The organism is Arthrobacter glycogeni (assembly GCF_054511155.1).
Genome location: NZ_JBTNDE010000014.1, coordinates 55,418 through 112,930 on the forward strand (window position 1 = coordinate 55,418; position 57,513 = coordinate 112,930).

A 57,513-nucleotide genomic window follows, 5' to 3' on the forward strand; every position below is an offset into this window, starting at 1 on the left:
GACCAGAACGCCTTCGGCAAGCGCGTCGCCCAGGCCAAGGGCCAGGAGAAGCAGGCACTGCTCGCGGAGGTCAAGGAACTTGCCGCCTCGGTGAAAGCCGCGGCAGCCGACGCCGAGGCCGCCCGACAGGCGCAGGACGCACTCCTTCGCAGCCTCCCCAACGCCATCCAGGAGGGCGTGCCAGCCGGCGGCGAGGACGACTTCGAGGTCGTCAAAACGGTCGGCATCCCACGGGACTTCAGCGGCGAAGGCTTTGCACCCCGGGACCACCTGGAAATCGGTGAGCTCATCGGCGCCATCGACATGGAACGCGGGGCGAAGGTCTCGGGCTCACGCTTCTACTTCCTCAAGGGCGTCGGGGCGCGCCTGGAGCTTGCGCTCTTGAACATGGCCATGGACCAGGCGGTTCAGGCCGGGTTCACCCCGATGATCACCCCCACCCTGGTCCGCCCGGAAATCATGCAGGGCACCGGGTTCGATGTGGCTCATGACGCCGAAATTTACCGGCTTGCCGAAGATGACCTGTACCTGGTGGGCACCTCGGAGGTGGCCATGGCCGGCTATCACTCCGACGAGATCCTCGACCTGTCAGCCGGGCCCGTCCGGTACGCCGGCTGGTCCTCCTGCTACCGCCGTGAAGCTGGCTCCCATGGCAAGGACACCCGCGGAATCATCAGGGTGCACCAGTTCAATAAGGTAGAAATGTTCGCCTACACCACCGAAGCGGAGTCCTACGCCGAGCACGCCAGAATGCTGGCGTGGGAAGAGGAGATGCTCGCCAAAGTGGAGCTGCCCTACCGGGTGATCGATACTGCCGCGGGGGACCTGGGCATGTCAGCCGCCCGCAAGTTTGACTGCGAGGCGTGGGTTCCCACCCAGGAGGCGTACCGGGAGCTGACCTCGACCTCCAACTGCACCACCTTCCAGGCCCGCCGTCTGAACATTCGTGAGCGGCAGCCGGAAGGTCAGAAGGGAACCCGCGCGGTTGCAACACTCAACGGGACGCTGGCAACCACCCGCTGGATTGTCGCGATCCTTGAGCACCACCAGAATGCCGACGGTTCGGTGACCGTACCGCGGGCGCTTAGGCCGTACCTGGGCGGGCTCGACGTGCTGCCGGTACTCGGCGCCTCCTGACGCTCCCTACCCCGCCGCTCGGCGAATCTGGTTCACTGGGGTAGTGAAAGAATTTACTACTGCCGGCACCGAGGACCAGCGGCCCCACCGTAAGCTCATCGCCCTCGACGTCGACGGCACGCTGGTCGATCATGACGGAAAGATGACCGACGAGGTCCGGGATGCCGCCCGGGCCGTCGTCGACGCCGGGCACGAGGTCATCATCGCTACGGGCCGCTCACTGGGTGCCGCGCTGCCCATCATTGAACACATCGGGCTCACGCACGGCTACAGTGTGTGCTCCAACGGCGGGGTGACCCTCCGCGTCGATCCCACCCTGGCGCAGGGTTTTGAGATTATTGACCGGGTCACTTTTGATCCCCGGCCGGCTCTCGTTGCGCTGCGGGAACGCCTGCCGACCGCCAAATACGCCCTCGAAGACGACGAGGGAAACTTTCTCGCCACTGAACCGTTCCAGGACGCGAGCTTCGGGGCGAAGACCCGCACCGTGGATTTCGATGAGATGCTCGACGCCGCGGCGGTCCGGGTCGTGGTGTTCAGTACCGACAGCACTGCCGAGCAGTTCGGAGAGGCAGTCGAGGCAATCGGCCTTCACGGTGTCACCTATTCGGTGGGGTGGACGGCGTGGCTGGACATTGCGGCGGCCGGTGTCACTAAGGCGAGTGCCCTTGAACTGCTGCGCCGTCGCCTGGACATTGACCCGTCGCAGACCGTCGCTATGGGCGACGGGCGAAACGACATTGAGATGCTGACGTGGGCTGCCCGCGGCGTCGCGATGGGCCAGTCGCCGGCTGAGGTGCTGGCAGCAGCAACCGAGGTGACCGCCAGCGTGTACGACGACGGCGCCGCCAAGGTCCTCCGCACCCTCGTCTAGGAGCCCGGCTCATAGGGTACGGACGACGGCGGCAGGGCCACGGGTCCGGCGGCGAGGTCGAGGAGCCTCGCAGCCGCGGGCCGGGTGGCCCATTCCTCAATCCAGTGCGACCTGACCACTGCCTTACTGACAGCCTGGGTAGTAATCCCCAGTTCAGCGGAAATCAGCCGCTGCTGTCCCCTGGCGCCGGGGGTCAGCAGGTCAAGAACATTCCATTCGGCCTCTGTCCGGGTGAAGACAATCTGACCGAGCAGGCGCAGAACCGCCTCGGCCTCGCCCGCCACCACGGAATCCGGGCCCTCCACGGCGAGGGGAATACGTTCGCCGGTTTTCTGTGCCCGGGTGACGGCGCGGCGCGCGTAGACCAGCCCATATCCCTCGGCCTCGAGGATATTCCCGGGGATCGGTGCGTTGACTCCGCCAACACCGATTCCGACATGCCAGCGCCGGTGCCGGAGGGCGGTCAGGGCGACATCGACGGCAATCGAGGCGCTGTCAACAACCCCCTGCAGTTCGTCCCCGGTGGACCGCTGGAACGGCACCACAGCGTCGACGTGACGTAGCCCACGCAGCAGATCGCTGACCAGGTCTCCCACCTCGCGGGAGTCACGCTGGTTGATCGTTAGGACGTAGAGCATGGCTTCAGTATGCCTGAAATCATGCCCCACAACGCTCTAATCAACCGATAACCGTTGATTTTCGGTGTGGAGACTAGCGACCCTGTGGGATGGCTGCGGCGTTCGGGACATCGGCGTCGACGTCCCGCCCCTGCGGCTCATCTTTTTCCCGCTGCTCGCCGAGCTCCTGAAAACGCTTCAGCGAGGCCTCGACTTCGGCTTCGGCCGCAGCGCGGTCGGCCCAGTCTGCGGCCTCAACCCACTTGCCGGGCTCAAGGTCCTTGTAGCGCTCAAAGAAGTGCTTGATCTCGTCCAGCAGGAACGGCGACACATCCGATAGGTCCTTGATGTGGTTGAAGCGGGGGTCGGTCGGAACGCACAAGACCTTCGCGTCGCCGCCGCCGTCGTCGGTCATGTTGAACACGCCGATGGGACGGGACTCCACCAGTACGCCGGGAATCAGGTCAAAATCCTGGAGCATCACCATCGCGTCCAGCGGATCGCCGTCCTCGCCGAGGGTGTTCTCAAAGTAACCGTAGTGGGTGGGGTACTGCATCGAGGTGAAAAGGACACGGTCAAGGCGCAGCCGGTGCGTTTCGTGGTCGATTTCGTACTTGACGCGTGATCCTTTGGGGATCTCGATGGTGACGTCGAGGTTCATGGCACTCTCCTGTGGAATCCTGTGGTCAGCGCGCGGCGGTATGCCGCAGGGGCTGCCACGTCGGTCTAGTCTTAAACATATAGGTTTGGGACGCATCCCGTGGGTTTGAACCAGTTCGACTGATAACCGAGGGGGATTTATTTGCTCCGCAGCATACGGGTGGTCACTGCAGCCCTGCTGGTTGCGGTTTTTGCTGTCCTCGCCGTTCCCCTGGGTTTTGCGGCTGTGCCATCGGTGGTTCGGGCCTCTGAGGAGCCGGAGCCGACGCCTGAACCCACCACCGACGCACGGCAGCTACCGCCGTTGACCCTCACGCCCCCCGCCCACGTGACGGCTCTGGATCCGGCGGCTCCAGAGCCGAACCCCGACATCCTGACGGCCGCCCTTGACGCAGAACTCGCACTGGACGGACCGGGTGGGTTCTCCGGGATGGTGATGGACGCCGAGACCGGCGGTGTCCTCTTCGACAGGGGCTCGGGCACGCCCCAATTGCCGGCATCCAACCAGAAACTGCTTACTGCTGCTGCGGTAATAGGTAAAATCGCCCCGGACCGTCGGCTTGAAACAGCAGTTGTCGCTGGGGAGCGGGCAGGCGATTTGGTGCTGGTGGCGGGCGGGGACGTGCTGTTGTCTGCAGGGAGATCCGATCCTGATGCGGTCCGCGGACGGGCTGGCCTGCAGACCCTCGCCGAGGAAACCCTCGCTGCTGTTGACCCGGCCGATGCCCCGTTCACCATCCTGCTGGATGACACCTTGTTCGTCGGCCCCACCCTCAACGCCGGCTGGTTGCCGGGTGACGTGGCTGCCGGCGAGATCGCCCCCATCTATCCGCTGGCCATCAACTCGTCCTGGGTGGACGAGGGTGCCACCCAGGGGCCGCGGTCACCCGATGCTGCCCTTGCCGCCGCAACAGTCTTCAGCGACGCGTTCGCGGTTGTCGGCAGCGAACTCGGTATTGAGGTGACAGCTGGGGTCACCCGGACGCAGGCCCCCGACGACGGTGTTCGGCTGGCCGCTGTTGGGTCGGCAACGGTCGCCGAACAGGTGGACCACATGCTGCTGACGAGCGACAACTACCTCGCCGAAGTGCTGGCCCGGCTGGCAGCGCGGGCGGGCGGCCAGCCAGCCTCCTTCGGCGGCGCCACGGAAACCGTCGTGAGCGTTATTAGTCAGTTGGGCGTAGCCACGGAAGGGTTGGTGGTCAGCGACGCGGCCGGGCTGTCCCCACGCAACGAGGTGTCCCCGGCCCAACTCGCTGCCGTGGTGCGCGCGTTGATCGTCTCAGAGGAGCGCGGGCTGGCCTCCGTCCTCAATGGGCTGCCGATCGGCGGACTATCGGGCACTCTGCAGGACAGGTACCAACCGCAAGGGCCAGCGGCCGACGGTGCCGGCCTGGTCAGAGCGAAAACGGGAACCCTAAACGCGGTGACGGCGCTCAGCGGGTACGTGGTGACGGCGGATGGACGGCTGCTGGTTTTCTCCTTGATCGCCGGCGGGCTGGATGGAAATACCTTCGCTGCGCGGACGGCGATCGACCGAGCCGCCGCCACCCTGGCCGGCTGCGGCTGCAGATAGCCCCCTTCCTCTCAGGCTAATGTGATCGAATGGACCTCATGGAGAGCAACCCTTCGTCCACCGTCCGACCCAAAGCACCAGCACAACTTATTAACTGGGACCTCGCGGCGTCCAGCGCCGCGAAGCTCACCCCCGCCGGCCCCCAGACGAGTGCGAACGAAATCGCTACAGCAGTCGCCGACCTGCGGGCGGCGGCCGAGGCTTCGATCGGGTATGTCCATCAGATCACCGGGCTCGACGCAGCGAAAGATCTGCGGGACTCTGACGTGCTCATCGTTGACAGGGCATCGTGGGCCAAAGCCAACACCCAGAGTTTCCAGGCGCTGATGGCGCCGGCGCTGGAGCACCTGTCGCGTGCCAGGAAAGACGAACTCAGCACCGCCAGCGCTGCCCTCGGCGGAACTCTCACCGGTGCCCAGTTCGGAGCCATTCTGGCCTTCCTCTCGTCTAAAGTGCTCGGGCAGTACGATCCCTTTGGCCCCGCAAGGAACGGCACCAACGGACGGCTGATGCTGGTTGCCCCCAACATTCTGGCGGTCGAGCGTGAACTGAACGTGGAGCCCGCCGACTTCAGGCTGTGGGTGTGCCTGCATGAGCAGACCCACCGGGTGCAATTCGCTGCGGCGCCCTGGCTGAAGGACCACCTGTTGGCGCACATCTCCGAACTCACGGAGGGTCTGCTCGGTAAGGCAGACGGCCTCTCCGAGCGGCTCGCTAAAGCCGCGAAGGGCATCACCAGTCGGGCGCAGCCATCCGATGCGGACCAGGGTGGTGCCGACAGCCAGCACCGGGGCAGCGACAACGGGATACTTTCCCTCCTGCAGGACCCGCAGGACAAGGCACGGATGTCCCATCTCACCGCCGTCATGAGTCTGCTCGAGGGACACGCAAACGTGGTGATGGACGCCGTCGATTCAACTATCGTCCCCAGCGTCAAAACCATCCGCCGCCGGTTCAATGCCAGAGGAAAGTCTCACGGTCCGGTGGAGAAATTCCTGCGCCGCGTGCTGGGGCTGGACGCGAAAATGCGACAATACAGCGACGGGGCGCGGTTTGTCCGGAGGGTCGTGGACCGGGTGGGCATGGAAGGGTTCAACAGCGTCTGGATCAGCGCCGAACACCTCCCCACCGAAGAGGAGATCCACGCCCCGGACAAGTGGATCACCCGGATGGGACTGCTTAGCGGTGGTTAGGCGCCCCCGGCTCAGCCCGGTGGTTGCCAACGCGCGCAATCTGCTCCGACATGCCCTTGAGATAAGCGGAACCCCGGCAGGGTCGCTCCTCCTGGTGGCCTGCAGCGGTGGGCCCGATTCCCTGGCTTTGGCATCAGTCGCCGCCCACTCCAGCCGCTCCGGGGAGTATCGGGTTGGCGCAGTAGTGGTGGACCATGGACTCCAGCCCGGCAGTGCAGCGATCGCGGCACAGGCGGCGCTGACCCTGACGGCCATGGGTCTGGACCCGGTCGGCGTGCGCACAGTCACAGTTGACCACCGGGGGATGGGGCCGGAGGCGGCGGCACGGAGCGCGCGCTTCAAGGCGCTGGACGCTGCGGCTGCCGAGTCCGGTGCGTCGGCAGTGCTGCTCGGCCATACGCTTGATGATCAGGCGGAGCAGGTGTTGCTGGGACTTGCCCGGGGCTCCGGCACCCGGTCCCTCGCCGGTATGCCGGCGCAGCGGGGGCTCTATCTACGGCCCTTCCTGGGGCTGCGACGGGACGAGACGGTTGAGATCTGCCGGTTTGAAGGACTCGCACCGTGGTACGACCCAACCAACTCCGATCCCAGCTTCGCCAGGTCCAGGGTCAGGGCTCAGGTCTTGCCTTACCTGGAGGAACAGTTGGGCCCCGGAGTCGCGCGGGCGCTGTACCGCAGCTCCCGGATTCTGGCGCAGGACGCCGACTATCTTGACCGACTCAGCCTCGAAACCTACGACCAGCTGCACGTTTTCGACGGAACCGACATCCTGCTCCTGGAGGACGCGCTCCGGTCCCTGCCGCCATCTTTGCGGCAACGGGTCCTTGCGCTCGCCGCCGTCCGGCTCGGCGGAGAGCAGCCAAGTTTCGAGCGGATCCGTGCGGCGGAGACGCTGCTCGACCGGCGGGGCTCGGCCGGGCCGGTGCAGCTCGGCGGGGGCGTGAGCGTGCACCGTCAGGTGCGAGGGAAGGCCGTTCCCCAAGGGGACCCAAGCTATGGCAGTCTTGTCTTTAGAAACAACCGTGCGCTTCCCTAAGCCGTCGGTGCAGCCCCATCATCCAAACCTTCAGGAGTAACTGGTGGATTCACAGGACGTCCAGGACGACCTCAAGCATGTCCTCTACACGAAAGAGGAAATCCAGCAGCGCGTCGCTGAGTTGGCGGCTCAGATCGACGCCGACTACGCAGGCCGGGACCTTCTGATTGTCGGTGTCCTGAAGGGCGCGGTAATGGTCATGGCGGACCTGGCGCGCGCACTGCACTCCCACGTCACGATGGACTGGATGGCTGTGTCTTCCTATGGCTCCGGCACCCAGTCCTCGGGCGTCGTCCGCATCCTCAAGGACCTCGAAACCGATCTGATGGGCAAGCATGTGCTCATCGTTGAGGACATCATCGATTCCGGCCTGACACTCTCCTGGCTGAAGTCCAACCTGCAGTCCCGCGGACCGGCCTCCGTGGAAATCTGCACCCTACTGCGGAAGCCCGAAGCCGCGAAGGTCAGTATCGACGTGAAGTACGTCGGCTACAACATCCCCAACGAATTCGTCGTCGGATATGGCCTGGACTTCGCCGAAAAGTACCGCAACCTCGACTTCATCGGCACACTCGCCCCGCACGTCTACGAGTAGCCCCAACCAGCCCCGGGACGCCGGACCCGGGCGAAGTCTGTCCGCCCATAGGGAACTTATGGGTGATTTGGTGCGTGGTTGTGTGCAGACGGTGTAAAGCTTGTACAGCTTTCCTTGCGCGCCCGCCGCGTGACGTCAGCGGTATCTGACTCGTTAAGCAGGAGGGACAGGGTCTCGAAACCCTGAGACGAATGAAATTTAAGAACCTTTTCAAGGGGCCCATCTTCTGGATTGTGCTCGCCGTCGTGGCGCTGCTGATCATCCTGCCCAACCTGTTCAGCACCAATAGCTCACGGGTGGACACCAACGTGGGCCTGGACCTCCTGAATGACAATCAGGTGGAGCAGGCGAAGATTTACGACGGCGACCAGCGCGTTGACCTGACCCTGCGCGAGGACTATGAGGACCTGGGCCGCAGTGTCCAGTTCTTCTTCAGCACCGCCCGTGCCGACGATGTGGTGGCAGCGATCAACGCCTCCGACGTCGAAGGGTTCACCGACCAGCCCGCTGAAAGCAACTGGTTCACCAGCCTGCTGGGCCTACTCCTGCCACTCTTGATCATCGGCGCCATTTTCTGGTTCCTGCTTTCCCGGATGCAGGGCGGCGGGTCGAAGGTGATGCAATTCGGGAAGTCCAAGGCGAAACTCGTCACCAAGGACATGCCCCAGGTCACGTTCAACGATGTGGCGGGTGCCGACGAGGCCGTCGAAGAGCTCCACGAAATCAAGGAGTTTCTTCAGGAACCAGCAAAGTTCCAGGCCCTCGGCGCCAAGATTCCCAAGGGCGTGCTGCTGTACGGCCCGCCGGGCACCGGCAAGACCCTCCTGGCCCGGGCCGTGGCAGGAGAAGCTGGCGTGCCGTTCTACTCGATCTCTGGATCCGACTTCGTTGAAATGTTCGTCGGCGTCGGCGCGTCCCGTGTGCGGGACCTGTTCGAACAGGCCAAAGCGAACGCCCCGGCAATCATCTTCGTCGACGAGATTGACGCCGTCGGACGCCACCGTGGGGCCGGCATCGGCGGTGGCAACGACGAGCGGGAGCAGACACTGAATCAGCTTTTGGTCGAGATGGATGGTTTTGACGCCACCTCCAACGTGATCCTCATCGCCGCCACCAACCGGCCCGACGTCCTCGACCCCGCTCTGCTGCGGCCAGGACGGTTCGACCGGCAGATCGGCGTTGAAGCGCCGGATATGCTGGGCCGCGAACACATTCTTACGGTTCACTCACAGGGCAAGCCCATGGCACCGGATGTGGACCTGCGCTCGGTAGCCAAGAAGACCCCTGGATTTACCGGCGCGGATCTTGCGAACGTGCTTAACGAGGCGGCGCTGCTGACGGCGCGGTCAAACGCCCAACTGATTGACGATCGTGCCCTCGACGAGTCAATCGACCGCGTCATCGCCGGGCCGCAGAAACGCAGCCGGGTGATGAAGGAACGTGAACGCAAGATCACCGCCTACCACGAGGGTGGGCACGCACTCGTCGCGGCGGCGCTGCGCAACACCGACCCGGTCACCAAAGTCACTATCCTTCCGCGTGGCCGAGCGCTGGGCTACACGATGGTGCTTCCCAGCGACGACAAGTACTCTATTAGCCGCAACGAACTGCTGGACCAGTTGGCGTACGCCATGGGCGGGAGGGTCGCCGAGGAGATCGTGTTCCACGATCCGTCGACCGGTGCGTCAAACGACATTGAGAAGGCGACCGCCACCGCCCGCAAGATGGTCACCCAGTACGGCATGAGCGAACGAATCGGTTCGGTCAAGCTGGGCCAGGGTGGCGGGGAGCCTTTCCTGGGCAGGGACATGGGCCACGAACGGAATTATTCAGACCACATTGCGTACATCGTGGATGAGGAAATCCGTCGGCTGATCGACAACGCGCACGACGAGGCCTACGAGATTCTGACCGAGAATCGTGACGTTCTTGACCGGGTTGCGTTGGAGTTGCTGGAACGGGAAACCCTGAACCAGGCGGAGATCGCCGAGGTCTTCACCGAGATCCGCAAACGCGATTTACGCGACGTGTGGCTGTCCAAGGATTCCCGCCCGGTTCACGCCCTGCCACCGGTCACCTCCAAGAAGGAGCGCGCTGAAGCCAACGAGGCTGGCGAACCCGCACCCGAGACCGTCGCGCCACAGGACCAGATCGCCGACGCGCACCTCATGGGAGATTTTGATGTGCACGGCACCGAACTGCCCGCAGCGGAGTCAGGGAACGGATCCGTCGGCAAGGGCGGCGCCGGAGGGGCCCAGCCCTAAACGGCCGGGCCGCAGGCACCGCGTAGGATTGCTCCAGTGACCGATTTCGATGATGAGGTGTTCTCAGCGGCCCTCGAGGCAGCAGGTTCACCTGTGGACCAGCCCAGGATCCAACGGGCGGTAAGGGAGATCCTCGCCGCGATCGGGGAGGATCCTGATCGCGATGGACTGGTTGAGACACCGAAACGGGTGGCGAAGGCTTATGCCGAGTTTTTCGCCGGGCTTCACCAGGACCCGGCGGAAATCCTTTCCACCACCTTCGAGATCGACCACGAGGAATTAGTCCTGGTCAAGGACATCCCGTTCTACTCCACCTGTGAGCACCATCTCGTGCCCTTCCACGGGTCTGCCCACATCGGGTACATTCCGTCAGCGGAGGGGCGGGTGACCGGGCTGAGCAAACTGGCCCGCCTGGTGGAGGTCTTTGCCCGGCGCCCCCAGGTCCAGGAGCGGCTCACCACCCAAATTGTTGAAGCGCTCATGACGCATCTTCAGCCGAAGGGTGCCATTGTGGTTATCGAATGTGAACATATGTGCATGTCAATGCGCGGGGTGCGCAAACCCGGCGCCAAGACTGTTACATCGGCTGTACGCGGCCAGGTGCGGGACCCCGCTACCCGGGCCGAAGCCATGAGCCTGATACTTGGAAGATAGGACATCACAGACCGATGGATTCACTCGCTGCGGCGCCGGGAACCGGGCCGGCCACCTCACCACTTCCGGTCCTAAGGGTCGCCAGGAAGGCGAAGACCCTCGCCGACCTGCCCACCAACCGCTCACTCGTGATGGGGGTCCTCAACGTCACCCCGGATTCGTTCAGCGACGGCGGGCGTTTCGCCAGCGCCGATGAGGCAATCGCCGAAGGCCTCAGGATGCACTACGCCGGCGCTGACATCATCGACGTGGGAGGGGAATCGACCCGCCCCAACGCGGATCTGACCAGTCCCGACGAGGAACAACAGCGGATCCTGCCCGTGGTGGCGGCCCTGGTGAAGGCGGGAGCCTTGGTCAGCGTGGACACCATGCACGCGTCGACCGCAGCACAAGCGCTCGACGCCGGCGCCGCCCTGGTCAACGACGTTTCGGGACTCGCCTACGACCCCGCGATGCCCGCCCTGATTGCCGAGCGGAACGTGCCCTATATCCTCCTGCACCGCCGCGGCACCGCAGCGACTATGGGTTCCCTCGCCCAGTACGGGGAAGTGGTCGATGAGGTCATCGCTGAGATGATCCACATTCGGGATGCCTTCGTTGCAGCGGGTGTTGATCCCAGCCAGATCATCCTCGATCCCGGCATCGGATTCGCCAAAGACGAAGCCCACAACTGGATGATCCTGGGTGCCATCAACCGGTTCACCATGCTCGGGCACCGGGTCCTGATCGGCGCGTCACGCAAACGGTTCCTCGGCACGCTCCTCACCTCAGCCGGCAAGGCAGCCGCCCCGCAGGAACGGGACTCGGCGACAGTCGCCATTTCGGCGCTCGCCGCCGCCGCGGGTGCCTGGTGTGTGCGCGTGCACGACGTCGGCCCCAACCTGGACGCCGTCAAGGTTTCAGCCGCGTGGACCGACTAGGTCCCGCCATGACACTCCTCCAGCAGGACACCATCACAATCACCGGCATCACAGCTCTCGGGTTCCACGGGGTATTCGACTCCGAACGCCGCGACGGCCAGCCCTTCGTCGTCGACGTCGTCCTCCACCTCGACCTTCACTCTGCTGGGGCAACCGACGATCTGACCACAACCGCTCACTACGGTGACGTGGCCGAACAGGTTGTCGACGTAGTGACCGGCGATCCACTCAACCTGATCGAGGCCCTCGCCGAGCGGATCGCTGCCCGACTGCTCGCATCCTTCCCCGTGGCGGCGGTCCAGATAACTGTCCACAAACCCCAGGCGCCAATCCCGGTGCCGTTCGGTGACGTTGCAGTATCCATCCTCAGGGCCCGGATCGGCGAGGAAACGCCGTGACCGGGCGGGTGCGCTCGGTGCTGGCCCTGGGAAGCAACCTCGGCGACAGTCACGGCACTCTCTCCCTCGCCGTCGCCGATCTGGTGGACAGCTCCCTGGTGCGCTTGAGAGAAGTCTCCCCAGTGGTCAGGTCGCGCCCGGTTGGCGGTCCGGCGGATCAGCCGGACTACCTGAATATGGTGATCGAAGTCGAAACCGACCTCGACCCCCACGCGTTCCTGGCCCACTGCCAGGCGGTCGAAATCAAGCACCAACGCATCAGGGGAGTCCGGTGGGGACCGCGGACCCTCGACGTCGACATCATCACCTTCGGCGACTACTCCTCCGACGACGAGCGGCTCACCGTCCCGCACCCCAGGGCAACCGAGCGGGCCTTCGTCCTGCAACCGTGGGCGTGGATGGATTCCACGGCGCGCCTCGGCGGACGGCTGGTGACGGAACTGGTCGGCGAAACTACCGACCTCGCCGGAATCCGACCCTATGAGGGGGCCGACACACAGTGGGTTCCCTGAAGTTCAGCTGGCTGGCAGCTCTCGGGGTAATAGCGGGGATCGGTGGCTGGCTGGTGAACTGGTGGGCGAGCAGGAACGGGTTCCCCGTTCCAACCCTGCCGCTGAGTTCGCTGCTGACCGTGGCTGCCATCCTGGTCATCACCCTGGTATTCGGGCTGAGGGTGCTGCGCTGGCGGAACGGCCGACGCGACCGGGCGCTGAACGCCATCCTCGCTGCCCGCACCGTGGTGTTGGCCCAGGCGACCGCTTACGCGGGGGCGCTGAACGCGGGGTGGCATCTAGGGATTCTGATGGATCAACTTTCCCTCGTCGCCGTGCGCGGCGTGACCGGATCGGTCTGGGGAACCCTTGTCCTGATTACCAGCGGCATGGTGATGATCGTCGTGGGGATAATGGTGCAGGGATTCTGTCGGTTGCCGCCTGATGACGGTGCCGACAAGAACAGTAGCCGCCATGACGAGGGGGAGTATGCGTAAGGAACCTATCGATCCGGACGGCGTCGAATGGACTCGGGTGTCGCCGAAGTACCTGACCGTGCGCCTGCTCGGCTGGGCCGTGGGGACGATCATCAACCTCGCGATCTTCAGCATCCCCCTCATCCTCGTCCTGACCGACATTTGGTGGGGCTTCCCACCACTGTGGATTGCCTGGGCGCTGCCAATTGCTGCCCTGATCCTGTCCCTCTGGCGGGGAATCCTTCTTCCCCGCCAGGTCAGGGCGATCGGCTACGCGGAACGGAATGAGGACCTCCTGATTCGTAGCGGCGTCTTCTACCAGCGCACCATGGTGGTGCCCTACGGGAGAATGCAATACGTCGACGTCGCTGTCGGGCCGATTGAACGGGCCTTCGGACTGTGCACCCTGAAAATGCACACAGCGTCACCGGGCACCAATGCCTCCATACCGGGCCTGCCAGCCGACGAGGGCGCGCGCCTGCGCGAGCAACTGTCCGCCCGCGGTGAGGCGAAGCTGGCCGGACTGTGACAACCCGGGACCAGACGCCGCCGGAGAACCCCATCGCGCCCGACGCGTCGCTGCTGGCAACCTCCGACGACCAGTGGAGCCGCGTTCACGTCATCTCCCCGCTGGTGCGGGGTTGGATTGCGTTGGTTGCCATCGCCTTCTTCGCCGGCCAGGACCTGTTCCAGGACGTGCTCAGCGGCGACGGCCTGCCAAGCTTTGCCGACGGCGGATCACGGTTGCCCTGGACCATCGCCATCATTGGCGGGATTATTGTGCTCGTTGCAGCCGGTTTCCTGCTGTCCTGGTACTTCACCCGCTACCAGGTGACCGAGCAGCATGTGAGGGTCAACTCGGGGGTGCTTTTTCGCCAGAACCGGCAGGCACGGCTGGACCGGGTTCAGGCTATCGATGTGGTGCAGCCCTTCCTCGCCCGCGTCTTCGGGCTGGCTGAACTGAAATTCGAAGTAGCCGACGCCGGCGAGTCAGCGGTCAAACTCGCTTTCCTCAAACTCAGCGACGCGCAGCGTCTAAGGGCAACGATCCTGGCCCGCGCGGCGGGCGTGAGCATCGACCCGGACCACCCCGAGGATATCCAGGAGGCGCCAGAGCGTGAGGTGCTGTCGTTAACGCCCGGGCGGGTAATCGCGGCGGCGTTGCTGTCGGGAACCACTATCCTTCTGATCCTCGGTGTGGCAGTTGTAGTGGTCCTGGCGGTTGTCCTCGACGCGGCCGCCCCCCTTGCCGTCATCATCCCGCTAGGGCTTGCCGTGGCGGGTGGGTACTGGAACAGCATCAAAAATGGGTTCAATTTCCAGGCGGCAATCTCGCCCGACGGCATCAGGATCCGCTACGGCCTCCTCGACACCCGAACCCAAACCGTCCCGCCGGGGCGTATCCAGGCCGTCGGGATCAGCCAGTCTCCGCTTTGGCGGATGAAGGGCTGGTACCGGATGAGTGTAAACGTCGCCGGCTACGGTATTTCAGCTTCCGGGGATGCCCAGGCCAGGGCCACCCTGCTCCCGGTGGGAACCCGTCAGGAAGTCCTGCAGGTTCTCGCACTGGTGCTTCCCGATCCGGGCACCGAGGAACCCCTCGAGGTGTTCAACGCCGGGATGGAGGGCAGGGACAGCCGCGCGGGGTTCCTTTCCACCCCACGGCGGGCACGCTGGGTCGGACCGCTCGAATGGCGCCGCAACGGTTTTGCAGTAACCAGCACTGCCCTGCTGATCCGGTCGGGCTATTTCTGGCGGACCCTCGCAGTGGTGCCGCACGAGCGTACCCAGTCCCTGGCCCTGCAGCAGGGACCGGTGTATCGACGGTTCAGGGTTGCCGATCTGGTGCTGCACACCACGCCGGGACCGGTTAGCCCACGAATCCAGCGTGTCGACGAGGAAACCGCCTGGCGGCTCTTCCGCGAACAGTCGATCCGCGCAGCAGAGGCACGCCGCCGTAGCCTTCCGGAGCAATGGATGAGACCGGCTGAGGTGGCCGATGCGATTCCCATGCTGCCCCCGCCTTCCTATGACGGTCAGGGTCCGCCAACGAACGGTAAGGGTCCGCCAACCGAAGACCCGAAGGACGCAGATGAACAACGCTAGCGGGGCGAGGCGGCCGGGCCGGCTAGGTGTAGGAATTATCGGTGCAGGCAAGGTGGGGGCAGTCCTGGGTGCGGCCTTGCGCGCCGCCGAACACGCAGTCGTTGGGGTGTCGGCAGTGTCCGAGGCGAGCCTGGAACGTGCCGAAATGTTACTGCCGGGCGTGCCAGTGCTGGAGATCCGCGACGTCATCGAACGATCGGAGCTGGTGCTCATTGCCGTTCCCGATGACGCGTTGTCCGGACTGGTGGAAGGCCTTGCCGCCCTCGGGGCGTGGCAGCCGGGGCAACTCGTCGCCCACACCTCCGGACGGTTCGGCATTTCTGTGCTCGAACCGGTCCGCCGGATAGGCGCCATCCCCTTGGCGTTGCACCCAGCGATGACCTTCACCGGAATGAGCCTGGACCTCGCCCGGCTGCCCGACTGCAGCTTTGGCATTACCGCTCCCTCCGCCGTGCTGCCCGTGGCGCAGGCTTTGGTGGTGGAGATGGGCGCCGAGCCTGTGGTGATTGATGAGGTCCACCGGCCCCTCTATCATGCTGCCCTCGCTCACGCCTCGAATCACTTGGTCACGATCACCGCACAGTCGACCCAATTGCTCACCTACATCGGCGTTGAGGAACCTCACCGAATGCTTGGACCATTGATGAGGGCATCCCTGGAAAATGCCCTCTCAGCCGGAGAGGGAGCGCTCACCGGTCCAGTGGCCCGCGGAGATACCGGAACTGTCGAGGCGCACATCGAAGCGCTGAACTCCCAGCCATCGGAGGACATCCGCGCGGCCTACCGTGGTCTGGCGATTGCCACTGCCCACCGGGCCTTGGACCGGGGGCTTCTCAGCGAGGCGCAGGCCAGCGCGATCACCCAGGCACTGGCTTCCGATGAGCTGGGTCCCTGATGAGCGGATATCCTGCCGCGCCTCGGGTCGTCAGGACTGCTGCTGACCTAGCGACCGCCACTGCCGAACTCTTCGGCGGGCACCCGGCACCGGGCCGTGATGGTCAACGCCCCAGTCTCGGGTTCGTCCCCACCATGGGTGCCCTGCATGAGGGTCACACGGCTTTGGTGCGGGCAGCCCGACAGGCCAATGAGGTAGTTGTGGTCTCGATCTTTGTGAATCCGCTGCAGTTCGGCGAACCCACCGACCTTACGCGCTACCCCCGGCAGCTCGATCAGGACCTTGTCCTGCTGGCTGGCTGCGGGACGGACCTGGTGTTCGCCCCCTCGGAAAGCGAGATGTACCCGGAAGGCCCACCGCTCATCACCATGAATGCAGGCGCCCTCGGCAGCAAATTTGAGGGCGCCGCCCGGCCTGGGCATTTCAACGGGATGCTCACGGTGGTAGCCAAGCTGTTGCACGTTGGAGCCCCTGCAGCTGACGCCGGGTTTCGCTGCTATTTCGGTCAGAAGGACGCCCAACAACTTGCCCTCATCCGCCGGATGGTCAAAGACCTCAACTTTCCGGCTGAAATCGTTGCGGTTCCGACGGTCAGGACCCCTGCCGGGTTGGCTCTGTCCAGCAGGAACCGTTTCCTCACCGCGGCGCAACAGGACGCTGCGCTGGTGCTCTCCCGTGCGCTGCGTCTCCTAGAAGCCAGAGCTCAACGCCACGAACCACTGGACCTCGACTCGGCGGTGGCGTTGGTCACTAGCCATCCTCTGGTGGATCTCGACTACTTCGAGGTGGTAGACGCGGCGACCCTCGAACCCCTGGCCGTCAACTGCCGGGAAACCCCCTTCGTCGGTGAGGCATTGGCTCTCATCGCCGGGCAGGTGGGGTCAGTCCGGTTGATCGACAATGCCCCCCTGGGGTACTGAGTCAGCCAGTACCGCGTCGCTCCAAACGTGGGCGGCGGAACGTAGCCGGTAACCTTGTATATCGTGACCAAAGATAATTTCAACACCGCCACAGAAACCGTCCCGAGTGATGGCATGGGTAACGACGAAACCACCGAGCAGATGCGCATCCGCATGGAGAAGCGTGAGCGGTTACTCGGGCGGGGGGACGAGGCGTACCCGGTGAAGCCGGAGCGTACCCACTCACTGGCAAAGCTACGGGTAGAGTTCGATCACCTGGCAGCCGACGAAACCTCCGGCGAGATTGTCTCAGTGGTGGGTCGTGTGGTGTTTGTCCGCAACACCGGGAAGCTCTGTTTTGCTACCCTCCAGGAAGGCGGCGGGGCGCGACTGCAGGCCATGCTCAGCCTCTCCGAGATCGGCGAGCAGTCCCTCGCGGACTGGAAGGCTCTGGTGGACCTGGGTGACCATGTAGTGGTGCACGGCGAGGTCGTCAGTTCCAGGCGTGGAGAACTATCCGTCATGGCTGACGGTTGGGCGATGGCATCGAAGGCACTGCGCCCGCTGCCCACCCTGCATGCCGGGGTAAGCGAGGAAACTCGGGTAAGGCAGCGCTATGTCGACCTAATGGTGCGCGAAGAAGCGCGGGACATGGTGCGAAAGCGCGCAGCGATTGTGCGGTCTATCAGGGAAACTCTTCACTCGCTGGAGTATGTAGAGGTGGAAACGCCAATGCTTCAGTTGGTGCACGGCGGCGCTGCTGCACGACCGTTTGAAACGCATCTGAATGCTTTCGACCAGAAGATGACCCTGCGAATCGCCCTTGAGCTTTACCTGAAGCGCGCTGTTGTGGGTGGAATAGATCGTGTCTACGAGATCGGGCGGATTTTCCGCAACGAAGGGGTTGACTCAACCCACAGTCCGGAATTCACCATGCTTGAGTGTTACGAGGCGTACACCGACCAGTTTGGAATGGCTGAGCGGATGAAGGAAATTATTCTCAATTGTGCCGACCTTCTCGGTTCGCGGCGCATAGAAACAGAGGCCGGCGTCATTGACCTGAATGGCGAATGGCGATGGCTCGGTGTGTATCCGGGTCTTTCCGAGATGGTGGGGCGCCAGATAACCCCCGAGACCACCCAGGATGAGCTGGTGGATATCGCAAAAATGCACGGGGTAAAGATCGCCCCGGAATGGGGCAGCGAAAAGCTTGTGCTGGAACTGTTCGGCGAGCTGGTTGAGCCAACCCTGATCCAGCCGACCTTTGTGTACGATTACCCGCCGTCTGCACAGCCGCTCGCCCGGCCGCACCGCGAAGATCCTCACCTTATTGAAGCGTGGGATCTGATCATCGGCGGGATGGAGCGGGGAACCGCCTTCTCGGAACTTATTGACCCGGTGGTGCAGCGGCAGCGACTCGTCGATCAATCCAGGCGGGCGGCCGCAGGTGACGATGAGGCAATGCAGCTCGACGAGGACTTCCTGCAGGCGCTGGAGTACGGAGCACCCCCGATGGGCGGCATTGGTCTGGGCATTGACCGGCTGGTCATGCTGTTCACCAATACAGGGATTAGGGAGACCATCCTCTTTCCCATTCTCAAACCAGTTGGAGATAGTCGTGCTTGAGTATGTTGCAGTTTTGGGGCCGTCGTTAGCAGTCGGCGCGATCTTCTATTTTGTGATGCGTTCAATATTCAACGCCGACCGCACTGAACGTGAGGCAATGAGCCAGGCTGAAGAACGGATCGCCGAGTCGCAGCAGGAACAGCCCGTTGCAGCGCCCGACCAGGAGGGCCCCGCGGCGCCCAAGTGAAGTAGTTCCCGACACATTTCGAGAAGAATTTCTATAGGCTTTTTTGTACTGTGCTTTGACGGTTAGTGTGTGACTGGCCCATAATTGGCTACACATAGTAATTCACCACAAAACGCAGGAGCAGACCGTGGCACAAAAAGTAAAGATCCTCCTGATTGATGACATCGACGGTGGCGAAGCTGATGAAACTGTACGCTTTGGTCTTGACGGCGTGCAGTACGAAATAGATCTTTCGAAGAATCACGCCAAAGAACTTCGGGCAGTAATGAGTAATTACGTTTCCGGTGCGCGCCGGAGCGCCCAGGTGAAAGCACGCGTAGCCACACCGGGCCGCAACCAGGAGGCCGCACAGGTTCGTGAATGGGCGCGAGCCAACGGATACACCGTCTCGGCCCGTGGCCGGGTCAACAGCGAAATCGTCGAGGCCTACCGCGCCGCCCAACGCTAGAAGGATGGCAGGCTGCGCACCGTTGGGCGCAGTCTCGGGTCGGTGTGATATCTCGCCTGTGGCGAACACGCTCCAAAAGGCCGGGCAGGACACGTAGCATCGAATTACGCGTTAGCTAGGAGTGTGCCCCATGTTTGAGAGATTTACCGACCGCGCCCGTCGTGTTGTTGTGCTGGCCCAAGAAGAGGCCCGCATGCTCAACCACAATTACATCGGCACCGAGCACATTCTGCTCGGTCTGATCCATGAGGGAGAAGGCGTCGCCGCAAAGGCGCTTGAGTCCCTCAGCATCTCTCTCGGCGCCGTCCGAGAGCAGGTTCAGGAGATTATCGGCCAGGGCCAGCAGGCACCGTCCGGCCATATCCCGTTCACGCCCCGTGCCAAGAAGGTACTCGAACTTTCGCTGCGGGAAGCCCTGCAGCTGGGTCACAACTACATCGGCACCGAGCACATCCTGCTTGGTCTCATCCGCGAGGGTGAGGGTGTCGCGGCGCAGGTACTGGTCAAGCTCGGCGCTGACCTCAACCGTGTCCGCCAGCAGGTCATCCAGCTGCTCTCCGGCTACCAGGGCAAGGAACCGGCGTCCGTGGGTGGCCAGCAGCAGGAGGGGACGCCGGCAGGGTCGGTGGTCCTCGATCAGTTTGGACGCAACCTCACCCAGGCCGCCCGCGAGGGCAAACTCGACCCAGTGATCGGGCGGGCACTGGAGATGGAACGCGTCATGCAGGTCCTCTCCCGTCGCACCAAAAACAACCCCGTCCTGATTGGCGAGCCCGGTGTCGGTAAGACGGCAGTAGTCGAAGGACTTGCCCAGGCGATAGTCCGCGGCGACGTACCCGAGACCATCAAGGACAAGCAGCTCTACACCCTTGACCTTGGTTCCCTCGTCGCGGGTTCACGGTACCGCGGAGATTTTGAGGAACGCCTCAAGAAGGTGCTCAAGGAAATCCGCACCCGCGGCGACATTATTCTGTTCATCGATGAGATCCACACCCTGGTGGGTGCGGGAGCCGCCGAAGGCGCAATCGATGCAGCGTCGATCCTGAAGCCAATGCTTGCCCGTGGTGAGCTCCAGACCATCGGTGCAACCACTCTTGACGAATACCGCAAGCACATTGAGAAGGACGCCGCCCTGGAGCGCCGGTTCCAGCCGATCCAGGTCCAGGAACCCTCAGTGGCGCACACCATTGAGATCCTCAAAGGCCTGCGGGACCGGTATGAGGCGCACCACCGTGTCTCGATTACCGATGAGGCGCTGATCGCGGCAGCAACCCTTGCCGAACGCTATATTTCGGACCGGTTCCTGCCGGACAAGGCGATTGACCTGATTGACGAGGCCGGCGCGCGCCTGCGCATCCGCAGAATGACCGCGCCGCCGGAGCTGAAGGAAATTGACGACCGCATCGCCGACGTCAAGCGGGAAAAGGAGTCGGCGATTGACGCGCAGGACTTCGAAGGCGCAGCATCATTGCGCGATAAGGAGCAGAAGCTTCATGACGAGCGAATGGAGAAGGAGCGCCGGTGGAAGTCCGGCGGCCTTGATGACATTGCCGAGGTCGATGAGGAACTCATCGCTGAGGTACTCGCCAACTCCACTGGCATCCCGGTCTTCAAGCTGACCGAAGAGGAATCGACGCGGCTCCTCAAGATGGAAGACGAACTGCACAAGCGGGTAGTCGGCCAGAACGATGCCATCAAGGCCATTTCGCAGGCGATCCGTCGCACGCGGGCAGGCCTGAAGGATCCCAAGCGTCCGGGCGGATCGTTCATCTTCGCCGGCCCCACCGGGGTTGGCAAGACCGAACTGGCCAAGGCGTTAGCCGAATTCCTGTTCGGTGACGAAGACGCCCTGATTACGTTGGACATGTCCGAATACTCGGAGAAGCACACCGTATCCAGGTTGTTCGGTGCGCCCCCAGGGTACGTTGGCTACGAAGAAGGTGGTCAGCTCACTGAAAAGGTGCGGCGCCGCCCGTTCTCGGTGGTGCTGTTCGATGAGGTCGAAAAGGCACACGCCGACCTGTTCAACTCGCTCCTCCAGATCCTTGAGGACGGCCGGTTGACCGATAGCCAGGGCCGGGTGGTCGACTTCAAAAACACCGTCATCATCATGACCACCAACCTGGGTACCCGCGACATCTCGAAGGGTGTCATGACCGGATTCCAGTCCGGCACTGACACCACCACCACCTACAACCGGATGAAGGCGAAGGTCACCGAGGAGCTCAAGCAGCACTTCCGACCCGAGTTCCTCAACCGTGTTGATGACACAGTGGTGTTCCCGCAGCTCACCCAGGACGAGATTGTCGAGATCGTCGACCTGTTCCTGGAGCGGTTGGGGAAGCGGATGGCTGACAAGAATATGAGCATTGAGCTCACCCCCGCGGCCAAGGTACTGCTGGCAACTCGCGGCTACGATCCGTCAATGGGTGCCCGGCCACTGCGCCGGACCATCCAGCGGGAGATCGAGGACCAGCTGTCCGAGAAGATTCTCTTTGGCGAACTTAAGTCCGGCGAATTGGTTTCGGTGGACATTGAGGGTGAGGGAGATGAAGCACGCTTCACCTTCGTCGGCCATGGCGCCCCGAAGGAAATCGAGGATGCGCCGGCCGCCATTGAGGCGACAGTTCCCGAATAGATTGTTGGGTGATGCCCTGAAGGTGTCAGTAGGAGGCCTCCGGTCGGCGTGAGAGCGCAGACCCGGGGCCTCCTGGCGTTTAAGGAGGTGACCACTCGACCCATCTCCAGCTTGTGTGCCTGAAGCAACCTATTACTCTCTCAGAGAAGTCATGCTGATCCCTACCACTCCCGATGGTAAAGATGGAGCCATGACACCCGAACCGGAATTGAACGCCACGGCGAAGCCCGAAACCCCGTTTCACGACCTGGACCGCTTCATCGCGATTCCCCGCCTTGGTTCGTTGGTGCTGAGCCCGGACGGGTCCCGTCTGGTGACCGCCGTCGCAACCCTGAATGCCAAGTCCACTGAGTACGCCACCGCCCTCTGGGAGGTTGACCCGGCTGGCGTGAAGCCCGCCCGCCGGCTGACCCGCAGCGCCAAGGGCGAGTCCGGGGCCGGGTTCCTCGCCGGTGGGACCTACTGTTCACCTCGGTCCGCCCCGATCCGGAGCGTGCTGACGGCGACTCGGCCAAGGACACCGCCAGTGCCCTCTGGCGGCTGCCCGCCGCGGGCGGCGAGGCACGAGTGGTGCACTCCCGTGTGGGGGGAGTCAACGGCATCCTCACTGCCGCGACCGTGGACTCAGCAATCCTCATTGCTGACGTCCTCGCCGGTTCGACCGACGAGACGGACGATGGTGAACGCCGTACCCAGCGCAAGGATGCGAAGGTGGGGGCCATCCTTCACTCCGGGTACCCGGTTCGCTACTGGGACGCCGACCTGGGACCGGCCGAACCGCGCTACTTCGCGCTGGAGAGCGACGCGTCGCTCCAGCCCGAACCGGTGGCGATCGGTACTCCGTCCGCGGCGCTGCTGCGTGACATCACCCCACATGCAGGGGTGGCGCTCCGCAACGCGCAGCAGGTCGTCAGCCCTGACGGCTCACTCGTGGTGACGTCTCTGAGCATTCCGGTGGGACGAGGGGACCGCCGCAGCGTCCTCGCCCGGATCGAGGTGGCGACAGGGCAGCGCACGGTGCTCCTGGACGACCCGGCCTACGACTTTTCACCCGGGCCGATCAGCCCCGACGGGACCACCCTGGTGGTCCATCGTGCGCGCCGAACCACAGCCGGGATTTCGCCCCAGCAGACGCTGGGGCTACTGCCCGTCACCGGAGGGGAGCTCACCCCGCTCGCCGGGGACTGGGACCGCTGGCCGTCGCCTGCCGCCTGGTTACCGGACGGCAGCGCGGTGCTCGCGACGGCCGACGAGGAGGGGGCCTGCCCGGTCTTCTGTATCGCCGTCGACACCGGGCAGGTGACCAGGGTGACCCGCGATGAGGCCGCCTACACCGACGTCGTGGTGGCCCCCGATGGGGGTACCGCCTATGCGCTGCGCAGCTCCTACGCGTTTCCCGCCGAGGTGGTCAGCATTAATCTCGCTGACTCGTCGGTGGAGAAGCTGGCCGGGCCCGTGGAGCGGCCCGTTCTCCCGGGGCGGCTCGAACGAGTTCACACCACAGCCGATGACGGACAAAAAGTTGGGTCCTGGTTGGTCCTTCCCGCGGACGCGGATGCCTCCCACCCGGCCCCACTGCTGCTCTGGATCCACGGTGGTCCGCTCGGGTCCTGGAACGCGTGGACCTGGCGTTGGTCGCCCTGGCTACTTGCCGCCCAGGGCTACGCAGTGCTCCTCCCCGATCCGGCGCTGTCGACCGGTTACGGCCAGCACATGATTGACCGCGGTTGGGGCCGGTGGGGCAAGACGCCCTACACCGACCTCATGGCGGCCACCGACGCCGTCGTCGTCCGCGGTGACATCGACGAGACGCGCACCGCGGCAATGGGTGGCTCGTTTGGCGGTTACATGGCCAATTGGATCGCTGGGCACACCGACCGGTTCAACGCCATCGTCACCCACGCCAGCCTGTGGGCCCTCGATCAGTTCGGGCCCACCACTGACGCCTCCTACTACTGGGAGAAGGAGATGACCGCGGAAATGGCTGCCGAAAATTCACCGCATCACCACGTGGAAAACATCTCAACTCCCCTGCTGGTGATCCATGGCGACAAGGATTACCGTGTACCCATCGGGGAGGGTCTCAGGCTCTGGTATGAGCTGCTTTCCCGGTCCCGGTTGGCCGTCGATGACCAGGGTCGCACCGAGCATCGCTTCCTGTACTTCCCCGACGAGAACCACTGGATCCTCAAACCGCAACACGCGAAGGTCTGGTACGGCGTCGTCGGTCACTTCCTGGCTCATCATGTGCTGGATCAGCCCACCACCCTCCCACCCGAGCTGGGGCTGTAACGGTACGGGCGTCGAGGACTTTGTAGACTGCCCTAGTGAGTTCCTCTTTCAGAATCCGGCCCGCCCGCACCTCCGATGTCCCGGTGATCAAGACGCTCGTGGCTCCGCTCGCCGACAGCAGGGTGCTGATGGCCAAGGAAACCGTCGCTTACTACGAGGGCCTGCAGGAGTTCCGTATCGCGGAGGACGACGACGGCGTGCTCGGCTGCGGCGCGCTGCACGTCATGTGGGAGGACCTGGCGGAGATCCGCACCCTCGCCACCTCCCGCACCGCGCAGGGCCGGGGAATTGGTACCGCGCTGGTGGAACGACTGCTCGACGACGCCCGGGCACTCGGCGTCGATCGCGTCTTTTGCCTGACCTTCGAGGTGGAGTTCTTCCAGCGCAGGGGATTCCAGGTGATGGCAGACCAGTCTGCGGTTGACCCGGCCGTGTACTCGGAGCTCCTGCGCTCCCACGATGAGGGGGTGGCGGAGTTCCTTGACCTTGCCAGGGTAAAACCCAATACCCTCGGCAACACCCGAATGATCCGAAAGCTCGACGATCGCAGTGCTACGGGTGGCATACCGGCGGCAGAATAGATACGCTAAGGGAGCTTGGCATCTATGACGATGCGTAAGCGGGTTCCGGAACCGGCGCCCGACACACCGAGCGGAAGTAGGTCAGACTATGGGTGCAGACGATAAGGCAGCAAACACCGGCGAGAAGCTGGGCGGCAAGATCAAGGAAGGCCTCGGCAAGCTCACCGGCAACGAGAAGATGGAAGCCGACGGTCACAAGGACCAGGCTTCCGGCGACATCAAGAACGCTGGCGAGAACGTCAAGGATGCCTTCAAGGGCGACAACCGCTAGATCTGATCCATCAGGTATCCGCTCCGCATTCAGTTGCTAGTGAGACTTACCGAAGGATTAGTGCTGTGGGAGGGACCGGGCTCAGGCCCGGGTCTCTCCCACAGTCAGTTAAGGCAGTTGCTCAGCCTATAGGCAAGCGGCTGACCGAAGGGTATGGTTCAGAAACGGCCAGCAGGTCAGGCGGGCCGGTAGTACCCCTAAGTCCTGTGTCCTTCCACCGAGGAGCCGCCATGAAAAAGCTAATCAATGACCCCAAGCAGGTAGTCACCGAATCCGTCGAGGGGTTTGGGGCTGCTCATGCCGATCTGGTCAGCGTTCATCCGGAGCCCCTGTTCATTACCCGGCGGGATGCGCCGCGGCAGGGGAAGGTGGGGCTGGTCTCGGGAGGGGGTAGCGGCCACGAGCCGCTACACGCAGGTTACGTGGGGCTGGGCATGCTCGATGCCGCCGTGCCGGGAGCCATGTTCACCTCACCCACCCCGGACCAGATCCTCCCCGCCACCACGGCTGTCGACGGGGGAGCGGGAGTGCTTCATATCGTCAAGAACTACACCGGCGATGTCCTGAATTTCGAGACGGCCGCCGAGCTGGCCGAAGCCGAAGGTGTGACAGTGCGGAGCGTCCTGGTGAACGACGATGTCGCTGTCGAGGACTCGCTCTACACCGCCGGCCGGCGCGGCGTCGGCGGGACGGTGCTCGTCGAGCGGATCGCTGGCGCTGCCGCCGAGCGTGGCGACAATCTCGACTCGGTGACCGCCGTTGCGCAACGCGTCATCGACAATGTCAGATCGATGGGGGTGGCGCTGGCCGCCTGCACAGTCCCGCACGCCGGGCAGCCCAGCTTTGACCTGACCGACGACGAAATCGAGATCGGCATCGGCATTCACGGGGAACCCGGCAGGCACCGCATCGCGATGGAGAACGCCGACGGGATCACCGGGCGGCTACTGGAACCGATTCTTGCCGATTTGCAGGTCGACAGTGGCGAACGGGTGTTGTTGTTCGTCAACGGAATGGGAGGAACCCCTGCCAGTGAGCTGTACATTGTCTACCGGCGGGCCCGCCAACTCCTTGAGGAGCAGGGGATTGTTGTCGAACGTTCCCTGGTCGGCAACTACATCACGGCACTCGAAATGCAGGGCGCCTCAATCACCGTCCTGCGCCTCGACGACGAGATGGTCCAGTTGTGGGACTCGCCAGTCCTGACCGCGGCATTGCGCTGGGGAGTCTAGGCGTGGTTGAAGGAACCCCGACAACCCTCACCGCGGCATGGGTGGTCGCCTGGCTGCGCGAGAGCGCCCGCGTGGTCGGCGAGCACCGGCAACACCTGATCGACCTGGACCGGGCGATCGGCGACGCCGACCACGGTGAGAACCTTGACCGCGGATTCTCTGCGGTAGTGAAAAAGCTCGACGACGGCGAAGACCCAGCCACCCCGGCCGCCGGCCTGAAGTTCGCCGCGATGACCTTGATGTCCTCGGTGGGGGGTGCGGCTGGGCCGCTGTACGGGACAGCGTTCCTGCGGGCGGCAGCCTCGTTGGGTGATGTCCGGGAGGTGGGTCCCGACGACGTCGTCGGGCTGCTGACCGCGGCACGAGATGGCGTGGTGGCCCGCGGCAAGGCGGAGTCAGGCGATAAAACGATGGTGGATGCGTGGACCCCGGCCGTGGAAGCGGCGGGGACGGCGGCGCTGGCGGGGGCATCGGTGACCGAGGTCCTCGTCGCCGCCGCCAACGCGGCCAACGCGGGGGCCGCGGCCACTGAACCTCTGATTGCCCGAAAGGGACGGGCCAGCTATCTCGGTGAACGCAGCGCCGGCCATCTCGATCCGGGTGCCGTTTCGACGGGGCTGATCCTGCAGGCGGCAGTCGACGCGGCCGGTGGCCAGTGGTGAACGTTGGTCTGGTGATCGTGTCGCATAGTTCGAAGATTGCCGAGGGCGTCTGCGATCTCGCCCGGCAGATGGCGGCTGACGTCGAGCTGGTCCCTGCGGGCGGGGTGGAGGACGAATCGGGGGTGTCAAGGATCGGCACCAGTTTTGAGAAGGTACTTGAGGCGATCTCGGTGGCCGATCAGGGACACGGCGTCGTGATCCTGACAGACCTGGGGTCGGCGGTCATGACCGCCGAGATGGCGCTGGAGTTCCTCGACGGTGATCATCGGGGGCGGGTCAGGCTTGCCAGGGCGGCCCTGGTGGAAGGTGCGGTCGCTGCGGCAGTCGAAGCCCAGACCGGTGCTGACGTGGACGAGGTATCCAGGGCCGCCGAGTCGGCGATCGTTGCGTTGGATCCCACAGTCCTTGAACCTTTTGTCAGCCACGCGGCCGCAGCGCCGGGGGATGCCCTGACCGCGCCGTCAACCAGCGGCCCGTCGGCGGAAGGGTCGTGGGAGCTGCCCAACCCGATGGGGCTCCATGCACGCCCGGCGGCAACCCTGGCTCGCGCGATGAGCGAACTCGACGCGGAGGTAACGGTGAACGGCGTCGACGCGAAATCGGTGATGCTGCTGATGAGTCTGGGGCTCGGGCAGGGCAAGGTGCTGACGGCGTTGGCTGCCGGCCCAGACGCGCAGAAAGCGATCGACCAGATCGGCAACGAGGTCACTGCCGGATTCGGTGAGCTCTGACCCGCAGATCCGGAGACCCGACGGCGGGCGGCGTCAGCCGGGAAGCGTGATCCCGGCTGGGGTATCGCGGGCGAGGCCGTCCTTGACGAGACTCTCCAACGACCGTTCCAGCTGATCCTTCGGTGCGTTCAGGTTGTGCAGCTTCATCAGTGGGGTCAGCGTTGCGGCGGACTCCAAAGCGAGATCTACGGGCACGTTGACCAGCAACTCCCTGACCACCGGCACGGCTGCGTCCCGGAGCACCCCCATCATCGCGCCGCGCACCTGACGGTCGGTCCCGGCCCACGCCTGGCCCTTGGGAACGTAGTGCGGTTCCGGCCTGCCGGCGGCCACCCATGCGCAGGCATCGAGCACCGGGCACCGGGAGCACGTGGGGGCCCGGGCGGTGCAGACCAACGCACCTAGTTCCATTACCGCCGCGTTCCACAGCACTGACTGGGCGACGTCGTCGGGCAGCAGATCGGCTGCCCGGCGCAGCTCTGCCGCGGTGAGCGCCGGCGCAGGCAAAGCATCCCCGCCGACCAGCCGCGCGTGGACACGGCGGATGTTCGTGTCCACTACCGTCTCGCGCCTCCCGAAGGCGAACACTGCCACCGCCGCCGCCGTGTAGGTGCCCACGCCCGGTAGCGTGAGGAGCTTGTCAACTGTGCCGGGCACCTCGCCGTCGTGGTGGTCGACGACGGCGACGGCGGTCGCGTGCAGGCGAAGCGCTCGCCGCGGATAGCCCAGCCGCCCCCAGTGTCTCAGCGCATCGCCGGAGGGTGCCGCGGCAAGATCCGCCGGGGTGGGCCAGCGGGAGAGCCATTCGGTGAAAACGGGCAGGACACGAACTACTGGTGTCTGTTGGAGCATGAACTCGCTCACCAGCACCGACCAGGGGGTGCGGTCGGGTCCCCGCCACGGTAGGTCCCGGGCCCTGACGTCGAACCAGCCAATGATGCCCCGATGGAGCTGCGCTGGTGGAACCTGGTGCATCGACCCTCCTGATAGGTGACCCTCAACTGATAGGTGACCATCAATACTGTACTGACCGGCGTGGGGTCACAGGTATCCGGCGGTTCAGTCTCTAGCCTTAAGTCATGGATTCTCACGGTGGCCCTTCGCGAGGCGGGCCGCAGGACAGGCCGTCACGCCCGTCTGGCGCGCCCCGGGCCAGCCCGCGGGTGTACCGCCGCCGCCGGTTGGTGGTGCTGGTCCTGACGTTAATTGTCCTCGGTGCGCTGGTGTGGTTGGGGACTTTCATCGCTGGGCTGATCGCCACCGCACAGGATACCGCCGATGCCGGATCGGCTCCCCGCGGACCGGCCCGGTCCGCGCCGGCGTCGGCCGACCCAGCGGCAGAGGCGGGCCAGTCGGGCGCGCCGGCTGAGGCGGCCGGGCCCACCGACGAGCCAGCGCCGTCGGACCCTGCCTGTGACCCCGACCAGGTGGAGGTCAGCGCATCGACGGACGCACAGGACTACGCACCCGAACAGAACCCGGTCCTGACGTTGACTGTAACGAATACCGGCGACGTGGCCTGCCCGGTGAACGTGGGGACCTCGCAGATGGAGTTCCTGGTTACCAGTGGCGAGGACCGGATCTTCTCGTCCCTTGACTGCCAGGAGGGCGCCGAGGACCTCAACCGGGATATCCCGCCGGGAGGGTCGGAGGAAGCCAACTTCCGCTGGGAACGGAACCGCAGCGCCCCGGGTTGCGAGGCGGTCGAGGCGGACCCCACGCCCGGTTTCTACGCCGTGAGTGTGTCTCTCGGCGAACGGACCAGCGACGAAGTCACCCTCGAACTGCGATAACCGCTACATGAAGCGGTCGAGGAGGCTCGTCTCGGCAATCCGGGAGAGCCCCTCCCGCACAGTGCGCGCCCGCTGTTCGCCGATGCCGTCGACGGCCATCAGATCGTCAATATTCGCGGCCATCAGGTTCTGCAGACCATCGAAGTGGTCAACCAACCGGTTCGCCACCGCCGGGGGAACAGCTTTGATGCCCGACAGTAGCCGGAAGCCCTTGGGCTGGACCACAGCGTCGAGAGAGTCATTGGACGGGTTGAAACCCACCACGCTGGCAATGGTGCCGAGGTCGATCAGGTCGGTGGAGCTGAAAGCCTGCAACGTCGCGAGCTGTTCTTCTACCACCAGGGAAGCGTTGCCGAGGTCGAGGTAGTCCCGCAGGACCATTTCGCTGCCGGGACCAAGACCGGTGGTTAGTTCTTCGACCTGCAGCGAAAGCAGCCGGCCATCCACACCGAGTTCAAGGACATACTGGGAGATTTCCTCGGAGATCCGGCGGACCATCTCCTGGCGCTGCAGGGTCACCGCCACATCCCTGACCGTGACCATCGCCTCGATCTCCAGCGCCGACAAGGAGCCAGTGACCTGGTCCAGGCGGGCTCGATAGCGCTCCAGGGTAGCGAGGGCCTGGTTGGCGCGCGCCAGCACCGGTTCGGAGCCCTCCAGCACATGCCGCAGGCCGTTGATATAGAGGGCAATGATGTGCATCGACTGGCTGACGGAGATCACCGGGAGACCAGTCTGGATGGCTACCCGCTCGGCGGTCCGGTGCCGTGTCCCCGACTCCTGGGTGTCGATGGTGTGGTCCGGAACCAGTTGCACGCCGGCCCGCAGGATATTGCTCGCATCCTTGTCGCAGACAATTGCACCATCCATTTTGGCGAGCTCCCGAAGCCGGGTGGGCGAGAAGGTGATGCCGATGTCGAAACCACCGGAGCAGATGGAGTCGACTGTGCGGTCGAATCCCAGAACGATCAGTGCCCCGGTACGCCCGCGCAGGATGCGCTCCAGTCCATCCCGCAACTGTGTGCCGGGCGCCACGCGCGCCAAAGTGGCTTTTAGCGCGTCCTCTGGGCTGCGAACCACTGCCACTTCCTTCCGGCTACCGGCGTCGCCAACCGGTATCCGGCTGGGCGAGGCCCTGCCGCGCAGGCACCCGCGCAGCCGTTCTCATCCTAGTGGGAGCGCAGCCTAAACCCTGATACCGGCCAGGGTCGCAAATGGGTAACGGTTACAGCGGATGCAGCAGGCGAGTTGGGGGCAGTTAGAAAAGTAGCTCCAGAGCCTCGGTCACCGTTGACACCTCGTGGACTTTGAAACCCGCCGGAACCCGGCCCGGACCATTGGGGGAGGCGGGTACCACTGCGTGGGTGAAGCCGAGCCGTTCGGCTTCCTGGACCCGTTGCGCAATGCCGGGGACCGGCCGCACCTCACCCGCCAGGCCCACCTCGCCGAAGGCGATCAGCCGTGCCGCGAGTGGCTGGTTAGTTTTCGCCGACGCTACGGCGAGGGCAACGGCCAGGTCGGTGGCCGGTTCGCTAAGTTTCACCCCGCCGACCGTTGCCACATAGCTGTCATCCTTATGTAGGCTCAGCGAGGCTCGCTGCTGGAGTACCGCCAGGAGCATCGCGACCCGCGAACTGTCGAGGCCGCTGGTCGCGCGGCGGGGTTGCGAGTTGGAGGACTCGGCGAGGAGGGCCTGCACCTCCGCCAGCAGGGGCCTGCGCCCCTCAAGGGTTACCGTGATGCAGGTTCCCGAGACCGGGTCCTTGGTCCGGGACACGAATAGGCCACTCGGATCGGCGAGACCCTCAACGCCGGTCTCGGTCAGGTCGAAACAACCCACCTCGTCGGTGGGGCCGTACCGGTTCTTGATGGCCCGCATCAGCCGGAGTCGTGAGTGCCGGTCGCCCTCGAACTGGCACACCACGTCCACCAGGTGTTCCAGCAGACGCGGCCCGGCGATCGACCCGTCCTTCGTGACGTGCCCCACCAGGATGGTGGTCATTCCGCGGGTTTTCGCTGCGGCGATCAACGACGCTGCCACCTCCCGGACCTGGGTCACTCCTCCGGCTGTGCCGTCGACGGCGGCGCTGCTGAGGGTCTGCACCGAATCAATAATGAGCAGCGACGGGGACAGCCGCTCCACTTGCCCGAGTGCCTGCCCCAGATCCGACTCGGCGGTGAGGTAGAGGGTTTCCGCCAGCGCGCCGATTCGTTCGGCCCTCAGCTTCACCTGGGCCGACGATTCCTCCCCGGTGATATACAGCACGTCCTTACCGAGCCGAGCAACCCGTGCCGCAACGTCGAGCACCAGGGTGGACTTGCCCACCCCCGGTTCCCCTGCCAGTAGAATCACTGCGCCAGGGACCAGACCGCCGCCGAGAACCCGATCAAATTCGCCGATCTGGGTGGGCTGGTAGGACGCGGCAGTTGCGTCGATCTGCGCGATCCGGAGAGCAGGCGAGGCAACCGCTACCGCCGGCGTTGTCCTCGCCACTGTCTGGCCGGTCTCCTCGACCGTCCCCCAGGCCTGGCACTCGCCGCACCGACCCACCCATTTGGCAGTCGTCCACCCGCATTCACCGCACCGGTAGGCGGGGGCAGAAGTGCGCGACGGACGTGCTGTCTTTGTAGCCATGATCTCTAACGTACCGGCGGGTAGGGACATGGTGCGGCAAGGACACTACCGCAGGCGCCAGCTTGACCGGACTCACAATTTCGGCAGGTACCCGGCGGCCTCGTCGTGGGGGAGGCCGGTCGCCTCCAGCAAATCAACAATCAGCGGGCGGTACAGCAGCACCAGCCCCTCACCTTCCAGCCGCTGGATCTTCAGCAGCCGTGGATGGAGAGTGGTCGCCACAGCTGCCAGGTCCTCACGCGCCTGCCGGAGGGAGAGCTCCTGTTCGGGCGCACTTGAGGAGGACAGGGCGCGGCCCAGCACGTCGACGGCGTCGGCGGTGTCCTCGATAACCCGGGACAGTTCCTGCACGGCTTCGTCGGTGAGCGCCGCATGATTGATCACCGACGTCAGCCGGCGGGTGAAGACCCGTGCGTTGCGGACGGCGAGGTCGATCGATTCGATTGACCCCCTCAGCTCGCCGAGCTCCTGGCGGTGCCGCCGGTAGGCGGGGGAGAGGCGCGCCACCTCCTGCGCCGCCCCCATGCTGCCGGACAGCCCCTCCATCAGGGGCTGGCAGTTGCGGGCCTTGATGAGCGCATGCCAGGCGAGCGTTGGATCGCTGCGGGTCAGCGCCGTCGACGATTCCCGCAGCACCGCCGACAGCTCGCCGAGGAGCTCCCGCACATTGGTTTTTGGTTCCTTCCGCGGATCCTTGGGCGCAAGGATCACTATCAGCAGCGCGAACAACCCGCCCACTATCGCGTCGACGCTGCGGGTGAAGGGCCCGCCGTCGGGAGCCGGGAGCAGCACCACGAGCAGGGACTGCAGGCCCAGTTGCGTAGTGAAAATGGTGCCGCTATCCAGGAACCTGGCCAACAGGATGGAAACGAACAGGACGACGGCGGCTTGCCAGATCCCCGTACCGAACAGGGCCAACAGCACGTCTCCGAGCGCAATGCCAAGGGTGCAGCCCACGCCGACCTCCAGCACCCGCCGAAGACGCGGGTCTCGGGTGAAGCCGAGGGCGATCATTGAGGATGTCGCAGCGAACAGTGGGCCGCTGTGACCGAGGACCCGTTCAGCGAAGACATACGCGCCCACCGCGCAGACGGTCATCTGGAGGGCGGGGATCACCGAGTTGGAGCTGCGGCGGAAACCGACCCGCGTCCGGTTGCGAACAAAGGAGCGGGCTCGCGAGGGAAATGATGGCCGCGGCATGGAACCCAGCCTAGCCCCGGTTTCCCGGGCACCGAGTCGCGGCGGACTACTGGGAATCGAACAGTACCTGGGACGGTTTGGCAAGGCTACCGAACGGGCTGATTGCAACTGTACGTCTCCCGTTCACCGGCCGTTAACCTTGGTCAGTCAGTCTCTTCACCTGTGGCACCTAGCTTGTTCAAGGTACGCATACCGAAAAGTTCGGCTTTTCCATCTTCATAGGTGCCCTCAGCACTGATTTTCGACTCCCTGGAAGGGGCAACATCAAGTGAAGGTTCTTCGCTTTGGCCGCGCAGCGGCAGTAATCTCCGTCGCCGCGCTCGCACTGACAGCCTGCGGCACCGACAGTGCCACCGATGCACCGGCTGAGACCACCGGAGACAACGGCTCGGTCGAGAGCACCGTGACCGGCACCCTGACCGGCGCTGGTGCTTCCTCCCAGGGCGCGGCAATGACCGCGTGGCAGTCCGGTTTCACTGCGGCTAACCCTGACGCAACGCTGCAGTACTCCCCTGACGGCTCGGGCGCCGGACGCGAGGCGTTCCTCGCTGGCGGCGTCCAGTTCGCAGGGTCTGATGCTTACCTGGATGAGGAAGAGCACGCCGCGGCCGTTGAGGTCTGTGGCCCTGAGGGTGCGTTCAACATCCCCGCCTACATCGCACCAATCGCTGTAGCCTTCAACCTGCCCGGTGTTGACGAGTTGAACATGGACGCAGAGACCATCGCTTCAGTGTTCCGCGGAGACATCGCCAAGTGGAACGACGAGGCAATCGTCTCGCAGAACGAGGGCGTCGACTTGCCCGACCTGGCCATCACAGTGGTCCACCGCAGTGACGAATCGGGCACCACCGAGAACTTCGTCGACTACCTTGCAGCAGCAGCACCAGATGTGTGGACGGACGAGGTGTCAGGCGACTGGCCCGCAGAGATCGTCGCTGAGAACGCACAAGGCACCAACGGAGTGGTTTCGACCACCTCCGGCACCGAAGGGGCAATTACCTACACGGACGCCTCAGCCGTCGGCGACCTGGGCCAGGTTCTGGTGAAGGTTGGCGAAGAGAATGTGGCGCTCACTCCAGAGGCCGCATCGCTCGCCGTCGAGGTTGCAGAGCCAGCCGAGGTGGAGGGCGCCCCCGAGGTTGACATGTCCTTCAACCTGACACGGGACACCACCGAGTCCGGCGCGTACCCGATTGTGCTGATCTCTTACCACGTCTACTGCGCTACCTACCCTGACCAGGAGACTGTTGACCTGGTCAAGGCCTTCGGCTCCTACGCGATCAGCGAAGAAGGACAGGCGGATGCTGCAGATTCGGCTGGAAACGCGCCGATCTCCGCTACGTTGCGCGAGCAGGCCCAGGCCGCCATCGATTCGATCACGGTTGCTTCCTAACACGGTTGACTTGCCCCGTCCGGTCTTTACAGACCGGGCGGGGCTGTCCTTTGCACTCAGCCATTAGGCTGGTAGGCAGCTACCAACCCCACCGCTGAGGACGCCCGATCGGCGACTGAAGCAGGATCAACCCAGTACCAGCACCGAAGGGTTAACTAGTGTCCACGAAGACGGTGTCTCCGAATACGCTGCGCAGAGATGGCGATAGCGGTCAATCAGGGGACAGAATATTCTCAACGGCCAGTCTGTTAGCCGGCTGTCTGATCCTCGCCGTGCTGTTCAGCGTGGCAATCTTCCTGCTCGTTCAGGCCTTTCCCACCTTCATCGCCGACCCGGCCGATATTTCGGGTGGCAGCGGATTCGTCTCCTATATCTGGCCGATCGTCATCGGAACGGTGATCGCAGCCACGATTGCGCTGATCATCGCCACACCGGTGGGAATCGGCGTCGCGCTGTTCATTTCCCACTATGCGCCCCGCAGGCTCGCACAGGGGTTTGGTTACCTGATCGACCTGCTCGCGGCCATCCCGTCGGTGGTCTACGGCGCATGGGGATACGCGGTTCTAGCGCCCCAGTTGGCGCTGGCCTATGACTGGCTTGCAACGAACCTCGGCTGGATCCCCATTTTCGAGGGCCCTGCCAGTAATACCGGACGGACCATGCTGACCGCGGGTATCGTCCTCGCCGTCATGGTGCTGCCGATTATCACCTCGCTCAGCCGGGAGATTTTCCTCCAGACTCCCAAGCTTCATGAAGAGGCTTCGCTGGCGCTGGGCGCCACCCGCTGGGAGATGATTAAGATGGCGGTGCTGCCCTTCGCCCGCCCAGGCATCATCAGTGCAGCGATGCTGGGGCTCGGTCGGGCCCTGGGCGAGACGATGGCGGTTGCGCTGGTCCTTTCCGGCGGCGCACTGACCGCCAGCCTGATCCAGACCGGCAATCAGACCATCGCCGCGGAAATCGCGCTGAACTTCCCCGAGGCATTCGGTCTTCGCCTGAGCGAGCTGATCGCCGCCGGCCTGGTCCTCTTTGTCATCACCCTGGCAGTGAACATGATCGCCCGCTGGATCATCAGCCGTCACAAGGAATTCTCAGGTGCCAACTAATGAGTAGCGCAACCACGACCCGGCGTCCTTCCCAATTCACCAAGAACAAGCTGCCCGGGTGGTCGATCTGGGCAGTACTGGCTGGGGCAGTGATCCTCGGAGCAGCCGTCTCGGCACTGCTCGGGTTCAGCCCGGTCGCCATGGCCCTCTTTGCGGCAGTGTTCTTCATTGTCGGCGGCACCGCGGCGTCGGCCGTGGTGGAAGGCGGGCGCAAAGCGCGGGACCGGCTCGCCACCTATCTGATTTTCGGCGCGTTCATCGTCGCTGTCCTGCCGTTGTTCTCGGTGCTGTGGACGGTGCTGGAGCGCGGCATCCCCGGAATGACCAGTGACTTCCTGTTCCGTTCGATGAACGGACTCACGGGCGCCATCGACAACCAGAGCGTCGCCGAGGGCACTCCGGTGCTGGGCGGCGCCTACCACGCAATCCTCGGCACCCTGCAGATCACTATGTGGGCCACCATCATCTCGGTGCCGGTGGGCCTATTGGCCGCCATCTACCTGGTGGAATACTCCACAGGTGGCCCTCTCAGCAGGGCCATTACCTTTTTCGTCGACGTGATGACCGGCATCCCGTCCATTGTTGCAGGCCTGTTTGCGGCCGCACTGTTTGGGCTGATCTTCGGGCCCGGCACCCGGACAGGTTTCGTGGCAGCAGCTGCCCTGTCGGTGCTGATGATCCCGGTGGTGGTGCGGGCAACCGAGGAAATGTTGAAGATTGTCCCCAACGAACTCCGCGAGGCGTCGTTCGCCCTGGGTGTGCGGAAGTGGCGGACCATCACCAAGGTGGTCATCCCGACCGCCATTTCGGGTATTGCCTCAGGCGTCACCCTGGCGATCGCCCGGGTGATCGGCGAGACCGCGCCAATCCTGGTCACGGCAGGGTTTGCGACGGGGATCAACCTTGACGTCTTCGGTGGTTGGATGAGTACACTTCCGACCTACATTTACTACCAGATCATTACGCCCACATCGCCAACCGCCACCGATCCGAGTATCCAGCGCGCGTGGGCGGCCGCCCTGGTCCTGATCATCCTCGTGATGTTGCTCAACCTCGTTGCCCGTCTGATTGCCCGGATGTTTGCCCCCAAAACCAGCCGCTGACCGGCGCTGAACAACCCCTAAGGATTTAGATGTCTAAGCGTATCGACGTCAAGGACTTGAACGTCTACTACAGCAAATTTCTCGCCGTAGAGGACGTCAACGTCACCATTGAAGCCAGTTCCGTCACCGCCTTCATCGGCCCATCCGGCTGCGGTAAGTCGACTTTCCTGCGGACATTGAACCGGATGCACGAGGTAATCCCCGGCGCCCGTGTCGAGGGTGAGGTGCTGCTCGACGGCGATGACCTGTACGACGACGCCGTTGACCCGGTTCACGTGCGGAGCCAGATCGGTATGGTCTTCCAGCGCCCAAACCCGTTTCCCACCATGTCCATCAGGGACAACGTGCTTGCCGGCGTCAAACTGAATAGCAAGCGCATCAGCAAGTCCGACGCCGACGCGCTGGTGGAGAAGTCACTGCGGGGCGCCAACCTGTGGAACGAAGTGAAGGATCGCCTTGACCGGCCCGGCTCTGGGTTGTCTGGTGGGCAGCAGCAGCGCCTGTGTATCGCCCGAGCCATCGCGGTATCACCGGAGGTTATCCTGATGGACGAGCCCTGCTCGGCTCTCGACCCCATCTCCACGCTCGCCATCGAGGATCTCATCAACGAGCTGAAAACCGACTACACGGTCGCGATTGTCACCCACAACATGCAACAGGCTGCCCGGGTTTCGGACAAGACCGCATTCTTCAACATCGCGGCAACCGGCAAGCCGGGAAAGATGATCGAGTTCGGCAACACCGCCGACATCTTCAACAACCCCCGGGAGAAATCCACCGAGGACTACGTCTCCGGCCGGTTTGGCTGAATCATGTCTGTCCGGCTTTGCCGGTCTAGAGGAGCGGACTCATCGCCAGGAAAAGGACCGCGCCGATCAGTGCGGTCACCGCCGCCGTCGAGAACCACACGAGCAGCACCTTCACCACTTCGCGGCCGCGAATAGTGGGAAATCGTTGATTGGCCCCCGCACCGAGGATCGCCGAAGTCATCGTGTGGGTGCTGGAGAGTGGCATCGACAGGGATATCGAGCCCATAAAGAGCATTGCCGAGCTGACGCCCTGGGCCGTCATCCCGCGCATCGGATCAATCCGCACCAGCCGGTGCGACAGGGTGTGGGTAATCCGCCAGCCGCCGAAGAGTGATCCGATAGCGAGCAGTACCGCTGCGAAGATCTGCACCCAGAGGGGGATCCCGGTGCCCGTTGCGACGCCGCTGCCCACGAGGGCCAGGACGATCACCGCCATGGTCCGCTGTCCGTCCTGCAGCCCGTGACCCAGCGCGAAGACCCCCGCCAGCACCGACTGCGCCAGTCTGCTACCTGAATTCACCTTCTGGGGCGGGCTGTACCGTAAGAGCCAGATGGCGGGAAATACCGCCAGGTAGGCCAGCAGGTATGCCACCAGGGGTGAAAGGATCAGTGGCAGTGCGATCTGCAGGAGGAACATATGTTCCGTATCGGTGATTGACCCGCCCCCGATCAGGGTCGATGCCCCGCCGGAGCCGATCAAACCTCCGATGAGAGCATGGGTGGACGACGACGGCTTGCCCCGGTACCAGGTAAGAACACCCCAGCTAATCGCAGCAAGGAGACCTGCAACGAGGATTCCGAGGCCAACACTCCCCGGCGGAACGCTCAACGCGTCCCCGGCGAACAGGAGTGCGACGCCGGTGCCGAGGAGCGCGCCAATCAGGTTGAAGAACGCAGCCAGGAGGACGGCGACAGTAGGGGTCAGGGCCCTGGTGCGCACTGCGGCGGCGACCGAATTGGAGACGTCGTGGAACCCGTTGAGAAAGGCAAAACCTCCGGCCAGCATCACGACGGCGCCGAGGAGGAACAGGTCCACCTATGATTCCTTGACGAGGATGCTACCCACGTGGGTAGCCACCTTGCGGATGTCCTTGGTGACGTCGACAAGCTGATTAGCCACGTCACGGTGCCGCGCGTAGACGAGCGGCTTGTGATCGTTGAGGAGTTCCGAGCACCAGATCCGGTGGGTGCGTTCGGCGCGTTTGGCTAGCCGAAGGATTTCAATCCAGTACTCCTCCAGCTCGTCCATCGAGTTCAGGCGTTTCATTGCCGCAGCAGTCAGCTCCGACTGGCGGGTGATCACCTCAAGTTGCTCGGTGGCCCGGCGGCTCAGCTTGCTGAGCTGGTACAGGGAAATGAGCTCGGCGGCGCCGTCGAGCTTCTCGATTGCTTCGTTCAAAAGCCGGGACAGGACGTAGAGGTCTTCCCTGGGGAGCGGGTTGACGAAGCTGCTGCGCATAGAGGTGAGCAACGCGTAATGCAGTTCAGCTGAGTTGGCCTCGTGCTGGTGCAATTCTTCGGCGAGGCGGTCGTAGTCGCGGGTGGTGGCCCCGAGGATTCCCGACATGGTGCGCACGCCCAGTACGAGTTGCTGCGCCATGTCGGAGAGCAGGACAAGGCCGGCGTCCTCCTGCGGAAAGAGGCGAAGCTTCACGGGGGGCTACCTAACCTGCTCGGGCATCGGACATGAGTTGCTGCCTAAGAATAACCGACAGTCCCGTGGAGGCTTATTTTGGCCGGACACTCCATGTCCGAACGGCCTGTTGCACCGCCATTTACCCGGAATTCGGCGCTAACAACACAGAAATGGTGCCGAACCGGGAGCGCCTCTCGGCGGAAGGCCGCTCGAAGCGGCTAAATGTTGAAGCCCGGGGGTTCCACAGTCCGACACCACTTTCAGTGTTCTCCCTCGGTGCGCTCATGTCAACATTGGCCCCAGAAACACCGCCAGCTAGTCGAGTTCGCCCCGACGCCATGACGCCGCCGCATGTTCCAGATCTTCAGCGGTTTTAATGAGCTGATGGGAATTGCGCGTCAACTTGGCGGCATGCGCGCCGTTGACGGATTCGGCGTCGTCGGCGTGATGGGTCTGCCCCAGGGCAATGACCCGGCAGAACGCGGCGAAGCGTTCCAGCGCCACGTCAAACTCGCCCTCAAAGGCACCCGAGAGAATGGTGTCCGCCATGGACCTGACCTCCTCGGCGCCGGGGGGCTCCGCGACGCCCGCAATGACATTTGAGACCTGCGCCACATCCTTGCCGGACTCGAAGTAGGAGGCAATGCGCTCAGGATCCTGCTGGGTGGCGGCGCGGAGCGCGTAGAGCCGCCATAGGGCGCCCGGGAGGGAACGCGCGGGGCTTTCCGCCCACATTTCGGCGATCGCCTCAAGACCCTGCTGATCGGCCAGTTCGACCAACCGCTGGGTGATCCCCGGATCGTCAGCGAGGCGGCCATGATGGACCAGAGCATGCGCTGAAAGGTGGGCGGCTTCGGACACTCGCGACGGATCTGCACCGCCGGCGAAAACTTCAAAGTCCAGCGGCGCGAATGGCTTGGGCTTGTGGTGCCGTGGACTCTGGTTTTCGTAATTACCGCTCATGAACTGAGGATACTCCTGCCGTTTCCCTCAGTGCCAGAGTCACCGGCCCGGGCGGCTTTCGGACCCACCGCCCCGTCAAGACTGCGCAGGATCATTCGCAACACCGTGAGCTGTGGTAAGCCAGCCTTCACCTGGTGGCTCCATCCGTTCTAGAGCAGAGCCCAGAGGACCCCCTCGACCCAGCCCGGCGACATCTCGGAATCGATGGTGCCATCACTGCGAGCGGTCCCCGCGGTGCGCTGTTGGCCAGCGATGACCTGTACCGTCGGCTTGTGAAGGCACTGCGGATTGTCGAACCGGCCGTTGGCTGACCTCACCGCCGGCCCCTCATCACCGCCGGTAGGGGCCGCGTTCTGCACACCGGGGCAGGATGCGATAATGTAGGCAGGTCATTTCGACCACTTCGGTGGTGTGGGGTGATGCGGGCCTTTAGCTCAGATGGTAGAGCATCGGACTTTTAATCCGTGGGTCGAGGGTTCGAGCCCCTCAGGGCCCACAATTGTGGGAAACCCGATCATGGAATCCCCGCCGTCCATCGTAACGGCGGGGATTCTGTGCGTTCATGGAGAAACTGGGGATTGACTCGGACCGTTTGAGCGTCTGCAATGGATAGTAGGTAATTCCACAAGGGACGCTACGTTTTCGGCCACCCTCGGTCCGTGAACCTCGGCCCCGCCGGGAGGAAGACCGATGGACCTTGCCAGTTTCGTCATCCAGGCGACGATCGCCGTCGCAGTGGTGGGAATTCTCACCGCTATCACCGCGGCGGTCTTGGCTGGCTCCCTCAAGCGTAATGACGACGTCGACTCCCTGTTTTGGTACGGGTTCTCCGGATTCGTGGCCGTTGTCCTCGCAGTGATTGCAGCCGCAGCAACCATTCCGAGGAGCGAAGGAATGGTCACCGCCGCGGCGCTGCTCTGCGGCGGCCTGGCAGCCGGTTGGCTATGGCGAGGCGAGCGGGAACGCCGGGCATCGCTCGACGCCGAGGCGATCCGCCGCGAGGGCGAGAACCTGCGTGCCCGCCACGAGCGGGTCCTTCAGCAATGGGTCACCTACGAACTGGATCCGGCAGCGGCCATCGACTTTCCGGCGATGACGGATCTCTCCCGCAGCGACACGTCCCAGCTGATCCGATCAATGCGGGCCGCAGCGCTGTCACGGGTCAGGTTCGACGACGGCAGCTCAGTAGCGCCTGAGTATGAGTCGGCTGTGGCACGCCTCGAAGCGGCCCTCGCAGCTGCCGAGACCGCTGCCGGGGTGGTAAGCAGTCAGGTTGTAGGCAGCAAGCCCCACACGCCCGGCCACACGCTCACCTAGCGGCCAGGGCTGGGAGCTCTGGCCGACGCCGGAGGCGTCGTGTAGGTTTAGCTGCATGAGAACAATAACTTTCGAGTAGTCCTTTCAGGGCTTCTTCTCTGATCGAAAACCACACTTGTTGAGGCAGTGCCTCCGAGTGGCGTTTCTTATCCACCACAGCAGCAGCTGAACATCGTTCGGCAGTCGACCATCTAAGGATCTCCATGACCGAGCAACCCAAAAACGACACCAAAGACCACACCCCGGACGTGGCAGTGCACCTGTCCGAGTCGGCAGCGAAAAAACTTCAGGACGATCCCAGGGCCAGGCTCGCGCTGGAAAAGAAAAATCCGGATTTTGGAAAACTCGCCGGGTCCCGAAGCACCGGGCCCAATCATCAGCCGGTTCACCGCAGCGGGAAGCAGGGCAAAACCGAGAAGAAGGCGCGCTGGTAATTCTTCGGGCCATTGGAGGGTTAAATTGAGACTGGCTCCGCGTTCTGCGTATGGGGGAATCGCAGAATGGGGAGCCAGCAACCTCAGTATACTTCAAATCGAGCGGGGGAAGTCCAATTAAGGGGTGGTAATGGCTGTCACAGCTAAGTCCTTCCAGCTGTGGCGATCCCGGATTGCGCCAGACGATACCGTTTCGGATGTGTGCCGTAAGGCGGGGATCAAAAGGTCAACCCTGGGTCAGCAGCTGGTCCGTGGGAAGGTGGCCACCAGCACGATCGTCGGCATCGCCCGCGCCTACCACCTGCATCCCGTGCAGGAGCTTGGCGATTTTGATGGCTACCGCGACCTTCCGGGTGGGATCCGGGAACCGACTGACGCCGAACTGATCAGCCAGGTCTCCCACATCGACATCCTCCGACTCGTCGTGGCCCGCAGCCAGGACAAGGAGGTGGTGGGGCGGGCAGTCCAGCTCGATCTGGCTTCCTTCCCGCACCGGAACTCGGTGCGGGCATGGATCGATGCTATTGATCGTGGTGACCTCCGCCAGGGACTGGCGGCCGGAACCGGCATCGCACCCCAGAACCTTTCGGCGCAGCTCACTGCCGGACGGCTAACCCCCGAACTGGCTTTGGCGGCTGCCCGGCTTGCCGGGGTATCACTAGCGAGCGGACTGGTCGTTACCGGTCTGCTCACGCCCGGCGAGGGGAGCTGGCCGGCCAACGGAAGGCGCCGGGCGCTGAGCGTCATGCAGGACGCAGATCTGGTCTTGCTTGCGAGGGACCGCCTCGACGTGCTCGGTAAGTCACTCAAGAAACTTGAACTGGCGCATAGCCGGGATCGCGACCTATGGGAGAACCTCGGATGAGTGAGCAGGTAATCCAATGGACGGTGCTGGCACTATGCATCGTGTTCGCCTTATTGCGGCTACCGGACGCTGTCCGCGGCCGGGGGCGCGGCGTGTTCGTCGCTTTGGTGCTGCTCGTTGTTGCTGTGGGGTTGAGTCTGCCGCAGATCTACTTGCCGGTTGATGGATTCCTGGGCGGCATCAACATCGCCAACCCGATCCTCAGACTCTCACTTTTCGCGATTGTTGTCCTGCTGGGCATCAGAATCGCTGCCGCCTTCAGATCGCCCCGAACGCGGTGGCTGATTATTGGACCGGTTGGCTTGGCGGTTTTGGGTCTTTTTGTACTGGTTACCGTCGCGCTGTTCGTCATCAGCGACCTCCCCGAAAGTTCAACGGGCTTGTTCGCCTACTCAGAGCAAAGCACCGTGAGGTACTACGCCGAGGCAGGCCGACTCTATCCGGCATACGTTGCGGCTTGCCTGATCGTGCCCGCCCTCAGAGGCGTTGCGGACCCAACCGGCAGGACCGCACATCGGGGTGCGTCGGCGTTGTTGGCGGTCGGTTTTGGTGCTGTCACCTTTTTCGCGGTGGCTCGGTTTACAGTGGGCGACCTGGGTATGTGGGAGGTTCTCCTCCCGTTCGGCGCCATCCTGCTAGTCACGACCGGTCTCACAATCATCTGGGCTGCGCGACGGCGCACCGAATCGTCGCCGCAGGAGAATCAACTTGCCTAGAATTTGACGTTTTGGTGATTGATTACACCAAAGGTATTCACGTTTTCATCATCGTGTGCCAAAATAATGATTAAGTAACTCTGCTTAGCCATGGGGGACAGCGGAGCTACGGTGCGGGGTGGGGCGTCCATTAGAACGGGTGGACGCACCTACCCGTTCCCGACCGGGTTGCCCGGTCCAGGCGTAGCGCTTCTTCGGCCGGCCCGTCGTCCCATATTCGGAAGCAACTCTGGCCTGCTCCCGCGATCTTGGTAGTGGCTTTCCAGCCCTACCGCATCCAGCCCGCGCCAATCACGTCACCGATTGCCGGCGGAGCCCAGACCCGCGCCCAGTGTCACTCGGCGTCGTGGTCGGTCTCCAGAATTTTCGCCAGAGTCTCTAGGGCCTCCTCGGCGCCATCGCCGTCGGCACGCAGCACGACGACGTCGCCGTGGGAGGCCCCGAGGCCCATCAGCGACAAGATGCTTGACGCATCCATCGCGTCTTCAACCGGCTCGCCTTCCAAAGCGATGGTGACTTCCAGGGGAAGCTCACCGGCGGCCTCGGCGAAGATGGCTGCTGGGCGGGCGTGCAGGCCCACTCGGCTCGCCACCGTGGCTTTGCGTTCTGACATAGGGTTTCCTCCTTGGTTAGGGCGCTTACTGGCCCAGGGTTTTCAGAATGGGGAGCCGTTCGCGCACGGCGGTACGCCCCGAATCGGCAGTGGGAGCGGCAAGAGCCAGGGCCGCGAGTTCCTGGGCTTCGTGGCGGGTCACCGAGGCGAGCACCGCCGCGACGGTGGGGAGCGACCTGGCCGACATGGAGAGGGTCTGGACACCCAGACCCACCAGCACGACGGCGAGGGCCGGATCCGCTGCGGCCTCACCGCACACCCCCACCGGTTTCTCGGCCCCCGTGTCTGCAGCTGCAGACTCCGCGCCGGCGACGGTGAGCTTGACCAGTTGAAGCACTGCAGGCTGCCAGGAGTCGTTCAGCGCGGCCAGTTGGCCTAGCTGCCGGTCAGCGGCCATCGTGTACTGGGTGAGGTCATTGGTACCCAGGGAAGCGAATCCCACATGGTGCAGGATTGCCTCGGCCGTCAGTGCCGCTGACGGTACTTCGACCATCACTCCGGGCTGGGTCAGGCCTTCCGCAAGGCACAGCCCGCCGAAGGCTTCGGCCTCCGCGGCGGTGGAGATCATCGGCGCCATCACCCACACCTCAGCTTCGGTATCCGCTGCGGCACGGGCGATTGCCTGCAACTGGCGGGTCAGTACGCCGGCGCTAATGGACCCCGTCCGGTATCCCCTGACGCCCAGCGCCGGGTTGGGCTCCGAGGCGTCGGTGAGGAAAGGCAGCGGCTTGTCAGCACCGGCATCGAGGGTCCTCACCACCACTTTCCGGCCCGGGAACGCGTCGAAGACCTCCCGATACGCTGCGGTCTGCTCGTCTCCGCTGGGCTCAGTCTCACGATCGAGGAAACAGAATTCGGTGCGCAGCAGGCCTACGCCCTCCGCCCCCGCCGCTGCCGCTGCGCGTGCGTCCTTGCCGGACCCGACATTTGCCAGTAACGGCACTAGATGCCCGTCGGCTGTGGCACCCGTCCCGTTGAACGTGCCGAGCGCTGCCGACTGCTCCACCCACCGGGCAGCCGCCGAATGCTCATCGTCACCGGGTTCAGTGACAATGCTGCCGGTGGCGCCGTCCACGTAAACCACGGTCCCGGCTTTGATGGCTTCCGCACCGAGCGCCGCCACCACCGCAGGCAGTCCCAACGCGCGGGCCAGAATGGCCGTGTGCGACTGGGGTCCGCCGCTGCTGGTGATCAGCGCCAGCACTTTGGTGGAATCGAGGGTTGCTGTATCCGCCGGGGCAAGGTCCTCGGCAGCGAGGATGAAGGGCTGGTCCGACGTCGGAATGCCCGGAGCGGGAAGCCCGCGAAGTTCAGCGACCAGCCGTGCCCGCACGTCGTGGACGTCCTGGGTGCGCTCGGCCATGTACCCGCCGAGGCCCCGCAGCATCTCGGCAACAGCCGATCCGGCGTCCCACACCGAGCGTTCAGCGGAGGCGCCGGCGGCGATGAGCTTGGTCGCCGACTTCAGCAGCATCGGGTCGGTGGCCATCATCGCCGTGGCCTCCAAGACGGCGCTCGCATCCTCCGATGCGACCTCGGCGCGACGCTTCAGCTCGGCCTGGACCGCTTTGGAAGCGGACTTCAGCCGGGCCGTTTCGGCGTCGGCGGTGGTGTCCTGACCCCACCGCTCATCCGAGGGTGGTTCGGTCACGCTGCCGGGCATCTGCAGCACAGGCCCGATCACACGGCCGGGGCTAACCCCGACTCCGGTAAGTCTCGTCATTGAACTACCCTCCGGGGTTCGGTTAGGCGGCGACCGTCTCGGCGACAGGGGTGTCTTCGGTCTTCCGCGTGGCGAAGCGCTTCAGGGCAACCACTGCGACTGCCGAGATGATGGTGCCCACAATGATAGCCACCACAAACATAGCGACATTCCCGATCGCAAAGAAGACGAAGATACCGCCGTGGGGTGCCTGCGAAGTGACACCGGAGCCCATCACGATGGCTCCGGTCACCGCCGACCCGAGCATGCTCGCGGGGATGACGCGGAGCGGGTCCACCGCTGCAAAGGGAATCGCGCCTTCGGAGATGAACGCTGCGCCCAGCAGCCAGGCTGCCTTCCCGTTTTCCCGTTCGGCCACTGAGAAACCGCGGCGGTCCAGGACGGTGGCGAGTGCCATGGCCAGCGGTGGGACCATGCCGGCGGCCATGACGGCCGCCATGATCTGCCACGGAGCCTGGTTGGCTACCGCTCCCGCACCGAGTCCAGCGACGGCGAACGAATAGGCTACCTTGTTGATTGGTCCGCCGAGGTCGATGGCCATCATCAGGCCCAGGATTGCTCCGAGGAGTACAGCTGCTGCTCCGGTCATTCCGGAGAGGAAGTCGTTCAGCGCGTTGGTCAGTGCGGCGATTGGTCCGCCAAGGATCAGGATCAGGAGGCCCGATGCAGCGATGGAAGCCAGTAGCGGGATGATGACCACCGGCATCAGGCTCCGGAGCCAGCGCGGCACCTTGATCCGTCCGATCATTAGGGCGATATAGCCGGCAAGCAGACCGCCGACGATGCCGCCGAGGAATCCAGCGCCCATGAAGCCTGCCACAGCACCGGCAACGAAACCGGGGGCGATGCCTGGCCGGTCGGCCAGCGCATAGGCGATGTAGCCGGCCAGGGCCGGGACGAGGAAGCCCATTGACAGGGCTCCGATCTTGAAGAAGACAGCCCCCAGGAAGACTGCGAGGCCCTCCGGCGGCAGGTTGAAGAGGGAGTATTGGGCGAGCATCGCGTCGCCATTGCCCACGCCGTCGGCATTCGACAAGGCAATTTCGTAGCCTGCGAGCAGGAAGCCCAGGGCAATCAGGAGACCGCCGCCTGCGACAAACGGAATCATGTAGCTAACACCGGTCAGCAGTACGCGCTTGAGCTTGCGTCCCACACTTTCGCCGTCGTCGTCGGTCTGTTGGGCCTGAGGATCGGCGGATCCCTGGACGCGCCGCGCATCGGGGTTGTCGGCGGCGGCTAGCGCCTCCTCGACCATGAGTCCCGGTTCATCGATGCCCCGTTTGACTGGGGAGGTGATGACTGGCTTCCCGGCGAAACGGTTCCTGTCACGCACGTCGACGTCGACGGCGAAGATTACCGCGTCGGCGGCGGCGATCACCCCGGGGGGTAGGGGAGTGGCGCCGGAGGACCCCTGGGTTTCGACCTGGAGGTCAACCCCGCGCTCCTTGGCTGCGGCGACCAGCGAGTCGGCTGCCATGTAGGTGTGGGCGATTCCGGTGGGGCAGGCGGTGACCGCCACCAGGCGGCGCGGTGCTGCTGGTGGGGTTGCACCGCCGGCGGTGGTAGTTTCGGCCGGCGCACTGACAAGTGTCGGTGTCGGTGTCGGTGCCGGGTGAGCGTGAGCACCGCCGGAGCTCTGGCGGGGGCCGGCGTCGAGGGCGCCCTGGACGAGGTCGACGACGTCCTGCGGAGTGGCCGCGGCGCGGAGAGCTGCTGTGAAATCCTTCTTGATCAGCGACCGGGCCAGCTTGGACAGGAGTTTGAGGTGTTCCTGGTCGGCGCCGTCGGGTGCCGCGATAAAGAACACCAGATCGGCCGGGCCATCCTTGGCGCCGAAGTCCACTGGTGGATTGAGCCGCGCCATGGCGAGGGTGGGCTCGGTGACCGAGGTGGACCGGCAGTGGGGGATAGCGATGCCGCCGGGTATTCCGGTGGCGGTCTTCTGTTCGCGGGCCAGCGCGTCGGCGTAGAGGCCGTCAGCGCCGGTAGCCCGGCCGGTGGCGGCAACCTGATCTGCTAGCTGGCGGATCACCTGCTGCCGGTCAGAGCCCAAGTCCTGATCAAGCGTGACCAGGTCGGTGGTGATTAGCTGTGCCATTGATCTTCCTCCTTGGAAGTGGTGCATCGAGCGGTGCGTCGGTTGAAGCGTAGGGGAGGTAAAGCCGCCGGGTGGTGACGGCGTCCGGGGTGGTTTGGCTGAGGCTGGGGACGGTGGATCCCGGTAAGGTCGCCGCGGCTGAGCCGTGGGCAACCGCCTGTCGCAGGCAGTGTTCGGGCGAGCCGCCGCCGGTATGGGCCAGCAGGTAACCGGCGAGGGCCGAATCGCCGGCACCGACCGTGGAGCGGGCGGCGACCGGTGGATGAGTTGCCTGCCACGCTTCGTGGGCGGTCACCAGGAGTGCGCCGCGCGCGCCCAGGGTTGCGAGGACAGTGCCGACGCCGGCGCCCACCAAAGTGGCTGCTGCGGCGGCGGCAAGAGCCGGATCGGCTTCGAGAGCATCGCCGTCGGCAACGCCGCTCAGTTCGGCGAGCTCTTCCGCATTGGGTTTCAATAGATCCGGCCTTACCCCTGCGGCAAGCGTGTCGATGAGCGGGGCGCCGGATGAATCGACGGCGATCAGCGGTGCTGTGTCCGGGTAGCGCTTGCGGACTGCGTCGATCACCGTGGCGTAGAAGGTCGTAGGGACACCTGGTGGGAGGGATCCGGCCAGGACCAGCCAGGTTGCCCCGGAACACTCGGCCAGCACCACGTCCAGCAAGGCGGTGAGTTCAGTGGCGCCGAGCAGCGGTCCAGGCTCGTTGATTTTGGTGGTGGTCCCGCCCTGCTCAGTTAGAGTGATGTTGCTGCGCAGCGGGGTGCCGATGGGGACGCTTCTGAACGGGACTCCGGCGGCGCGGAGGCCCACCAGTACGGGATCGTCAGGATCCCCAGGGAGCACCGCGGTCGCGGGAACTTCGGAGGCGCAGAGGGCGCGGCAGACGTTGACTCCTTTTCCGCCCGGTTCCTGGTGGGCGGCAGTGGCACGCTGCACTTCACCCCGGATGAGCTCCTTTGCCAGTTCTACGGTTCGGTCGAGGCTAGGGTTGACGGTCAGCGTGATGATCACGCGACCACCACCTCGACGTCGGCGTCAGCCAGCGCTGCAGCCAACGCGGGTGCGGGGGTCTGGTCGGTGACCAGGGTGTCAATGTCGGCGAGTGCGGCGAATCCCACCAGAGTCTCCTGCTCGAGTTTCGAGGCGTCGATGACGGCGATGACCCTGCGCGCCGACCTGACGATAGCCGTTTTAACTGACGCCTCATCAGGGTCTGGGGTGCTGAGGCCGAAGGTGGAGTGGACGCCGTTAGCTCCGATAAACGCGATGTCCGGGCGGTACCCGTTGAACCGGTCGATCGTGTGGCTTCCGACGGCGGCGCTGGTCAGTCCCCTGACCCGCCCTCCGACCAGTTCGAGGTGCAGGCTGGACGATGCGATCGCCTGGGCAATCGGGACGGCGTGGGTGATCACGACGAGGTCATCCCGGTTCTCATGGGCCAGTAAGTCGGCGAGGTGGCCGGTGGTGGTGCCTGCGTCGAGCACTATGGATCCGATGTGGGGAACCATAGCGAGGGCGGCTTTGGCGATCCGCGCCTTTTCTGGCTGATGCTGGGCCTCGCGGCTGTCCAGGCTGAGCTCACTGGTGCTGCTGTTCCCACCCGTCACCGCCCCGCCATGGACCCGACGCAGGATTCCCGCATCCTCCAGGAGGGCAAGATCACGCCTGACCGTTTCCCTGGTGATGTTGAAACGCTCGGAGAGCTCGGCGACACTGACCCGACCTTCTGCTGCCACGAGAGTGGCGATCTTGCTGTGGCGTTCCTCGGCGAACATTGCGGCCTCCTCGCAGTGGTGACTACCATCACAGTAAATGTCTGATTGAGTGACTATATCTGCGTTTATCTTTGTTTGTCAATCACTTTGTGGCGAGGAGGAAGCGTCACCGGGCAGGCGTCCGGTCAGCGACACTATTGGTATCCCGGCGCGCGATGGATGCCGTTAGCTGGGCCTTGATGCGGTGACATGTTGGGCCACACCACCTCCGAGGGGCTACTAACCCGCCACGCCAGAGGTGATGAATCCGTAACGTCAGAATTGCAAAAGCAAGAACTGCGCACCGTGCAATGAACACGGTTGAAGACCCAAATCTCCAATTGTCCTGTACTCCCTCGTTACGCGGGGGTCCGAGGAAAATTTGCCGTGAGGGTTGAACTGTGAACAGATGGCAGGCGCATAGGCGCCTGTATGGCGATCGGCATCGGAGGATGCGGTTTGTGGGTCAATTAAGTGTTATCAAATCAATACCGGCGTGGTCGTTTGAAAAACCCTGCGCAAGAGGTTTAATGAACTCGACACCGCTTTAACTTAAAACTAAGCACGCTGATGAAGTAGGATGGTTAGAAGCTTGTGTGGGGACATCCTGCATTACAGCACTTTTGTTATACGTATCACTCGTAGACAAGACCCGATTACAAGGAGTACTTCATGGGTTTCTTCGCATTCCTTCTTCTAGGCCTTATCGCTGGCGCAATCGCCAAGCTCATTCTCCCGGGCAAGCAGGCCGGTGGGTGGGTCATCACCCTCATTCTTGGCGTTATTGGCGCACTGCTCGGCGGCTTCATCGGCAGCGCACTCTTCAACGCCGACATGAACGAATTCTTCTCGATCTCGTCATGGCTGCTGGCCATCGGTGGCGCACTGATCGTGCTGGTTGTCTACGGCGCCATCACCGGCCGCAAGTCACGCGCCTAATTCAGCCGCTGCACTTTGAAAACGCCGCCGGGGCAGCCCGGCGGCGTTTTTTGTGTATTTTCGGCCCCATTCGTGTGCGCTGTGGCAACGCGTTGCGCCCAACTGAAGGAATCCAGCAATGAAACTGCCTAACCTCAACCCAGCGTCGCGGATGGCTAATGGAGCTCTCTTCGATAAGCAGGGAAAGCCCAAGCCGGGCATCCAGCGAACCATCGAACGTGCAATTGAGGTGCAGCGACCGCTGGTCCTGGCGAATCTGCGCCGGATGTACGCAAAGAACCCGCAGGCGACCGCCGCCGAGATTAGCTCGGACCTGGAACGCCACTATCTCACGGTAATTACCGTCACGGGTGCCGGGGTAGGCGCAACCGCGGTCGTGCCCGCTATCGGGACCATCGCGTCGTTAGGGCTCTCTGCCGCAGCAACCGTTGGCTTCCTTGAAGCCACAGCCCTTTACGCCCAGTCCATCGCTGAACTCCACGGGGTCCAGACTGGCGACCCGGAACGCGCGAAGACCATGGTGATGGCCATCCTCATGGGCGAAGAAGGAAACGCCCTCATTCAGGCCATGCTGCGCGGTTCGGGCGGAGGTGCCACCGAGCACTGGGGCACTGTGGTCGGCGGTGCAGTTCCGTCCCCGATCGCTCGCACGATCGGGAACAGTATCCGGCGGCGGTTCGTGCGGAAGATGCTCGCGAAGCAGGGCGGCGCGCTCCTGGGGCGGGCGATTCCGTTTGGTATCGGCGCCGTCGTCGGCGGTGCAGGCAACCACATGATGGGGCGGGCGGTAGTCGCCGCGACGGCTCAGGCCTTCGGCCCGGCGCCCAGCGTCCTACCGGGTGAGCTGGTCCAAGACCTCGACAGGTGAGCCAGTCGCGCCCGGTTGCGGCGGCCGCGCTAGATATTTCTGGGGAAAATCGGCGGGATCGGGCGCGCAAGCCGATAAAGGACACTCCGGGTGGCAGCAGATCAGCGGGTGAGTTAGCCGAAGACCGCGTGGGCAGCGGTAAAAATCACCAGGCCGGCGAGGGAGCCGACCACAGTGCCGTTGATCCTGATGAACTGCAGGTCCTTGCCGATCTGTAGTTCAATCTTGTGTGAGGTCTCGACGGCGTCCCAGCGGCCTACCGTCTCGGTGATGATCGCGGCGATGTCGGTGCGGTAGGTGCGCACCAGGTACCCGGCAGCGTCGGCGATCCACCGGTTCACTTTCCCGGCCAGCTCCTCGTCGGTGGACAACCGGCGCCCGAAGTCCCGGACCGCCGACTTGAAGTTACGGGCCAGTTCGCTCTCAGGGTCGTCGACGGCCTCAAGGAGTGCCTTCTTGATGGTGGTCCAGGTGCGGGCGGCCAGATCGCGCACCTGGGGGTCGCCCAGGAGCTGCGCCTTCATGCCTTCGACCTTGGCGATGACCACCGGGTCATGCTGCAGGTCCCGGGCCAAATCCTTGAGGTATTTGTCCAGGGACAGACGCACGTCGTGGTCTGGCCTGGTCTGCACAGCGCGCATGAACTTGGTCAGCTCCACGTACACCTTGTCACCCACCAGTCCGTCCACAAATTGGGGGACCCAGGTAGGGGAGCGCTGGGACACCAGCCCCGAGACAAGGTCATAGTTGCCGTCCACCCATTCGGCTGCGCGATCCACGAGCAGATCCACCAGCTGATGGTGGTGACCGTCGTCGAAAATCCGCTCGGCGATCTTTCCCGCGGGCGGACCCCAGGGCGGAGTGAGCAGGTGCTTACGGACCATTGACTCGATGACCGACTGGACGGCGTCGTCGTCCAGGACGGTAAAGGCGCCGCGAATCAGGGCCGCGCCCTCAGTAGCTACCCGGTCCGAGCCTTCGGGGGTGGCAAGCCACACGCCGGCTCTCTGCGCAATACCCACCGTAGACAGCTTCTGCTGCACCACAGCCTCAGACAGGAAATTCTCCTCGACGAACTGCCCGAGGGACGCCCCAATCTGGTCCTTCTTCCGCGGAATGATTGCGGTGTGTGGGATCTTGATGCCCATCGGGTGCTTGAACAGCGCGGTGACAGCAAACCAGTCGGCCAGGGCTCCAACCATCCCGCCCTCGGCCGCGGCCCGTACGTATTGCAACCACGGGTACTCGTCCTGCAGGGCGAACGAGATGACAAAAATCACCGCCATCGCACCGAGCAGCCCGGTGGCCACAGCTTTCATGCGCCGCAGTCCTGCGGCCCGTTCTGCGTCAGTGCCGGCTAGGTGAGAGCTCAAGGATCCTCCGGGAGTTGCGGCGCACTTACTGTGCATCCGTCTGTGCCAGTAAAGCAGCGAATGGCTGGGTAAGTCACGCTGGGCTGACCGATGTCGCGTAGCGTATCGGGTAGACACTGGTTGCTGACGGGAGGGGGTAGGTTGCACACGATTTTCGCCCACCGTGGTGCGAGCCACCAGTTTGCCGAACACACCCGGGCCGCCTATCTCCAGGCGCTCGTTGAGGAAGCAGACGGCGTCGAATGCGATGTGCACCTGACGCGCGACGGGCAGCTGGTCTGCATCCATGATTCGACGTTGGACAGGACCTCCAATGGCACCGGCGACGTTGCCGACCATACCCTGAGGGAGTTGCGGACGCTCGATTTCGCGTCCTGGAAAGGGGCAAATATTCCGGCGGAATTCGGCGGTATAGCTGACCAGTTTCTATCACTAGGCGACCTGCTGGAACTGCTGCTGGCTGCGGGGCGCGAGGTCTCGCTGGCCATTGAACTCAAGCATCCCAGCCCCTTCGGGTTGAGACTTGAGGAAAAGCTGATCGCCTTCCTGATGCAGCGGGGGTGGGATCCGGAAAGCTCGACCCTCGCCAATGTGAATATCAGTTTTATGAGCTTCAGCCCTGACTCGGTGAAACATCTATTGGAGAAAGTGCCTTCGTATACCGTCTGCCAGCTGGTTTCCGACGTCAGGCCGCAAGAGTTGCGCGCCGAACTGCACCTTGGGGCGTTGACTGCAGCAGCGGTGATCGGCCTGCTCCGCCGGGCGCTCAATGATGGGGAGCAGAATATAGATTCCCATTCAGCGGGGGTGGCCGGTCCGGGCGTCGATTACGTGCTGGCCCATCCGGCCCGGGTGCGCCGGTGGATTGCCGAAGGGATCCGTATCCGTGCGTGGACCGTGGATAAGCCCGACGACGTCGAGTTCATGCGTGAGCTGGGCGTTCAGGAAATCACCACAAACCGTCCTGCAGCTGTCCGTGCCCAGCTCGCAAAACGCACCTCCGGCGGCGAGGATCCAGTCTGCCGGTAGTGACTGTGATTGAGTTGAAGTATGCATTCTCCGATCGAAGATTACGCGCTCGTTTCCGACATGCACACCGGTGCGCTGATTTCGAAGACCGGGAGCATCGACTGGTTGTGCTTCCCCCGGTTCGATTCTGATTCCCTCTTCAGCGCATTGCTGGGCGGAAAGGACCACGGGCGGTGGCTGGTGGCGCCGGCCCCGGGTGCGGGTTCAGCTGAGGTGGTGGATTGGCACTACGTCGACTCGACGTTTGTTCTGGTTACCCGCTGGCACACCGAGGTCGGGGACGTCAGGGTGACCGACTTCATGCCGATCGGAGACCGCAGGGCCTCTGTGGTGCGGCGGATTGAAGGGCTGAGCGGCGCAGTGCCGATACGTCAGGAACTTGTGGTGCGGTTCGGGTACGGCAAGATCATCCCGTGGGTCAGCCGACAGACCGACGAGAGCGGCCAGGCGATCTCGGCGATTGCCGGCCCCGACGCCCTCGCGCTGCGCGGCGACCACCTGCCGCGCGCCTCCCACCGCCGGCATGAGGGGGATTTCACTGTGGTTGCAGGCCAGACGGTGGATCTCGAACTCTTGTGGTACCCCTCGTACCGTCCGATGCCCCGTCCGGTGAACGTCGACACTGCGTTGCAGGAGACGATTGACTACTGGTCAGGCTGGGCCGCCAGCTTCGAGCAGCAGGGAGAGTATGATCCGATCGTCAAGCGCTCGCTGCTGGTGCTTCGCGCGCTTACCCACGAGGACACCGGCGGGATCGTCGCGGCGCCCACTACGTCCCTTCCCGAGCATTTTGGTGGCACCCGCAACTGGGACTACCGGTTCTGCTGGCTCCGCGACGCTGCCCTGACGCTTGACGCCATGATGACCCACGGATACCAGGAGGAGGCGCTGGAATGGCGCAACTGGCTACTACGGGCGGTCGCAGGTGATCCTGAAGATCTGCAGATCATGTACGGGGTTGGCGGTGAGCGGGAGTTGACGGAGAAGATCCTCGACCACCTGCCCGGGTACGAGGACTCCACACCGGTGCGGGTCGGCAACGGGGCAGTGGATCAGTATCAGGCGGACGTGGTCGGCGAGGTAATGGTGGTGCTGGAAAAGCTCCGCAACAGGGGGGTACTTGAGGACAGTTTCTCCTGGCCGCTGCAGCGCGCGCTGCTGAGTTTCGCGGAGAACCATTTTGACGACCCTGATCACGGGATCTGGGAGATGCGCGGCGAGCTGAAGTACTTCACCCACTCGAGGGTGATGATGTGGGCGGCCTTTGACCGGGGTGTGCGGGCCGTCAGGGAGCACGGGCTGGAGGGCCACGCCGAACGGTGGACTGAGCTCAGGGATCAGCTACGCGAGAACATCCTGGAGAAGGGGTTTGACACCAGCATCAATTCTTTCACCCAGACGTACGGCAGCCCAGAGGTTGACGCTTCGTTGCTGCAACTGCCGCAGGTGGGGTTCCTCGACTACGACGACCCCCGGATGCTTGGCACCGTGGCACGATTGGAAAGGGACCTGGCCAACGAGCACGGCCTGTTGCTGCGGTACCGGACCGAAGCGGGGATGGACGGGCTGAAGCCGGGCGAGCACCCCTTCCTCGCCTGCTCCTTCTGGCTGGTGGAACAGTACGCCCGGTCCGGGAGGATCGAGGACGCGAAACGGCTGATGGATCAACTGGTGGGATACGCCAACGGCCTTGGCCTGCTGGCCGAGGAATACGATAGCGGTAGCTCCCGGATGGCGGGCAACTACCCCCAGGCGTTCTCTCATCTGGGTCTGGTTCGCGCCGCGGACGCGATCCACGGCGTCAATAGCGGCTCTCTCTAGCGCCCGCCGAGCGCTCCGCACCGCCAAAAAAGTGGCCCGGCACTTTTCTGGCGCCCAGGGCTAGCGCCGCGGACTCTCACCCAGCGCCGGTGACTAGGGGCGGATGACCACCTTGATGCAGCCGTCCTGCTTCTTCTGGAACTTTTCGTAGGCCTGGGGCGCTTCATCGAGGCTGATCGAGTGGGTCATCAGGTCCATGACGCCCAACGGATCGGAGGGGTCCTCGACGATAGGCAGCAGCTCGTCGGTCCAGTTACGGACGTTGCACTGGCCCATGCGGGTCTGGAGCTGCTTGTCGAACATGCTCAGCAGCGGCATCGGGCTCGCCGTTCCACCGTAAACACCGCTGAGGGAGATGGTTCCGCCGCGCCGCACCGCATCTATTGCGGCATGCAGCACCGTCAGACGATCCACGCCAGCGGTTTCCATTGCCTTCTTGGCAAGGGCTTCCGGCAACAGGTTCACTGCATTCTGGGCGAACGCGCCCAGCGGGGAATCGTGCGATTCCATCCCGACGGCATCGACCACTGCGTCAGGCCCGCGACCGTCGGTCATCTCCCGCAACTCGTCGCCAATATCTTTTGTGAAATCGAGCGTCTCGATCCCGTGCCGCTCTGCCATGGCGCGTCGTTCAGCCACGGGCTCGACGGCGATGACCCGCTGGCCGAGGTGCCGGCCGATTCGTGCGGCAAATTGCCCCACGGGTCCCAGACCGAACACCGCGAGGGTGCCGCCCGCGGGAACGTCGGCGTACCTCACGCCCTGCCAGGCGGTAGGGAGAATATCGGAGAGGTAGAGGTACCGCTCGTCGGGGAGTTCGTGGCCCACCTTGACCGGTCCGTAGTCGGCGTGGGGGACGCGGAGGAACTCCGCCTGCCCGCCCGGAACCGAGCCGTACAGTTCGGAGAATCCCAGCAGGCTCGCGCCCGAACCCTGTTCACGGACCTGGGTGGTCTCGCACTGGGATTGTAGTCCCCGCGTGCACATCCAGCAATGGCCGCAGGAAATGTTGAAGGGGATGACCACCCGGTCTCCCGGGCGCAGGTTGGTTACCGCGCTGCCGACTTCCTGGACGATGCCCATCGGCTCGTGGCCCAGCACGTCGTTCTTGTGCATGTAGGGGGTGAGCACTTCGTACAGGTGCAGGTCGGACCCACAGATGGCCGAGGAGGTGATGCGGACGATAGCGTCAGTGGGCTCCTGGATCACTGGATCCGGAACCTGCTCAACACTGACGGTGCGACGGCCCTGCCATGTCACTGCCTTCATGATTCACTCCATTCGGTTAGTAAGTAAGCTGACTACCTGTTCAGTATTACCGTGATCGACGGGGAAGGGAAGCCGAGTAGGCGAATTCCCGACCGGGCAATACGCTGAATCGGTGAAATACCTGCAGTCGCCCGCCGTCCGGGTTGGGCTCTCCATCGCCGTTGCTACCGGCCTGTACGGGATCTCCTTCGGAGCCCTCTCGGTGACATCGGGGTTCAACCTGTGGCAGACCGTGGCCCTGAGCCTGCTGCTGTTCAGCGGCGGCTCCCAGTTCGCGTTCATCGGCGTGGTGGCCGGTGGGGGTACCGGCGCCGCGGCTCTGACCGCTGCCTCGCTGCTGGGAATCCGCAACGCCGTCTATGGCATGCAGATGAACGCGTTGGTCCGGCCCATCGGGTGGCGCAGACTTGTTGCAGCCCAGGTGACCATTGATGAATCGGCTGCAACCGCCAGCGGCCAGACCGACCCAGGCGAGCGGCAACTAGGGTTCTGGAGCGCCGGAATCGGCGTGTTTGTGCTGTGGAACGTGTTCACCGTCGTCGGCGCACTGCTGGGGACTGCGCTGGGCGACCCGGCGCAGTGGGGTCTTGACGGAGCGG

The 57,513-nt window shown here is 64.0% G+C and carries 55 protein-coding genes, 1 tRNA gene and 2 pseudogenes (2 of these 58 only partly in view); 41 read left to right on the forward strand and 17 right to left on the reverse strand.

Going from position 1 to position 57,513, the window contains the following annotated elements; all coding sequences use genetic code 11:
• Together serS and ACX80O_RS11015 are read left to right on the forward strand one after the other, a co-directional pair.
• Positions 1–1,137: the 3' portion of a serine--tRNA ligase gene (gene serS, locus ACX80O_RS11010; protein WP_459333473.1), read on the forward strand. The gene continues 150 nt to the left of window position 1, outside the view; the window shows 1,137 of its 1,287 coding nt (coding positions 151–1,287); its start codon lies off the left edge, out of view; the stop codon is at positions 1,135–1,137.
• Positions 1,138–1,180: 43 nt separating this feature from the next.
• Complete coding sequence (locus tag ACX80O_RS11015; RefSeq protein WP_459306116.1) at positions 1,181–2,011, forward strand: HAD family hydrolase; 831 nt, start codon at positions 1,181–1,183, stop codon at positions 2,009–2,011.
• On the opposite strand, the gene ACX80O_RS11020 is transcribed toward ACX80O_RS11015, so the two are convergent.
• Both ACX80O_RS11020 and ACX80O_RS11025 read right to left on the reverse strand, forming a co-directional pair.
• The gene (locus ACX80O_RS11020; RefSeq protein WP_459306115.1) at positions 2,008–2,649 is read right to left on the reverse strand and encodes a hypothetical protein; all 642 of its coding nucleotides are present in this window, start codon (positions 2,647–2,649) and stop codon (positions 2,008–2,010) included. The two genes, ACX80O_RS11015 and ACX80O_RS11020, sit on opposite strands and share 4 nt — an antisense overlap.
• A 169-nt stretch (positions 2,650–2,818) precedes the next feature.
• Positions 2,819–3,289: pseudogene (locus ACX80O_RS11025) on the reverse strand (inorganic diphosphatase); the annotation flags it as partial.
• A gap of 141 nt (positions 3,290–3,430) precedes the next feature.
• On the opposite strand from ACX80O_RS11025, the gene dacB reads away from it, so the two are divergent.
• The 24 genes and pseudogenes from dacB to dhaM all read left to right on the forward strand — a co-directional run bounded on the left by dacB (position 3,431) and on the right by dhaM (position 27,459).
• Positions 3,431–4,864, forward strand: coding sequence for a D-alanyl-D-alanine carboxypeptidase/D-alanyl-D-alanine endopeptidase (gene dacB / locus ACX80O_RS11030; RefSeq protein ID WP_459333474.1), 1,434 nt, complete (start codon positions 3,431–3,433; stop codon positions 4,862–4,864).
• Positions 4,865–4,902: 38 nt separating this feature from the next.
• Complete coding sequence (locus tag ACX80O_RS11035; RefSeq protein WP_525929885.1) at positions 4,903–6,057, forward strand: Rv3626c family coenzyme F420 biosynthesis-associated protein; 1,155 nt, start codon at positions 4,903–4,905, stop codon at positions 6,055–6,057.
• A complete protein-coding gene (gene tilS / locus ACX80O_RS11040; RefSeq protein WP_459306110.1) occupies positions 6,050–7,093 on the forward strand; it encodes a tRNA lysidine(34) synthetase TilS in 1,044 nt (347 codons plus the stop codon). Before ACX80O_RS11035 ends, tilS begins: the two co-directional genes overlap by 8 nt.
• 43 nt (positions 7,094–7,136) lie before the next feature.
• A complete protein-coding gene (gene hpt / locus ACX80O_RS11045; protein WP_196839557.1) occupies positions 7,137–7,688 on the forward strand; it encodes a hypoxanthine phosphoribosyltransferase in 552 nt (183 codons plus the stop codon).
• 191 nt (positions 7,689–7,879) lie between these two features.
• On the forward strand, positions 7,880–9,952 hold the full coding sequence (ftsH, locus tag ACX80O_RS11050; protein WP_459306108.1) for an ATP-dependent zinc metalloprotease FtsH: 2,073 nt from the start codon (positions 7,880–7,882) through the stop codon (positions 9,950–9,952).
• 36 nt (positions 9,953–9,988) lie between these two features.
• Positions 9,989–10,606, forward strand: coding sequence for a GTP cyclohydrolase I FolE (gene folE / locus ACX80O_RS11055; RefSeq protein WP_459333476.1), 618 nt, complete (start codon positions 9,989–9,991; stop codon positions 10,604–10,606).
• 14 nt (positions 10,607–10,620) lie between these two features.
• Positions 10,621–11,526, forward strand: a complete 906-nt coding sequence (gene folP, locus ACX80O_RS11060) for a dihydropteroate synthase (protein WP_459306105.1) — start codon at positions 10,621–10,623, stop codon at positions 11,524–11,526.
• Between the two features lie 8 nt (positions 11,527–11,534).
• Positions 11,535–11,924, forward strand: a complete 390-nt coding sequence (gene folB, locus ACX80O_RS11065; RefSeq protein ID WP_459306103.1) for a dihydroneopterin aldolase — start codon at positions 11,535–11,537, stop codon at positions 11,922–11,924.
• Positions 11,921–12,436 carry a 2-amino-4-hydroxy-6-hydroxymethyldihydropteridine diphosphokinase gene (gene folK / locus ACX80O_RS11070; RefSeq protein WP_459306101.1) on the forward strand — a complete coding sequence of 172 codons (516 nt, stop codon included), beginning with the start codon at positions 11,921–11,923 and terminating at the stop codon, positions 12,434–12,436. The genes folB and folK overlap by 4 nt, the downstream gene beginning before the upstream one ends.
• Positions 12,424–12,912 carry a DUF3180 domain-containing protein gene (locus ACX80O_RS11075; protein ID WP_459306099.1) on the forward strand — a complete coding sequence of 163 codons (489 nt, stop codon included), beginning with the start codon at positions 12,424–12,426 and terminating at the stop codon, positions 12,910–12,912. The genes folK and ACX80O_RS11075 overlap by 13 nt, the downstream gene beginning before the upstream one ends.
• Positions 12,905–13,420: a PH domain-containing protein gene (locus tag ACX80O_RS11080; protein WP_459333477.1), complete on the forward strand. Its 516-nt coding sequence runs from the start codon at positions 12,905–12,907 to the stop codon at positions 13,418–13,420. The genes ACX80O_RS11075 and ACX80O_RS11080 overlap by 8 nt, the downstream gene beginning before the upstream one ends.
• Positions 13,417–14,997, forward strand: a complete 1,581-nt coding sequence (locus tag ACX80O_RS11085; RefSeq protein ID WP_459333478.1) for a PH domain-containing protein — start codon at positions 13,417–13,419, stop codon at positions 14,995–14,997. Before ACX80O_RS11080 ends, ACX80O_RS11085 begins: the two co-directional genes overlap by 4 nt.
• A complete protein-coding gene (locus ACX80O_RS11090; protein ID WP_459333479.1) occupies positions 14,984–15,892 on the forward strand; it encodes a Rossmann-like and DUF2520 domain-containing protein in 909 nt (302 codons plus the stop codon). Before ACX80O_RS11085 ends, ACX80O_RS11090 begins: the two co-directional genes overlap by 14 nt.
• Positions 15,892–16,812, forward strand: a complete 921-nt coding sequence (gene panC, locus ACX80O_RS11095; protein ID WP_459333480.1) for a pantoate--beta-alanine ligase — start codon at positions 15,892–15,894, stop codon at positions 16,810–16,812. The genes ACX80O_RS11090 and panC overlap by 1 nt, the downstream gene beginning before the upstream one ends.
• 114 nt (positions 16,813–16,926) lie before the next feature.
• Entirely contained in the window at positions 16,927–18,417 is a 1,491-nt protein-coding gene (gene lysS / locus ACX80O_RS11100; RefSeq protein ID WP_459333506.1) for a lysine--tRNA ligase, read from the forward strand.
• Positions 18,410–18,604: a hypothetical protein gene (locus ACX80O_RS11105; protein WP_459306091.1), complete on the forward strand. Its 195-nt coding sequence runs from the start codon at positions 18,410–18,412 to the stop codon at positions 18,602–18,604. Before lysS ends, ACX80O_RS11105 begins: the two co-directional genes overlap by 8 nt.
• Positions 18,605–18,731: 127 nt before the next feature.
• The gene (locus ACX80O_RS11110) at positions 18,732–19,052 is read left to right on the forward strand and encodes a histone-like nucleoid-structuring protein Lsr2 (protein ID WP_459306090.1); all 321 of its coding nucleotides are present in this window, start codon (positions 18,732–18,734) and stop codon (positions 19,050–19,052) included.
• 130 nt (positions 19,053–19,182) lie between these two features.
• Complete coding sequence (locus ACX80O_RS11115) at positions 19,183–21,690, forward strand: ATP-dependent Clp protease ATP-binding subunit (protein WP_459306088.1); 2,508 nt, start codon at positions 19,183–19,185, stop codon at positions 21,688–21,690.
• Positions 21,691–21,880: 190 nt separating this feature from the next.
• A pseudogene (locus ACX80O_RS11120) lies at positions 21,881–23,982 on the forward strand (S9 family peptidase).
• A gap of 35 nt (positions 23,983–24,017) precedes the next feature.
• Positions 24,018–24,563: an amino-acid N-acetyltransferase gene (locus ACX80O_RS11125; protein ID WP_459306085.1), complete on the forward strand. Its 546-nt coding sequence runs from the start codon at positions 24,018–24,020 to the stop codon at positions 24,561–24,563.
• A gap of 88 nt (positions 24,564–24,651) precedes the next feature.
• The gene (locus ACX80O_RS11130) at positions 24,652–24,834 is read left to right on the forward strand and encodes a CsbD family protein (RefSeq protein WP_459306084.1); all 183 of its coding nucleotides are present in this window, start codon (positions 24,652–24,654) and stop codon (positions 24,832–24,834) included.
• A gap of 230 nt (positions 24,835–25,064) precedes the next feature.
• Positions 25,065–26,066, forward strand: a complete 1,002-nt coding sequence (gene dhaK / locus ACX80O_RS11135) for a dihydroxyacetone kinase subunit DhaK (RefSeq protein ID WP_459306083.1) — start codon at positions 25,065–25,067, stop codon at positions 26,064–26,066.
• A gap of 2 nt (positions 26,067–26,068) precedes the next feature.
• A complete protein-coding gene (dhaL, locus tag ACX80O_RS11140; protein WP_459306081.1) occupies positions 26,069–26,728 on the forward strand; it encodes a dihydroxyacetone kinase subunit DhaL in 660 nt (219 codons plus the stop codon).
• Positions 26,729–26,745: 17 nt separating this feature from the next.
• Positions 26,746–27,459, forward strand: coding sequence for a dihydroxyacetone kinase phosphoryl donor subunit DhaM (dhaM, locus tag ACX80O_RS11145; protein ID WP_459333481.1), 714 nt, complete (start codon positions 26,746–26,748; stop codon positions 27,457–27,459).
• Between the two features lie 33 nt (positions 27,460–27,492).
• Here dhaM and ACX80O_RS11150 read toward each other — a convergent pair whose 3' ends face one another.
• The gene (locus tag ACX80O_RS11150) at positions 27,493–28,434 is read right to left on the reverse strand and encodes an HhH-GPD family protein (RefSeq protein WP_459333482.1); all 942 of its coding nucleotides are present in this window, start codon (positions 28,432–28,434) and stop codon (positions 27,493–27,495) included.
• Positions 28,435–28,538: 104 nt separating this feature from the next.
• Here ACX80O_RS11150 and ACX80O_RS11155 point away from each other — a divergent pair, with 104 nt between their 5' ends.
• The gene (locus ACX80O_RS11155; protein WP_459306075.1) at positions 28,539–29,252 is read left to right on the forward strand and encodes a hypothetical protein; all 714 of its coding nucleotides are present in this window, start codon (positions 28,539–28,541) and stop codon (positions 29,250–29,252) included.
• A gap of 3 nt (positions 29,253–29,255) precedes the next feature.
• Here ACX80O_RS11155 and disA read toward each other — a convergent pair whose 3' ends face one another.
• From disA to ACX80O_RS11170, 3 genes are all read right to left on the reverse strand, one after another.
• Positions 29,256–30,332: a DNA integrity scanning diadenylate cyclase DisA gene (gene disA, locus ACX80O_RS11160; protein WP_459306073.1), complete on the reverse strand. Its 1,077-nt coding sequence runs from the start codon at positions 30,330–30,332 to the stop codon at positions 29,256–29,258.
• A gap of 178 nt (positions 30,333–30,510) precedes the next feature.
• A complete protein-coding gene (gene radA, locus ACX80O_RS11165; protein ID WP_459333483.1) occupies positions 30,511–31,887 on the reverse strand; it encodes a DNA repair protein RadA in 1,377 nt (458 codons plus the stop codon).
• Positions 31,888–31,959: 72 nt separating this feature from the next.
• A complete protein-coding gene (locus ACX80O_RS11170; protein WP_459333484.1) occupies positions 31,960–33,087 on the reverse strand; it encodes an FUSC family protein in 1,128 nt (375 codons plus the stop codon).
• A 268-nt stretch (positions 33,088–33,355) separates the two neighbouring features.
• Between ACX80O_RS11170 and pstS the strand changes: the two genes are divergently transcribed.
• From pstS to pstB, 4 genes are all read left to right on the forward strand, one after another.
• Positions 33,356–34,480, forward strand: coding sequence for a phosphate ABC transporter substrate-binding protein PstS (gene pstS / locus ACX80O_RS11175; protein ID WP_459306067.1), 1,125 nt, complete (start codon positions 33,356–33,358; stop codon positions 34,478–34,480).
• A gap of 188 nt (positions 34,481–34,668) precedes the next feature.
• On the forward strand, positions 34,669–35,586 hold the full coding sequence (gene pstC / locus ACX80O_RS11180; RefSeq protein ID WP_459333507.1) for a phosphate ABC transporter permease subunit PstC: 918 nt from the start codon (positions 34,669–34,671) through the stop codon (positions 35,584–35,586).
• Positions 35,586–36,689: a phosphate ABC transporter permease PstA gene (gene pstA / locus ACX80O_RS11185; RefSeq protein WP_459306066.1), complete on the forward strand. Its 1,104-nt coding sequence runs from the start codon at positions 35,586–35,588 to the stop codon at positions 36,687–36,689. Before pstC ends, pstA begins: the two co-directional genes overlap by 1 nt.
• Before the next feature lie 29 nt (positions 36,690–36,718).
• Positions 36,719–37,498, forward strand: coding sequence for a phosphate ABC transporter ATP-binding protein PstB (gene pstB / locus ACX80O_RS11190; protein ID WP_459306064.1), 780 nt, complete (start codon positions 36,719–36,721; stop codon positions 37,496–37,498).
• Between the two features lie 25 nt (positions 37,499–37,523).
• Here pstB and ACX80O_RS11195 read toward each other — a convergent pair whose 3' ends face one another.
• The 4 genes from ACX80O_RS11195 to ACX80O_RS11210 all read right to left on the reverse strand — a co-directional run bounded on the left by ACX80O_RS11195 (position 37,524) and on the right by ACX80O_RS11210 (position 40,456).
• Positions 37,524–38,534: an inorganic phosphate transporter gene (locus ACX80O_RS11195; RefSeq protein WP_459333485.1), complete on the reverse strand. Its 1,011-nt coding sequence runs from the start codon at positions 38,532–38,534 to the stop codon at positions 37,524–37,526.
• On the reverse strand, positions 38,535–39,152 hold the full coding sequence (locus ACX80O_RS11200; protein WP_459333486.1) for a DUF47 domain-containing protein: 618 nt from the start codon (positions 39,150–39,152) through the stop codon (positions 38,535–38,537). It abuts the gene before it with no gap.
• A 297-nt stretch (positions 39,153–39,449) separates the two neighbouring features.
• A complete protein-coding gene (locus ACX80O_RS11205) occupies positions 39,450–40,097 on the reverse strand; it encodes a hypothetical protein (RefSeq protein WP_459306058.1) in 648 nt (215 codons plus the stop codon).
• Between the two features lie 149 nt (positions 40,098–40,246).
• Positions 40,247–40,456, reverse strand: a complete 210-nt coding sequence (locus ACX80O_RS11210; RefSeq protein WP_459333487.1) for a hypothetical protein — start codon at positions 40,454–40,456, stop codon at positions 40,247–40,249.
• A gap of 64 nt (positions 40,457–40,520) precedes the next feature.
• Between ACX80O_RS11210 and ACX80O_RS11215 the strand changes: the two genes are divergently transcribed.
• The 5 genes from ACX80O_RS11215 to ACX80O_RS11235 all read left to right on the forward strand — a co-directional run bounded on the left by ACX80O_RS11215 (position 40,521) and on the right by ACX80O_RS11235 (position 43,429).
• A tRNA-Lys gene (locus ACX80O_RS11215) sits at positions 40,521–40,593 on the forward strand.
• A 194-nt stretch (positions 40,594–40,787) separates the two neighbouring features.
• Entirely contained in the window at positions 40,788–41,414 is a 627-nt protein-coding gene (locus ACX80O_RS11220) for a hypothetical protein (protein WP_459333488.1), read from the forward strand.
• Positions 41,415–41,617: 203 nt separating this feature from the next.
• Positions 41,618–41,848: a hypothetical protein gene (locus ACX80O_RS11225; RefSeq protein ID WP_459333489.1), complete on the forward strand. Its 231-nt coding sequence runs from the start codon at positions 41,618–41,620 to the stop codon at positions 41,846–41,848.
• Between the two features lie 130 nt (positions 41,849–41,978).
• On the forward strand, positions 41,979–42,713 hold the full coding sequence (locus tag ACX80O_RS11230) for a hypothetical protein (protein WP_459333490.1): 735 nt from the start codon (positions 41,979–41,981) through the stop codon (positions 42,711–42,713).
• Positions 42,710–43,429, forward strand: a complete 720-nt coding sequence (locus ACX80O_RS11235) for a hypothetical protein (protein WP_459333491.1) — start codon at positions 42,710–42,712, stop codon at positions 43,427–43,429. Before ACX80O_RS11230 ends, ACX80O_RS11235 begins: the two co-directional genes overlap by 4 nt.
• Before the next feature lie 334 nt (positions 43,430–43,763).
• Here the strand turns inward: ACX80O_RS11235 and ACX80O_RS11240 are convergent, their stop codons facing one another.
• The 5 genes from ACX80O_RS11240 to ACX80O_RS11260 are packed head-to-tail and all read right to left on the reverse strand — an operon-like array spanning position 43,764 to position 49,636.
• The gene (locus ACX80O_RS11240) at positions 43,764–44,042 is read right to left on the reverse strand and encodes an HPr family phosphocarrier protein (RefSeq protein ID WP_459333492.1); all 279 of its coding nucleotides are present in this window, start codon (positions 44,040–44,042) and stop codon (positions 43,764–43,766) included.
• Between the two features lie 25 nt (positions 44,043–44,067).
• The gene (gene ptsP / locus ACX80O_RS11245) at positions 44,068–45,765 is read right to left on the reverse strand and encodes a phosphoenolpyruvate--protein phosphotransferase (protein ID WP_459333493.1); all 1,698 of its coding nucleotides are present in this window, start codon (positions 45,763–45,765) and stop codon (positions 44,068–44,070) included.
• 22 nt (positions 45,766–45,787) lie between these two features.
• Positions 45,788–47,863: a PTS fructose transporter subunit IIABC gene (locus ACX80O_RS11250; RefSeq protein WP_459333494.1), complete on the reverse strand. Its 2,076-nt coding sequence runs from the start codon at positions 47,861–47,863 to the stop codon at positions 45,788–45,790.
• Positions 47,826–48,872 (reverse strand): 1-phosphofructokinase family hexose kinase, encoded by a 1,047-nt coding sequence (locus tag ACX80O_RS11255; protein ID WP_459333495.1) that lies wholly within the window; start codon positions 48,870–48,872, stop codon positions 47,826–47,828. The genes ACX80O_RS11250 and ACX80O_RS11255 overlap by 38 nt, the downstream gene beginning before the upstream one ends.
• Complete coding sequence (locus ACX80O_RS11260) at positions 48,869–49,636, reverse strand: DeoR/GlpR family DNA-binding transcription regulator (RefSeq protein ID WP_459333496.1); 768 nt, start codon at positions 49,634–49,636, stop codon at positions 48,869–48,871. Before ACX80O_RS11260 ends, ACX80O_RS11255 begins: the two co-directional genes overlap by 4 nt.
• A 651-nt stretch (positions 49,637–50,287) precedes the next feature.
• Here ACX80O_RS11260 and ACX80O_RS11265 point away from each other — a divergent pair.
• On the forward strand, positions 50,288–50,554 hold the full coding sequence (locus ACX80O_RS11265) for a GlsB/YeaQ/YmgE family stress response membrane protein (protein ID WP_459306039.1): 267 nt from the start codon (positions 50,288–50,290) through the stop codon (positions 50,552–50,554).
• A gap of 118 nt (positions 50,555–50,672) precedes the next feature.
• A complete protein-coding gene (locus tag ACX80O_RS11270; protein ID WP_459333497.1) occupies positions 50,673–51,422 on the forward strand; it encodes a hypothetical protein in 750 nt (249 codons plus the stop codon).
• A gap of 113 nt (positions 51,423–51,535) precedes the next feature.
• Here ACX80O_RS11270 and ACX80O_RS11275 read toward each other — a convergent pair whose 3' ends face one another.
• On the reverse strand, positions 51,536–52,831 hold the full coding sequence (locus ACX80O_RS11275; RefSeq protein ID WP_459333498.1) for a DUF445 domain-containing protein: 1,296 nt from the start codon (positions 52,829–52,831) through the stop codon (positions 51,536–51,538).
• A gap of 105 nt (positions 52,832–52,936) precedes the next feature.
• On the opposite strand from ACX80O_RS11275, the gene ACX80O_RS11280 reads away from it, so the two are divergent.
• Entirely contained in the window at positions 52,937–53,824 is an 888-nt protein-coding gene (locus tag ACX80O_RS11280; RefSeq protein WP_459306035.1) for a glycerophosphodiester phosphodiesterase, read from the forward strand.
• 21 nt (positions 53,825–53,845) lie between these two features.
• The gene (locus tag ACX80O_RS11285) at positions 53,846–55,645 is read left to right on the forward strand and encodes a glycoside hydrolase family 15 protein (protein ID WP_459333499.1); all 1,800 of its coding nucleotides are present in this window, start codon (positions 53,846–53,848) and stop codon (positions 55,643–55,645) included.
• A 93-nt stretch (positions 55,646–55,738) separates the two neighbouring features.
• Here ACX80O_RS11285 and ACX80O_RS11290 read toward each other — a convergent pair whose 3' ends face one another.
• On the reverse strand, positions 55,739–56,914 hold the full coding sequence (locus ACX80O_RS11290; protein ID WP_459306032.1) for a zinc-dependent alcohol dehydrogenase: 1,176 nt from the start codon (positions 56,912–56,914) through the stop codon (positions 55,739–55,741).
• A 112-nt stretch (positions 56,915–57,026) separates the two neighbouring features.
• On the opposite strand from ACX80O_RS11290, the gene ACX80O_RS11295 reads away from it, so the two are divergent.
• On the forward strand, positions 57,027–57,513 hold the 5' portion of the coding sequence (locus ACX80O_RS11295) for an AzlC family ABC transporter permease (protein WP_459333500.1). The gene runs 236 nt beyond the window's last position; only the first 487 of its 723 coding nucleotides appear in the window; it begins with the start codon at positions 57,027–57,029; the stop codon falls past the right edge of the window.

Coding starts and splice junctions, on each gene's coding strand:
- ptsP (WP_459333493.1), bottom strand. CDS start 45,765: ATGACGAGACTTACCGGAGTCGGGGTTAGCCCCGGCCGTGTGATCGGG.
- ACX80O_RS11230 (WP_459333490.1), top strand. CDS start 41,979: ATGGCTGTCACAGCTAAGTCCTTCCAGCTGTGGCGATCCCGGATTGCG.
- dhaK (WP_459306083.1), top strand. CDS start 25,065: ATGAAAAAGCTAATCAATGACCCCAAGCAGGTAGTCACCGAATCCGTC.
- ACX80O_RS11150 (WP_459333482.1), bottom strand. CDS start 28,434: ATGCACCAGGTTCCACCAGCGCAGCTCCATCGGGGCATCATTGGCTGG.
- ACX80O_RS11285 (WP_459333499.1), top strand. CDS start 53,846: ATGCATTCTCCGATCGAAGATTACGCGCTCGTTTCCGACATGCACACC.
- ACX80O_RS11080 (WP_459333477.1), top strand. CDS start 12,905: ATGCGTAAGGAACCTATCGATCCGGACGGCGTCGAATGGACTCGGGTG.
- ACX80O_RS11020 (WP_459306115.1), bottom strand. CDS start 2,649: ATGCTCTACGTCCTAACGATCAACCAGCGTGACTCCCGCGAGGTGGGA.
- ACX80O_RS11265 (WP_459306039.1), top strand. CDS start 50,288: ATGGGTTTCTTCGCATTCCTTCTTCTAGGCCTTATCGCTGGCGCAATC.
- ACX80O_RS11260 (WP_459333496.1), bottom strand. CDS start 49,636: ATGTTCGCCGAGGAACGCCACAGCAAGATCGCCACTCTCGTGGCAGCA.
- ACX80O_RS11240 (WP_459333492.1), bottom strand. CDS start 44,042: ATGTCAGAACGCAAAGCCACGGTGGCGAGCCGAGTGGGCCTGCACGCC.
- ACX80O_RS11205 (WP_459306058.1), bottom strand. CDS start 40,097: ATGAGCGGTAATTACGAAAACCAGAGTCCACGGCACCACAAGCCCAAG.
- ftsH (WP_459306108.1), top strand. CDS start 7,880: ATGAAATTTAAGAACCTTTTCAAGGGGCCCATCTTCTGGATTGTGCTC.
- ACX80O_RS11170 (WP_459333484.1), bottom strand. CDS start 33,087: ATGCCGCGGCCATCATTTCCCTCGCGAGCCCGCTCCTTTGTTCGCAAC.
- ACX80O_RS11220 (WP_459333488.1), top strand. CDS start 40,788: ATGGACCTTGCCAGTTTCGTCATCCAGGCGACGATCGCCGTCGCAGTG.
- ACX80O_RS11235 (WP_459333491.1), top strand. CDS start 42,710: ATGAGTGAGCAGGTAATCCAATGGACGGTGCTGGCACTATGCATCGTG.
- ACX80O_RS11090 (WP_459333479.1), top strand. CDS start 14,984: ATGAACAACGCTAGCGGGGCGAGGCGGCCGGGCCGGCTAGGTGTAGGA.
- folB (WP_459306103.1), top strand. CDS start 11,535: ATGACACTCCTCCAGCAGGACACCATCACAATCACCGGCATCACAGCT.
- ACX80O_RS11115 (WP_459306088.1), top strand. CDS start 19,183: ATGTTTGAGAGATTTACCGACCGCGCCCGTCGTGTTGTTGTGCTGGCC.
- radA (WP_459333483.1), bottom strand. CDS start 31,887: ATGGCTACAAAGACAGCACGTCCGTCGCGCACTTCTGCCCCCGCCTAC.
- folP (WP_459306105.1), top strand. CDS start 10,621: ATGGATTCACTCGCTGCGGCGCCGGGAACCGGGCCGGCCACCTCACCA.
- panC (WP_459333480.1), top strand. CDS start 15,892: ATGAGCGGATATCCTGCCGCGCCTCGGGTCGTCAGGACTGCTGCTGAC.
- ACX80O_RS11155 (WP_459306075.1), top strand. CDS start 28,539: ATGGATTCTCACGGTGGCCCTTCGCGAGGCGGGCCGCAGGACAGGCCG.
- ACX80O_RS11130 (WP_459306084.1), top strand. CDS start 24,652: ATGGGTGCAGACGATAAGGCAGCAAACACCGGCGAGAAGCTGGGCGGC.
- ACX80O_RS11035 (WP_525929885.1), top strand. CDS start 4,903: ATGGAGAGCAACCCTTCGTCCACCGTCCGACCCAAAGCACCAGCACAA.
- ACX80O_RS11275 (WP_459333498.1), bottom strand. CDS start 52,831: ATGCACAGTAAGTGCGCCGCAACTCCCGGAGGATCCTTGAGCTCTCAC.
- ACX80O_RS11290 (WP_459306032.1), bottom strand. CDS start 56,914: ATGAAGGCAGTGACATGGCAGGGCCGTCGCACCGTCAGTGTTGAGCAG.
- ACX80O_RS11270 (WP_459333497.1), top strand. CDS start 50,673: ATGAAACTGCCTAACCTCAACCCAGCGTCGCGGATGGCTAATGGAGCT.
- ACX80O_RS11250 (WP_459333494.1), bottom strand. CDS start 47,863: ATGGCACAGCTAATCACCACCGACCTGGTCACGCTTGATCAGGACTTG.
- pstB (WP_459306064.1), top strand. CDS start 36,719: ATGTCTAAGCGTATCGACGTCAAGGACTTGAACGTCTACTACAGCAAA.
- pstA (WP_459306066.1), top strand. CDS start 35,586: ATGAGTAGCGCAACCACGACCCGGCGTCCTTCCCAATTCACCAAGAAC.
- lysS (WP_459333506.1), top strand. CDS start 16,927: ATGGGTAACGACGAAACCACCGAGCAGATGCGCATCCGCATGGAGAAG.
- ACX80O_RS11225 (WP_459333489.1), top strand. CDS start 41,618: ATGACCGAGCAACCCAAAAACGACACCAAAGACCACACCCCGGACGTG.